Source organism: Paractinoplanes hotanensis (assembly GCF_023717965.1).
GTDB lineage: Bacteria > Actinomycetota > Actinomycetes > Mycobacteriales > Micromonosporaceae > Actinoplanes > Actinoplanes polyasparticus.
Genome location: NZ_JAMQOL010000003.1, coordinates 115344 through 169837, shown reverse-complemented (window position 1 = coordinate 169837; position 54494 = coordinate 115344). Strand labels below are relative to the sequence as shown.

The window sequence follows — 54494 nt, the reverse complement described above, 5'->3', positions numbered from 1 at the left end:
TCCGCCGCGCGGCCCGGCGGCACCGGTGACCGACGCCGCGCACCCGGTCACCGGCCTGGACGAGGTGGTGCACCAGCGGGTGCGTCTCGGCATCCTGACCGTCACCCACGAGGCCCGCCGGGTCGAGTTCGGCTATCTGCGCACGCAGCTCGAGCTGACCGCCGGCAACCTCTCCAAGCACCTGAGCGTGCTCGAGGAGGCGGGGCTGATCGAGGTCGAGAAGGGCTACGAGGGCCGTCGCGGCCGCACCTGGATCACCCTCACCGACAGTGGCGCCGCCGCGCTGAACGAGGAGATCGGCCGGCTCAAGCAGCTCATCGCCCGGGTCGAGACTTCGGGCTCCTAGACATCATCGACGTCGCCACCGGCCCGTCCCGGCCGGTGGCGACGTCGTCCTCCGGCCGGTCTAGCGGCAGGTCCACTTGAGCGGGCGGTTGGCCACCGGCTCGGTGCCGGTCGTGTCGGTCGTGTAGCCGGCCGCCGTCCGGCCGTCAGCGCTGAAGGCCGTCATCTCGTACTCCTTCATCTTCTTGTACGCCGGCAGCTTCACCACCTTCTGGCCGGCCAGGATGACCGGCCCGCCGACGCTGCCGAGCACCCAGCCGTTCTCGGCGCCCAGCGCGGTGATCAGCTGGGTCGCGAGTTTCTCGTACTTCCCGGTGGCGATCACGTAGCGGTACGACTTGAACCTGCGGGTGGAGCCGTCGGCGGAGTCGTCCACCGCGCGGCCGAACACCCGGCCGTTGCTCATCGAGTCGGCCCAGAAGAAGTCGGCCTGACCGGGCTTGGGCAGCAGGCGCCCGGTGCCGTCCGGCAGCCACAGGTACGCGGTTCCCTCGCCGTTCTTCCCGTGGACCAAGCCGAGCACTGTGCCGTCCTCGCCGATGTCGACGGCGGCGCCGCCGGTGAAGCCGGACGGGATCGGCAGCCTCGTGGGCGTCGCCCGGGACGACTTCCAGGTGACCGGTGTCGCGGAGAGGTAGGGATCGCCCAGCGCTCCGGCGATGACACCCCGGTCGTTGATCGCGGCAGCGGTGGCCTGCCCGCCGCGGAGTCGCCGCACGGAGTCACCTTCCAGCACGTACGCCTGCTGGGTCTCCCCCTCGAAGCTGTAGCCGACCGCGACGCCCGACGAGTTGATGTCGCGGAACGACGGGTCGCCGCCCGGCATCTTCGGCACCGGCAACAGGGCGCCGTCCCGCCAGACCACCGTGTGAACCTTTCCCCCCGCCGGATAGACCCGCCCGGCCTGGTAGCGCCCGGTCGGGTCGCCCGCGGTGACCAGCGCCTTCTTGACCCCGCCGCTGGGCAGCAGGGTCACCTTGCAGTCCTTCGGCACGAGCGGCGCGGCGGCGGGCGCCTTCGAGGTGGTTGTCGCCGGGGTGACCGGCGGCGCCGGAGTGTCCCGCTGAGCCGTCGCCGCCACAGTGCCACCGCCCGCCGCGACCGCGGTCACCGCGACCAGCGCCACCCCGCCCGACCAGTGCCGTACCCGGCGCCGCCGTCGTCCGTCGGCCATGGTGCGCGGCACGTCGACGGTCGACGGCAGCGGCGGCTCCGCCGGCATGGTGCGCAGGATCCGCACCGCGCGGTCGTCCTCGGTCATGTCTTTCTTCTCCTCCGTCATCGCCTGTCCTGAACGGTGACGGCGTCGGGCAGCTCGTCGAAGACCAGGCGGAGCCGGTCGAGCGCGTTCGCGGCCTGGCTCTTCACGGTGCCCTCGGAGCAGCCGAGGACCCGCGCCACCTCTTTGACCGGTTGGTCGCAGAGGTAGCGCAGCACCACGACCGCGCGCTGCCGGGGCGCCAGGCTCATCAGAGCGGTGTGCACCACCGACTCCTGTTCGACCTGCCCGGCCGGCGACCCGCTCGCGACCCGCTCGGGCAGCCAGTCGAGCAGCGCGACCTTCCACCAGCCCCGGCGGCGCTCGTCGAGGAACACCCGGACGAGCATCGTGTTGACGTACGCGTCGAGATTCTCCACATAGCTGATTCGCGGCCAGCGCGAGTACAGCTTCGTCAGCGTCTCCTGCACGATGTCGTCCGCGCCGTGCGAGTCACCGCAGAGCAGATAGGCCGCCCGCCGCAGACCGGTGACCCGGCCCCGCACGAAGGCCAGGTATTCGCTGTCGGTTCTCTTCGGCATCCGCCGTCCCGCCCCCTGTCACCGTCACTGCGTATCCGACGCGGGATCGATGACGATCGGTTGGGTCCGTACGGAAATATTCTGACCTACTCGCGGGCGGTCCTGCGGCCTCACTGCTGGTCGATCAGGTCGAACCTCTCCCACGTGCCACCGACGGCGCCGGCCTTGACGACGGCCGGGTCGCCGCCGGCCAGGTGACAGGTCGCATCGCCGTCCCGCAGCACCAGGCAGCCGTCGAAGGAGCGTTAGCCTGCCTGTCATGACGGGTCGCGAGTTGGACGAACTGGTCGTAGCCGACGCCGAGGCGTTGCGGGTGTGGTTGGTGGAAAACCACGCCAGTTCGCCCGGGGTGTGGCTCGCGCTGAGCCGGAAGGGTGGAACCGTCACCACACTGACCTGGCAACAGGCGGTCGACGAGGCCCTGTGCGTCGGATGGATCGACGGCCAGGGGCGTAAGGGGGGCGACTCGATATCGTGGCGACGCCTGACGCCACGGCGGCCCCGAAGCGTGTGGTCGCAGCGCAACGTCCTCAACGTGGCCAGGCTGGACTCGCAGGGACGGATGTTGCCCGCCGGTCGGGCCGCGGCGGAGTCGGCGCAGGCGGACGGGCGGTGGGCGGCGGCCTACGCCCCGCCCTCGGCGGCCGAGGTGCCCGCCGACCTGCTGGCGGCGATCGCCGCCGACCCGGCCGCGCAGGCGATGTTCGACGTCCTGACCAAGGCCAATCGTTTTGCGATGACCTACCGCCTCAACGCCGTCAAGCGAGCGGAGACCCGCGAGCGGAAGATCGGCGAGTTCGTCGCCATGCTCGCCCGTCACGAGTCGTTCCAGCCGCAGAAGGCCAAGCCCGAAGACGTCGGCTGAACCGGCCGCCAGCAGAGACGTGCAGGCCGGCGGCCGCCGCGCCGCGACCCCTTTCGTCCGGTGATCGCCTGTGATAGACCGACATCACTGCGTCATTCTGTAACGGGGTCGAAACAGGGAGGCCACATGGCCACGCCGATCAGCCGTCGTTCCGTTCTGGCCGCCGGTGCGGGCGCCGCCGCCGGGTTGGCTCTGCCGGGAGCAGCCGCCCAGGCTTCCCGGTCGTCCACCGAGGTCCGCTTCACACTCGGCGCCGAGACGCTCGACGGGGGTGAGCAGGTCACCTCGCTCACCCTCGCGACCGGGCGGCTGGGCCGCGTCGACCCGGCCAGCCTGACCACCGGCACGTTCACCGTGCACGCCAAGGCGACCAGCCCTATCCCGCTGGCTCCGGGCGACCTCATCTTCACCGAGTACGACCTCGACCGCACGGTCACCGGGGCCCGGGTCGGCCGCGACGGCGACATCGTGCTCGACCTCGCGTACGCCGAGGGGCAGACCGGCGGCGGGACGCTCGGCTACATCGTGAGCAGGGGGCGCAACGTCCAGCTCGACCTGGTCTACACGATCACGCAGAACAGCCCGGTCGTCGTGCGCGGGCGCCCGGTCACCTTCACGTCGTTCGAGCAGGGCCGGTTGTCGAATCCCGAGGTCGACGCGTTCAGCTATCACACCTCCGGGTCCGGCATGAAGTACCGCCTGTACTCGCCGTCGCGCCACCGCCACGGCCGGCGTCCCCTGGTGGTCTGGCTGCACGGCGGCGGCGAAGGCGCGTCCCTGCCCGACAACTACTACGACAACGAGACGCCTCTGCGGGCCAACCGGGGCGCGCTGGGCTTCGCCACCCGGGAAGCCCAGCGCATCTTCGACGGCGCCTACGTGGTCGCGCCGCAGAGCCAGTCGTTCTGGCTCGAGGACGGCGACCGGTTCGCCCCCCAGATCCGCGACATCATCCGCGGCGTGGCCCGGCGCCATCCGATCGACCGCGACCGGATCTCGGTGGTCGGCTGCAGCAACGGCGGTTACATGAGCCTCAAGATGACCGTCGAGTATCCGGACCTGTTCGCCTCCTCGGTGCCCATCTGCGGCGTGGTCCAGTCGTTGCAGCCCGGTGGCGGCCGCCAGATCACCGACGCCGAACTTCAGGCCATCACGACGCCGACGTGGCTGGTGACCTCGCGCGACGACACCACGGTCCCGCCGGAGCCCAACACGGTGCACGCGCACGATCTGATTCCGGGGTCGCTGCTGACCCTCTACGACAACGTCACCTGGAACGGCCACCGGTTCGCCGGCCACTGGTCCTGGATCTACGTGGCCCGCAACGACCCCCGCCAGAACGGCTTGACCGTCTGGCAGTGGATGGCTCGCCAGCGCGCCTGAGCAGGTCAGGGCCGATCGAACAGGGCGGCCAGCGCCGCGTCCGAGGCGGCCAGGGCAGCGCGGTCGAAGGTGCTGCCGGCGGCGACCAGCTCGGCGGCGCCGGTGCGGTCGAACAGCTCGGCGAGCATGTGCTCCACCTGTGCCGGCGTGCCGGCGACGGCCGCGGCCATCGTTTGCTCAAGGTACTGCTGCTGGCGCGCGGTGCGGGTGGCGGTCCGCATTGCGGCCACCGGTTCCAGGGGCGGGAACACTCCGGTCGTACGGCTGCGGGCCATCGCCCACGCCTCGGGGAGCAACAGGTCGGCGGCCTCGGCGGCGGTGTCGGCGACCAGCACGTCGAGGCTGATCGCCACCCAGGGCTGCGGCTGCTGCGGCGACGGCCGGAAGGCGCGCCGATAGCCGGCCAGCGCCTCCAGCCCGGGGGCCGGGTCGCCGCCGACGCCCAGGAGGGGACCGCCGACGATCACCGGCAACCCCAGCTCCGCGGCGATTCGCAGGCCGGTGCCGGTGGCCAGCACGTACAACGGCACCGGCCCGTCCGGCCGAGGGTGCAGGCCGACCTCCGACGTTCCGTCGAAGTAGCCGCGCAGCTCCCGGAGGTCGGCCGCGAAGTCACGGTCGGTCTGCCGCAAGGCCCGGCGCACCGGCGCGGTGAAGCCCGGTGAGCGGCCCAGCCCCAGATCCACCCGCCCGGGCGCGAAGGCCGACAGCGTGGCGAACTGCTCGGCGACGACCAGCGGCTGGTGGTGGGGCAGCATCACACCGGCCGAACCGATCCGGATGGTCCTTGTCGCGCCGGCGACGGCGGCCAGGAGCACCGCCGGCGCCGAGCCGGCGATACCCGGTACCGCGTGATGCTCGGCGACCCAGAACCGGTCGTACCCGAGTCGTTCGGCCTGACCGGCGCGCGCGACCGTGCCGTGCAGCGCCGCCGGCTCGGCTTCGCCGGCCCGGGTGCGGGACCGGTCCAGCAGCGAGATGCGAAGCCCGGAGTTGATCACCCCTGGTGCAGCGTCGCCCGGCCGGGGCTTGTTCCCCCGCTCGTCTCAGCGGTTGTCGCCGCTGCCGCCCAGGACGCCCCGGCCCTGGCGGCTGGCCAGCTTGGCCAGGTTCGCGGTGGCGATGTCGTCCAGTGAGAGATCCAGGTAGTCGGCCAGCACCGCCACGTACCAGAGCACGTCACCGAGCTCCTTGGCGATGCCGGCGCGGTCGATCCGGGCCTCGTCGCTGTCGAGGTCGCGGACCCACTTCTTGAACTTCTCAGCGACCTCGCCCGACTCGCCGGCCAACCCGAGCACCAGGTGGAGCAGTTCGTTCTTCTTGTCACGCGCCGCCGCCGTGCGCAGGGCGCCGCGCTGGTACTCGTCCAGGTCCATGGCAGAGCAGTATGGCGGTCCGGTCCGTGGGCGGCGCGGCGGGTCAGGGCCTGATCGGCTGTTTCGGTCCCCGCACCTTGCGAGCCCAGGCGACCAGGGCCGGGTCGGCCGGCGAGGCGAAGACGGCGCCGGCGCCCACGTACGCGGGAAGTTCCATCCGCCCGGTCCTGCCATCACGGCCGGCCGACGATCAGCCGCAGCGAGCCGTGGAACTCGGGCTGGGTGCGCAGGTGGCCGTGGCGTGCGTCCCAGGTGCCGGAGTCGAGGTCGGCGCGCAGCGCTTCGACCGCCCGGTCGGCCGCGCGAGCGTCCACGAAGCCCCAGGCCGACTGCGCCGCCCGTACCCGCGGGTCGAGAAACTGCTCGGGACGCGCGTAGTAGGCCTCGGTGAACCCGTCGACGCAATCGATCGGGATCGGCACCTCGAGCACCTCGGCGCTGCTCCCGGCGAGCTTCGCGATGGTGTCGATGGCCGGGTAGCGCCGCCGTTCCGCCGCGATCAGCTCCGGCGCGTAGCCGGCCAGCCAGAGCCGATCGAGCGCGTCCCCGTCGAACGTCAGCACGACCACGGCCTGCCGCGCGACCCGCCGCAGTTCGCCGAGCCCCCGCGCGACGTCGGACCACTGATGAACCGTGACGGTGGCCATGACCGCATCGAACGAGTCGTCGTCGAACGGCAGCTCCTCGGCGGTCGCGTGCAGCGCCGGCACCGCCGTGGCCGGACGCTGGGCGCGCATCCGCGCCGACGGCTCGACCGCCACGACGTACCGGTCGTCCGGCTCGTACGACCCGGCCCCGGCCCCGACGTTCAGCACCGTGCGGGCGTCCCCCAGGGCAGCACGGACCATGCCGCCGATGCGCGGATCGGGCCGCCGCTGCGCCGCGTACCCGTGTCCCTTGCTCTCGTAGTCGAAATCTCCCACGCGCCGAAGCTAAACCCGTACCTCGGGGTCCGGGTCAACCTGTGTACTGCGGGTACCTCCGTCGGCGGTGCCTTCCATGACCCTGGCCCGGCGCCGAGGGGTGCTCTGTCAGCACGTCTTCCGGTAGTGACTCCCTCGGCGCGCCTGCCGTCACAGATCGGGTGACTGTTCGGTCTCGCTGACATGGGACCGATCAGCCTTTCCCGGCCCGTCGCCGTGGCGGTGGGTGGCGGCGGCGTGCTCGGCGCGGCCCACGTGAGCGCGGGCTACGCGCTGGAGCAGCGTGGCTTCGTACCGGACCTGATCGCCGGCGACCGGCTGGACATCGGCGGACCCGGCCTCTACCGGGCCGCGGCGGAATCAACGGAGGTCGAACGATGAGCACCATCGCGTTCCTCAACATCGCCATGCACGGCCGGGTCAACCCGACGCTGCCGATCGTGGCCGAACTCGTCCGGCGGGGACACACCGTCACCTATCACACCTCACCCGCCTTCGCGGCCGAGGTCGAGGCGGCCGGCGCCACCGTGCACCTCTATCCCGGCGGTGAGCAGCCGCTGCCCGATCCACCGACGCCGCTCACCCTGCTGCGCGGGCTGGCCGAGGCGGCCGTCGGGCTGCTGCCGGCCGTGCTGGCCGACCTGCGGCGCGTCCGGCCGGACTTGATCGTCCATGACTCCGCCTGCCCCTGGGGTCTGGTGGCCGCACGGCAGCTGGGCGTGCCCGCGGCGTCGTCGTTCACCACCTTCGCCTTCAACCGCCAGGCGCTCAGCCCGACCCGACTCTCCGGGGAACTGCTGGCGGAAGCCCTGGCTCGTCCCGGCGACGTCCTCGGCTACCTGCGTGCCCGGTCGAAGCTGGGACGCGGGCTGCCCCTGACCGACCTGGGCAACCTGCGCCAGCCGCTCAACCTCGTCTACACGTCGCGGGCGTTCCAGATCGGAGCCGACGCCTTCGGCGATTCCTACCGGTTCGTGGGCCCGAGCATCGGCGCCCGCCCGGCCGACCCGTCGTTCCCGATCGACGAGCTGAAGGACCCTGTCCTGTACGCCTCGCTGGGAACCGTGTTCGACGCCGACCCTCGCTTGCTGCGGACGTTCGCCGCCGCGCTCGCCCCGCTCGGCGGCACCGTGGTGATCGCGACCAGGGCCCACGATCCGGACGAGTTGGGCCCGCTGCCCGGCAACGTGATCGCCCGCCGCTCGGTGCCCCAGCTGGAGGTGCTGGCCCGGGCGGCCATGTTCGTCACCCACGGCGGCATGAACGGCGCCAACGAGGCCCTGCAGGCCGGCGTGCCGATGCTGGTCGTGCCCCAGGGCGCCGACCAGCCGCTGGTGGCCTCGCGGGTGGTCGCCCTCGGCGCCGGCCTGTCGCTCACCAACGACCAGGTCCGCGAGGACGTCGTCCGCGCCCTCGCCCGGCGCCTGCTCGACGAGCCGGGGTTCCGGACAGCCGCGGAAACCGTGCGCGCCGCCCAGCAGGAGGCCGGCGGCTACCCGCGTGCGGTCGACGAGATCGAGCGCTACCTGACGATCGTGCCGGCCGGGCGATGACCGGCGGCGTCGCTCTGCTGCTGGTGCTGGCCGGGCTGTCCGAGGCCGCCGGGCGCGTGCTGCCCGTGGTAGCGGGCCGGTTCGGGGCGTCGCGAGCCGGCACGGTGGGCTTGCTGCTCACCGGCGCCGTCGTGGACGGGGCCGTGTTCGCTCTGTGGCCCGTCCTCGCCTCCGCGGTCGCGGGAGCACCGCTGGCCTGGACTCCGAGCCTCCTGGCGCCGCTCCTCCTGTCCGCCGTCCTGGCGTTCCCGTTGCTCGGCCCCCCGCTGCACGGACTTCTGCAGCTCGGGGTGGGGGCCGGGCTCACCGCGGCGCTGGCCGCCTCGGCCGGGATCGGCTGGTGGACGGCGGCCGGCTGCGTGGCCGTGGCCGGTATCGGGCTGGCAGCGGCCGTGGACGGTGTCCGCCGTGTGGTCGTGCGCCTGCACCGGCGCCGGATGCCGGCGGTGGTCGCATGATCGGGCTGGGGCTGCTGGTGCTCGCCGGGATCGGCGCCGTGCTGCTCGTGGAGGGTCTGCTGGCCCGGTACGAGCTGCTGGCCTACGCCGCCGGCTGGCGAGCCCAGGCGACCGCGCTGCCGGCCGGGATGCCGTACGCCCGGGGAGCGCAGGCGGACCGACCGCCCGACGCCTATCTGGTCTATCTGGACGGCATCGGCAAGCGGCGGTTCCGCGACACCCGCGACGGCGGCCGGCTCGTCCAGGCCGTCCTCGACGGCGCACCCGAACTGCGGGTGCTGGGCCAGGTGCTGCCCTACTCGCCGCTGGCCGATCCGCTGGCCGACCGGCGGGTGTGGGCCTGGCTGCGGCGGCGGGCCGGGCTGGCGCTGTTCCTGCACAACGTCATGCAGATCTTCATCGCCGCCGACCGCCGCTACCGCCCGCACTACAACCGGGCAGTCGGCTCGCAGATCGCCGCCCACCTGCGGCTCGCGGGCTACCAGCCGGACAGCGGGGTGCCGGTCGTGCTGCTCAGCTACAGCGGCGGCGCCCAGCTCGCGACGGGCGCGGTGAACGGCCTCCGGACGCAGCTGCGGTGCCCGCTGCTGCTGATCTCGATCGGCGGCTTTCACAACGGCGCCAACGACCTCACCCACGTCCGGCGTCTCGACGTGATCACCAGCTCGGCCGACTGGATCGAGCACCTCGGCGCCCGGATCTTTCCCCCGCGGTGGCCGCTGCTGCGCGCGAGCGGGTGGAACCGGGCGGTCCGCGACGGCAAGGTCTCCGTGCATCGGCTCGACCCGGCGACCCACGTCGGCCCGCGCAGCTACATCAGCCCGGAGGCCCGGATGCCGGACGGGCGTACCTATCTCGAGCGGACAGCGGCCACCGTGATCGGGCTGATCCGTCAGCACGTCAGCGACGGACGGTGCGCGGCGGGGTAGGGCGTTCCGCACCGGCGGTCCGGCCTACCCGGAACTTGCCATCCGACAATGACCGCGCCGAACGCGTGCGCCATACTTCGGTGCCTTTGTCGTGAGGAGAGCCGATGTTCCGCGCACGCCTGCGAGGGTGGACGCTGCGCCGCCGGGTGGCGGTGCTGTTCACCGTGGCCGGGATTCTGCTGGCCGGCATCGGTGCGCTGGCCGCCGTGACCGCGGTCGACAGCAACGACAACCTCGACGTGATCCTCGAGAAGACCGGGCCGATGCGCGTCGCCGGCCAGGAGCTCTACTCGGCCTATCTCGACCAGGAGACCGGCGTACGCGGATACGCGCTCAGCCGGTCGGCCGAGAACCTCCAGCCGTACGAGGAAGGGATGGTCACCGAGCGTGACCTGCTCACCCGGATCGAGACGCTGAACGCGTCCGGCGGCGCGACGGCCATCACCACCAGCCTGCGGGTCGTGCGCGAGCGGGCCGCCGAGTGGCGCCGCACCGTGGCCCAGCCGGTCATCGACGGGGACTTCACCGGAAACATCGGCACCGACCAGTTCGACGCCCTGCGCGCCGCCGTCGACCAGCTCCAGGCCGACATTCTCGACCTGCGCAACGAGGCGGCCGCGGCCGCCCGGCGCACCGGTTCCACGCTGGTCGCACTCGAGATCGGCGCCGCCCTCATCGTCATCGTGGTCGGCGCGCTGATGCTCATCCTGCTCAACCGGCTGGTCGCCCGGCCGGTCACCGAGCTCGCCGGGCAGGTGCGCCAGGTGGCCGGCGGCGACTACGAGCGGCCCATCACCAGCGGCGGTTCGCCCGAGCTGCGCAGCCTCGCCGCCGACGTGGACGGCATGCGCCGGCAGATCGCGCGGGAGCTGACGCTGGTTCGGGAAGCGCGGGCCGAGGTGGAATCGGCCAACGAGCGGCTGGAGGCGAAGGCCGAGGAGCTCACCCGCTCCAACCGCGACCTCGAGCAGTTCGCCTACGTCGCCTCGCACGACCTGCAGGAGCCGCTGCGCAAGGTGGCCAGCTTCTGCCAGCTGCTCCAGCGGCGGTACGGGGGTCAGCTCGACGAACGCGCCGACCAGTACATCGGCTTCGCGGTCGACGGCGCGGAGCGGATGCAACGCCTGATCAACGACCTGCTGGCGTTCAGCCGGATCGGCCGGATCACGACCGGCTTCAAGCGGGTCGAGCTCGACCAGGTGCTGTCCGAGGTGAAGTCGCAGCTCGAGGCCCGTGCCGGCGACGAGGCGCGGATCAGCTGGGGCGACCTGCCGGCCGTGGAGGGCGAGGAGCCGCTGCTGACGACGCTGTTCGTCAACCTGGTCGGCAACTCGCTGAAGTTCCGCCGCCCCGACGTGCCGCCCGAGGTGCGGGTGACCGCCGAGCGCGACGGCGGCGAGTGGAAGATCAACGTGCGCGACAACGGGATCGGCATCGAGCGCGAGTTCGCCGACAAGGTGTTCGTCATCTTCCAGCGTCTGCACCCGCGCGACGCCTACGAGGGCACCGGCATCGGCCTGGCCATCGTCAAGAAGATCGTCGAGTATCACGGCGGCCGGATCTGGCTCGACCACGACGTCGAGCAGGGCGCGTCGATCTGGTTCACGATCCCCGCCCTGCCCGGCGGCGACCTCAGTGAACCTGCTGTGCCCGCTGCCGCCACTGCGAGGGAGTGACGCCGTACCGGGCCTTGAACCGGCGGGTGAAATGGGTGGGATCGCGGAAACCCCAGCGCAGCGCGATCGTGGCGATCGGCAGGTGCCGCCGGTCGGGCCGGGTGAGTTCCTGGCGTACGCGGTGCAGTCGCTCGGTGATGATCCACTGCTCGAGGCTGAGGCCGGCGCCGGCGCAGAGCTTGTAGAGCTGTCGCAGCGAGATGCCGTGCGCCGCGGCGATCATCGCGGGCGTGAGTTCCGGGTCGGCCAGGCGCAGCCGGGTGAAGGCGCGGATCCGGGTCAGCAGCGTCTCGGCGAACACCGGCCGGGCATGCCGCCGGGAGCGGGCGGCCGAGGCGAGCAGCGCCCGCACCAGGTCGATGCTGGCGGCCGCCGTGGCCGTGGCCGCCGCCGGATCCGCCGTGATACCGGCCGGGTCGCGGCCGAGCTGCGCGATGTGCCCGGTGACCAGGCGGTAGATCGGGCTCCTGGCGAGCTCGGCCGAGGCCCGGCGCACGACGTCGAGCGGAAGGCCCAACTGGTCGTACGGAATCTGCAGCGCCCCGGCCCCGCCGTCGCCCGACCACGAATAGTCGTACGGCGCCGACAGATCGACGGCGAGCAGCTCACCCGGCGGGACGACACGCTGATGCCCGCCCTGCTCGATCCGCCCGTCGCCGTGCTGCTGCACGGCCAGCGCGACCACCGGCATGGCGTCCTGCCGGGCCAGCTTCGCCGTGCGCAGCAACCGGATCCCCGACGACCGATGCGTGAAGATGTTGGCCTCGCCGAATTCCCACACCTCTAGCCGCGCGTGCACCGCGCCGGCCGGATCCTCGTGCAGCACGTGACACGGCGCCGAGGCATACAGCATCGCCGCGTTCACGGCCTCGACCCGCTGCCCGGCAGCCAGCTCAGCGGTGTCGAGCACGTACCCCATGGGAGCGAGTCTCGCACCGCCGGGCGGCCACCGGAATCAGCCGTCCAGCGCGGGCAGAGTGATCTGGGACGCGCGGGCGGCGTCGTGGAAGACCTCGAAATGGCAGGGGCGGCCGGCGGTGGCGGTGGCGAACGGCTCGTCCGTGCCCATGTTGCGGGCGTAGCGGGGGAACGCGCCGCCACTGACCTGCACGCGGAGGCGGTGCCCGGCGCGGAAGCGGTAGGCGGTGGGGAACAGCTCGACGTGCACGGCCAGGACCCCGTCGATGCCGGGCTCGATGCCGGGCGCGTCGAGGGTGCGCGGGTCGAGCCGGTGGATGCCGTCCACGACGTTGCGGGAGACACCCTTCTCGTCGACGTCGCAGAGGCGGACGAAGACATCGGCGTACGGGATGGACGTGCGCACGTGGAGGGTCGCGCTGACCGGGCCGACGATGTCGAGATCCTCGGACAGCAGCGGGCCGGTGAAGACGAGGACGTCGTCGCGCGCCTCGACCAGCCGGTTGTCGGCCTGCTTGCCCGGCGGTTGCAGCAGCGGGCCGCCCACGGTCGGGGTCGGGCGGGCCGGGTCGTAGGTGAACCGGCTCGGGCCGCCGCGGTCCTCAGGCTCCGCCACTTCGGCCAGGCCGCCACCGCTGCCCAGATTCAAGACCTTTTCCCGTACGGCGTTCGGCGGCCACTCCTCGAACTCGAGCCACTTGTTCGCCCGTTGCAGGTGGACACGCACCGGCGCGCCCGACGGCGCCGGACCGCCGCGCAGGTGGTGGTCGAGCCAGGCCGCGTCGGTCCGCACGATCGTCCGCAGCTCGCCGGGCTCTCCGTGCAGCCACGGCCCGACGACGAGCCGGGCCGGCACCCCGGCCGCGCGCAGAGCGGTGTAGTCGGCCAGGTTGCCGCCCAGGAACAGATCCCACCAGCCGGTGACCATGCTGACCGGCGGCATCCGGCTCAGGTCGGCCCCGTCGTGGTCGGCCTGTGCCCAGAAGTCGTCGCCGGGTTCGGCGTGCGCCACGAAATCCCGCCAGAACGGCACCGGCGCCTCTGCCACCTGCACGTCGACCGCCTGCAGGGGCAGCCGGCCCAGTGCCCGGCGCACCCGCGTCTTCACCCGGGGGTCGGGCATCCCGGCGAGCAGCCCCGGGCGCTCCTGGCGGCCGATCTGGGCCGACCAGCTCAGCGCGGTGTGGATCGACGGGACGCCCTGCTCGTAGAACAGGCGGTTGGTGACGTTGGCCGACGTGATGTGCGGGGCGACGCAGGTCAGGGGCGGGTCGGCGTACGGGGCGACGGCCCACTGGGTGTGCCCGAAGTAGCTGCCGCCGATCATGGCGATCCGCCCGTCGCACCACTCCTGCTTGCGCAGCCAGTCCACGGTGGCCAGGCCGTCGTCGCGCTCGGTGGTGAACGGCCGGAACTGCCCGCCCGAGCCGAACGTCCCGCGCGTGGCCTGCATGAACACCTGGAAGCCGCGGCGAGCGAGCGGCGCCGCGAACACCTGCCCGAACGCGCCGTCCCGCCCGTACGGCACCCGGATCAGCACCACCGGCAGCGGCCCGTCCGCCCCGACCGGCCGGTAGTGGTTCGCCAGCAGCGCGACGCCGTCGAGCATCGGCACGGAGACGTCCCTGCGGATCTCGTACGGCACGGCCCGCACCGGTAGTCCGAGCGCGAGGTCCGCGGCCAGTCCGGCCAACCTGCTGATCTTCGCCATGACCGCAACGTAACCCATGACGGAGGGGCGGCGCTCGGCCCGTCGCTTCGTTGCGGCGGCGGGGGTGACGGGGCCTGACGGGGTGTCGGATGGGATGAAGTGACCATCATCTGATCGGACATCTCCGACAGCCGTTCATCCATTCGACGCCTCCGATTGTGCGATCCGGGAAACCGGTCTATGTTTCGATCAAACCGGTTTAGTAACTCCGAAGAGGTGCGATGACCAGGGCAGACAGGCCGACGATCCGCGACGTGGCGCGCGCCGCCGGGGTCTCCAAGGGCACCGTCTCGTTCGCTCTGAACGGGCGGCCCGGAGTCTCCGAGGACACCCGCGAGCGGATCCTGGCCGCGGCGCGGGATCTCGGCTGGACGCCGAGCACCAAGGCCCGGGCCCTGTCCGTCTCCCGCTCGTTCGCCGTCGGCCTGGTTCTCGCCCGCGAGCCCGAACTGCTCGGCGCCGACCCGTTCTTCCCGTCCTTCATCGCCGGCGTCGAGCGCACGCTCTCCGACCGCGGGCAGGCCCTGGTTCTGCAGGTCGTGCCCGCGAGCGAGGAGGAGGCCGGCTATCGGCGGCTGGCCGGCGCCGGCCGGGTCGACGGGGTGTTCCTGCTCGACCTCCGCGTCGACGACCCGCGGATGGCGCTGCTCGAAGAGCTGGGGATGCCGGCCGTCTCCATCGCCCGGCCCGACGTGCCCAGCGGCTTCCCGGCCGTGCTGGTCGACGACCGGCCGGGAATCGCGGCCGCGGTGGAACACCTCGCCGGCCTCGGTCACCGCCACATCGCCCACGTCGCCGGCCCAGCCCACTTCCTCCACGGCTCCCGCCGGCGCCGGGCGTTCGAGGACGCGCTGGCCGAGGCCGGCCTGCCCGCCGGTCCGGTCGTGGAGGCGGACTTCTCGGCGGCCGGGGGAGCGGCGGCCACCCGCGCGCTGCTCGGCGCGGACAACCGGCCGACCGCGATCGTCTACTCCAACGACCTGATGGCCATCGCCGGCCTGTCCGTCGCCGTCGAGCACGGAGTGGCCGTCCCGGCCGACCTGTCGGTCACCGGGTTCGACAACACCGCCCTGGCCGCCTACGTCACGCCGCCCCTGACCAGCGTCCGCACCGACCCGTACCGATGGGGCCGGAAGGCGGCCGAAGCCCTGCTCGACCTCATCGACGGCGGGACGGTCGACGACGTCCCCGTTCCCGCCGCCCAGCTGGTAATCCGGGCGTCCACCGCGCCCCCGCCCCCCGCAGTCAGAACGGAGAAACGATGAAACGCACCCTCCCGGCCGCCCTGCTCGCCCTCTCTCTCGCTGTCGTCGCCGGTTGCGACGGCAGCGGCGGGGGTGGCGACGCCGACCAGGCCAACGCCGCCACCGGCCCGATCACCATCTGGCTCTCCAACAACCAGGAGGAGCTGGCCTGGGGCAAGGCCATGGTCGAGTCGTGGAACGGCCGGCACGCCGACCAGAAGATCACCGCGCAGGAGATCCCGGCCGGCAAGAGCTCGGAAGAGGTCATCGGCGCCGCGATCACGGCCGGCAACGCGCCCTGCCTGATCTGGAACACCGCGCCGGCGGCCGTCCCGCAGTTCCAGAAGCAGGGCGGCCTGGTCGCCCTCGACTCGTTCGACGGCGGCGCGCAGTACATCGCCGACCGCACGGGCGACACCGCCGAGCAGTACAAGTCGCCGGACGGCAAGTTCTATCAGCTGCCGTGGAAGTCGAACCCGGTCCGGATCATCTACAACAAGGACATCTTCGCCAAGGCGGGGCTCGACCCGGAGAAGCCCGCTCTCGCCACGTACGACGAGTTCCTGACCGCCGCTCGCAAGATCAAGTCATCGAACGCCGCCCAGGCCGCCATCTATCCCGCGCCGAGCAGCGAGTTCTTCCAGTCCTGGTTCGACTTCTACCCGCTGTTCGCCGCCGAGACCGACGGCACGCAGCTCGTGAAGGACAACAAGGCCCAGTTCAACACCCCGCAGGGCCAGGCCGTCGCGAACTTCTGGAAGACCCTGTACGACGAGGGCCTGGCGCCCAAGGAGATGTACAACGGGGACTCGTTCGCCGACAAGAAGGCGGCGATGGCGATCGTCGGCCCATGGGCGATCAAGGTGTACGGCGACAAGGTGAAGTGGGGAACCGTCCCGGTGCCGACCTCCACCGGCAAGCCGGCCGACCAGATCAAGACGTTCAGCGACGCCAAGAACGTGGCCATGTACAGCGCCTGCCAGAACCGGGCCACGGCCTGGGAGGTCATGAAGTTCGCGACCAGCCAGGAGCAGGACGGCAAACTGCTCGACGCCACCGGCCAGATGCCACTGCGCAAGGACCTGCAGACCGCCTTCCCCGACTACTTCGCGAAGAACGCCGACTACAAGCCTTTCGCCGACCAGGCCGCGCGCACGGTCGAGGTGCCCAACGTGCCCAACTCCGTCGCCATCTGGCAGGCGTTCCGGGACGCGTACTCGGAGTCCGTGATCTTCGGTAAGAAGCCCGTGGCCGACTCCTTCGCCGGCGCCGCCGAGAAGGTCGACCAACTGGCCAGCGGCTCCTGATGGCGGCCGCCACGCAGAATCGGGTGGCGGGCCTGTTCGGCCGCCACCCGGTGGGCATGATCCTGGCGGCGCCCTACGCCGTCTACCTCGCGGTCATCTTCGCCTACCCGTTCGGGTTCTCGGTGTGGATGAGCTTCCACGACTACTTCTTCGCCGCGCCCGGCGCGATCGTCGACCACCCGTTCGTCGGGCTCGACAACTACAAGGCGGCGCTCACCGACCCCGCGGTCGGGCAGGCGTTCAAGAACATCGTGGTCTTCCTGGTCATCAACGTGCCGCTCACGACCGGCCTGGCGCTGGTGCTGGCGGTCGCGCTGAACCGGGTGGTCCACGCCCGTACGTTCCTGCGGGTCTCGTTCTACGTCCCGTACGTGACGGCGAGCGTCGCCGTGGTCGGCGTGTGGCTGTTCCTGTTCAACTCGGGTGGCCTGGTCAACTCGCTGCTCGGCCCGCTCGCGCCCGACCCGTCGTGGCTGGTCAACGAGGGCTGGGCGATGCCGGTCATCGCGTTCTTCGTGACCTGGAAGCAGCTCGGCTTCTTCATCCTGCTCTATCTGGCCGCGCTCCAGAACGTGCCCAACGAACTGTACGAGTCGGCCTCGGTCGACGGGGCCAACGGCTGGAACAAGTTCTGGTCGGTGACCGTGCCCGCGGTGCGGTCGTCGACGGCGCTCGTGGTGATCCTGGCCCTCATCACCGGGGCCAACCTGTTCACCGAGCCCTACCTGCTGACCGGGGGCGGCGGCCCGAACGGGTCCTCGTCCTCGCCGGTGCTGATCATGTATCAGCGCGGCATCCAGCAGGGCGAGCCCGACTTCGCGGCCGCGCTGGGCGTGATCCTGGTGCTCGGCACGCTGGTCGTCGCGTACCTCAACCGTCGGTTCATCGAAGGGCGGGACTCATGAGGCGCTGGCCGAACGTCGTGCGCTACTTCCTGTTGTTCCTGGGCGCACTGATCTTCCTGTTCCCCTTCTACTACATGCTGATCGGGTCGTTGCAGTCGTCGCCGGACACGTCCGTGAAGGGCGCGTTCCCGACCTCGGGGCTGACGCTCGACAACTACCAGGACATCAACGCGCGCGTCGACCTGCTCGGCTCGCTGGTCAACTCGGGCATCTTCACCGGCGGCGTGCTGCTGGGGACGGTCGTGTTCGGCACCATCGCGGGCTACGCGCTGGCCCGGCTGCAGTGGCGCGGGCGGGGCGTGTTGTTCGCGCTCGTGCTGCTGGTGCAGGTGATTCCGTTCCAGCTGCTGCTCATTCCCCTGTACGTGCTGATCGTGCGCGGCTACGGCCTGGCCGACAACTACCTCGGCATGATCCTGCCGTTCGCCATCAACACCACGGCGGTCTTCATCTTCCGGCAGTTCTTCCTCCAGCTGCCGGACGACCTCTTCTCGGCGGCGCGGCTCGACGGCGCGAGCGAGCTGCGCATCCTGCGGTCGGTCGCCCTTCCCCTCGTACGCCCGGCTCTGCTCACCGCGATCCTGCTGACGTTCATCGGGCCGTGGAACGAGTTCCTGTGGCCGTTCCTGGTCACCAAGGACGCGGACATGCAGCCGCTGGCCGTCTCCCTGGCCAACTACATCAGCAACGTGTCGTCGCGGGCGTCGAACCCGTTCGGCGCGATCCTCGCCGGCGCCTGCGTGCTGGCGGCGCCCGCGGTCGCGCTCTTCGTCGCCTTCCAGCGACAGTTCATCTCCACCGACATCGGTTCCGGCGTGAAAGGCTGACATGGTTCCGTACACCCTGACCCGGTTGGGCGTCGTGATGGCGCCCGAGGCCGGCGACCCCCTCGAGGCCGAGGGCGTTCTCAACCCCGCGAGCGGCCGTACGCCCGACGGGCGCCTGTTCCTGCTGCCACGGCTCGTGGCCACGGGCAACGTGTCCCGGGTCGGATTGGCCGAAGTGGAGCTGAAGGACGGCGTACCCGTGGGGGTTGACCGCCGTGGCATCGTGCTCTCGCCCGACGAGGGCTGGGAGCGCGGGCTCAACAACGCCGGCGTCGAGGACCCGCGGACGACGTGGGTGCCCAGGCTCGGCAAGCACCTCATGACGTACGTGGCCTTTGGTCCGCTCGGGCCGAAGCTCGCCCTGGCGGTCTCCGAGGATCTGGAGCACTGGACGCGGCTCGGGCCGGTGCAGTTCGCGTACCAGCCCGACCTCGACACCGACCTCAACCTGTTCCCCAACAAGGACGCCGTCTTCTTTCCCGAGCCGGTCCCGGACCCGGACGGGCGCCCCAGCTACGCGATGATCCACCGCCCGATGTGGGACCTGGGCTGGTTCCGGCCCGGCGAGGGCGTGCACCTGCCGGCCGGGATCACCGACGAACGGGCCGGGATCTGGATCTCGTACGTGCCCGCCGGCGAGGTCGCGGCGGACATCAACGCCCTGGCCCGGCCGCGCAACCACCGCTGCGTCGCCCTTCCCGAGTTCGGCTACGAGGCGTTGAAGATCGGGGCCGGGCCGCCGCCGCTGCGGGTGCCGGAGGGCTGGCTGCTGATCCATCACGGGGTCACGGGCTACATCCCGCCCGGCTTCGACCCGACCAACCAGCGGGTCACGTACGCGGCCGGGGCGATGATTCTGGACCCGGCCGACCCGAGCCACGTTCTCGACCGTACGAGCGAACCGATCCTCGTTCCCGAGACGGCCGACGAGCAGTCGGGGACCGTGCCCAACGTCGTCTTCCCCACCGCCATCGAGCAGGTCGACGGCGTCCACTACGTCTTCTACGGCATGGCGGACAGCAAGATCGGCGTCGCTCGTCTCGACCGTCTCCCGTCCTCCGCCGAAGGAGTCAGCCATGAAGCGCCGTTCCGTGTTGCTGGGCAGCGGGTTAGCGCTGACAGCGCCCCTGCTGAGCTCGACACCTAGTTCCGCTTCGTCCACGCGCCTCACGAACACGGCGCACCTCGGCTTTCTGCGCGGTTCGGTGGCGCCGCCCGCGCAGGCGGGGCACACCACGTACCGGCCGGCCTCGCCCATCGGTGTGCTGTGGACCTATGCCGAGCCCGACGCCGACGGCACCTACCGCCTGATCGGCGGCGGCCCGTACGACGCGGCCACCGACACGTACGGGCAGGGCGCCTTCAACTCGGACGACATCGCGCGCGCGGCGGTCGTCTACATCCGGCACTGGAAGCAGACCGGCTCGGCGTCCAGTCGCGCGGCGGCCTACGAGTTGCTGCGCGGCCTGACCTACTTCCAGACGTTGTCCTCGGGCTACTTCGTGCTGTGGATGCAGCCGGACGGCACGTTCAACGCGAGCCCGGAGCCGGTCGAACTGCCCGATCCGTCCGACAGCGGGCCGTCGTACTGGCTGGCCCGGGCGATCTGGGCGCTGGGGGAGGGGTACGCGGCCTTCCGTTCCCCGGACAGGGCGTTCGCGGCGTTTCTCAAGGAGCGGCTCGACCTCGCGATCGGGGCGCTGGACCTCTCCCAGTACGGCCGTTGGCAGATCATCGACGGCGTACGCGTCCCGGCGTGGCTCGTCGTCGACGGCGCCGACGCCAGCGCCGAGGCGGTGCTCGGCCTGGCCGCCTACGTGTCGGCCGGCGGCACCTCGTCCGCCCGTCGGGTGTTGCGGCAGCTGTCCGAGGGCATCGCGGCGATGTCGGACGGCTCGATCCGTCGGTGGCCGTTCGGCGCGGTGCTGCCGTGGGCGCTGTCCCGATCCGACTGGCACGCCTGGGCCTCGCAGATGCCGGCCGCCCTGGCCCGGGCCGGCCAGGTGCTGGGGGAGAACCGCTTCGTACGCCCCGCGGTCACCGATGCGGCCGTCTTCACGCCATGGCTGCTCACCTCGGGCGGCCCCGACAACGGCCGCCTGCCCGCCCGGATCGACAGGAACCAGATCGCGTACGGGGTCGACTCGCGCATCCAGTCGCTGCTCGCGGTGGCGTCGTCGACCGGCCGTACGGGCTTCCGGCAGCTCGCCGGGATCGTGGCCGCCTGGTACTTCGGAGCCAACGCGGCGTGCGCGCCCGCCTACGATCCGGCCACCGGGCGCACGGTGGACGGCATCGCGGCCGACGGCGCGGTCAACCGCAACGCCGGGGCCGAATCGACCATCCACGGCCTGCTCAGCATGCTTGCCCTGGACGCCCACCCGGACGTTCTCGCCCTGGCGCGCCAGGGCAGCATCGTCGCACGGGTCGGTTCGGCCACTGTGGAGGCCGAATCGGCGGTGCTGGCCGGCGGCGCCGCCGTCGTCACCCCGCCGTCGCCCTGGACAGGAGAATCCCAGTACAGCGGCGACAAGTACGTCCGGATGCCGGCCGGGGCCACCGCCCGCTTCACGCTGCCGCCGGCCACCCAGCCCCAATTGGTGCTGCCGGTGGTCAATCTGCAACCCGGCAGTGCGGCGGTCACCCGCTGGACGTCTTCGGGCCGGTCGCTGGGCAGTGTGCGACACGGGCAGGTCGGCCCGCAGGGCAACTCACCGGCGCCCGGGGCGTTGCTGCCGATCACGCTGACCAGCGAGTTGCCGCCCGGCCGGACCGACCTGGTCGCTGCCGCCACCGGCGACGAAGCGGTGGTGGACGCGGTCATCCTCGAACCGCTGGTGTCGCGTTACGTCATCGGCGGTGGCGGCCACACGACGACGTTGCTGCGCAGCGCCGCCCGCACACCCCAGACGGTGCCCGTCGACGGCCCGGCGACCATCGAGACGTACGACGCCGCCGGGGTTCGCCGCTCCCGCACCTCAGGTTCCCGCGCGTTGGTGCTGCCCGGCGGATTCACTGTGGTCCGGAGCTGACGGACGTGGCGGCAACGTCGAGCCAGCGCAGACAAGCGCTTCCGAAAGGCTCGGCGTTGCCGGCCACGTCGACAGCGAGGCGATCAGCCGTACTCCGGGCCCGGTCCACCACCTCGGCCGGGTAGCCATAGGCCAGGGTGTTGGCCGGCTCACGCGAGCGGCTTCACCCAGCGCGACCATTCGTCCTGCTGCCGATAGCCATGCGCCGCCCAGGCGCCGTGCGCGCCGTCGTTCGCGTCGAGCACCATCGCGTCCACGCGGGTCGCCCCCAGGCTCCGAAAGCGTTCCTCAGCCGCCGCGATGAGCCGCCCCCCGATGCCGGCGCGGCGACGATCGGGCGCGACCGCCAGCCGGTACAGATGACAACGCCAGCCGTCCCAGCCGGCGATGACGGTCCCGACGATCTCACCGTCGTCGACCGCGAGAATCAGCGCCTCCGGATCCCGCCGTACCAACGCCTCGACTGCCGCCCCGGTATCCGCCGGCCGATTGTCGTTCTCCGCCGCCTGCTGCCAGAACTCCAGAACCGCCACCAGTTCGGCAGCCTCGGCAACCCGCAAGGTCAGATGTTCGTCGCTCACCCGACGAGGGTAGAACGAGCGCACCCGAGCGGCCCGCCGGTTGGCACGGGCGCGCCGGGCATGGAGAGTGGCTTCATGACGTGCATCGTCGGGATTACGGACGGGCGGACCGTCACCGTTGGCGGGGACTCGGCGGGAAGCGACGGGTGGCATGTCGCGGTGCGGTCGGATTCCAAGGTGTTTCAGGTGGGGCCCTATCTGATGGGCTTCACGACCAGTTATCGGATGGGCCAGCTGCTGCGCTACTCCCTGGACGTCGGCGAGCCCGACACCTGGGACGTCGACCGGTTCATGGCCACCACGTTCATCGATGCCGTCCGCGGCTGCCTCTCCACGGGCGGCTATGCCAGGACCGAGGACGGCCAGGAACAGGGCGGTCAGTTCCTCGTCGGCATCCATGGTCGCCTCTACGTTGTCGGCGACGACTATCAGATCGGGCACACGATCTCGGGGTATGCCGCGGTGGGGTCCGGCTACCTGGTCGCCTTGGGATCGCTGCACTCCACGGCCAGGTCACCCGTCACCAGCCGGCAACGTGCGGTGATGGCGCTGGAGGCTGCGGCCGAACTCACCGAGGGTGTGCGGCCGCCCTTCACGGTGGTGCAGTCGGATTGAGGGTTTCAGAGGAATCGGCCGGCCGCGACGCGGAGCAGAGCGTCCGGCCGGCCGGTTCGCCGCCGACGGCGCGGTCGTGTACGCCAGGCCGCGCCCCATGCGCCGGCCGGACCAGAGCGAGGACGCGGACGGCGTGCGCGGCCATCATCTCTGTTCGTCGGTCATGGTCATCGCCTTTTGTCGCGTTCGAGGCGCGTCCGGAATCCGGAAGGGCCGTACCCACTTCGGTGACAACACATCGCGGCGACGGCGGCAACCGGGGGCGGTAATCGGCTGGCGGGAGTGGCGGATCCGGGTCAGGATGCGGCTGCTTCACCAGGCACACCGAGGAGGCGCGATGACGGTGGACGTGCGAGTGGCAGCGGGAACGGTCCGCGGGCGCTGGGAGTCGGGTGTCGCGGTGTTCCGGGGGATTCCGTACGCCGCACCGCCAGTCGGTGCTGGGCGGTTCGCCGCGCCGAGGCCGGTGGAGGGCTGGGACGGTGTGCGGCCGGCGCTGTCGTTCGGGCCGCCGGCGCCGCAGAGTGACGCGCTCGGCCAGGGCACGTCCGGTGCGGCCGGCGACGACTGGCTGACGGCCAACGTCTGGTCGCCCGCCCCGGATCCGGCGGCCAAGCTTCCCGTGCTGGTGTGGATTCACGGTGGCGGGTACATGGTCGGCGCGTCGAGCTGGCCCGAGTTCGACGGCGGCCGGCTCGCCCGCGAGGGCCGGATCGTGCTCGTCAGCTTCAACTACCGGCTCGGGGCCGAGGGTTTCGCCCACTTCGCGGGCGCGCCCGACAACCGTGGTCTGCTCGACCAGGTCGCGGCGCTGGAATGGGTGCGCGACACCATCGCGGGCTTCGGCGGTGACCCCGGACGCGTGACTGTTTTCGGCGAGTCCGCGGGTGGGGGTTCCGTGGCCGCGTTGCTGGCCATGCCCCGCGCGGCCGGTCTGTTCCGCCGCGCCGTCGCGCAGAGCGTGCCGGGCACGTTCCTCTCGCCCGAGCTGGCTGCCGGCATCGGCGTCGCCTGCGCGGCCGAGCTGGGTTCCCGCCCGACCGTCGCCGACCTGGCCGGCGCGGACCCGGAGATGCTCGTTGCCGCGGGCGACGCTGTCATCGCCGGCGCCGCCGGGAAGGCCGAGCGCTGGGGCCCGGCCGGGTACCGGTCGATCCTGTTCGCCCCCGTCGTCGACGGCGACATCCTCCCGGTCACTCCCTGGCAGGCGCTGGCCGAGGGCCACGCGCGGGATATCGGTCTCATCGTCGGCCACACCCGCGACGAGCAGCGGTTGTTCACCGCCATGTCCGGCCGGCTCGGTCAGATCACGGCCGACGAGGCGGCCACCGCTCTCGACCTGTTCGCGCCCGCGCCCGACGGCGCCCGGCGCTACCGCGACGCCTACCCGGCGGCCGGTCCCGAGCAGCTGTACGAGCTCGTGCAGTCCGACTGGCTCTTCCGCATGCCTTCCGTACGCCTGGCCGACGCGCAGATCGCGGGCGGCGGGCGAGCCCACGTCTACGAGCTGACTTGGCCCGCCCCCGGCATGGGCGGCGTTCTCGGCGCCTGCCACGGCCTCGACGTGCCGCTGGTGTTCGGCAACCTGACCGGCAACCAGCCCGCCGCGCTGCTGGGCGAGGATCCCGGCGCCGACGCCATCGCGCTGTCGGAGCAGATGCGGGCGGCCTGGACCGCCTTCGCCACCCACGGCGACCCCGGTTGGCCCGGCTACGACGCCGCGGACCGCCTGACCCGGATCTTCGACGTTCCGGGCGCCGTCACCGCGTACCCGGAAAGCATTTCGCACTTGATCTGGCAGGACGTCGCTCAGGCGGTGAGCGGCGGTCGCACCTCGACCTCGCGCTCATAGGCGAGAAGGCGTTCGTGGACGACCCTTCCTCCGGTGGGGTAAGAATCGGGCATGAAGGCGATCGTCTACCGCGACAACGGCGGCCCCGAGGTTCTGCAGCTGCTCGACCGGGATGTGCCCGAGCCCGGAAAGGGAGAGGTCCGCGTCCGGATCGCGGTGTCCGGGGTCAACCCGACCGATTGGAAGACACGGGCCGGCGCCACCAACCCCAAGCAGTTCGACGAGGTCACCCCCCATCTCGACGGCGCCGGCGTGATCGACGCGGTCGGCGCCGGGATCGACCCGGGCCGGATCGGTCAGCGGGTCTGGCTCTTCATGGCCACCGCCGGGCGCCCCACCGGCACCGCTGCCGAGTTCACCGTGGTCGCCGCCGACAGGGCCGTGCCGCTGCCCGACGAGGCGAGCTTCGACGTCGGCGCCTCGCTCGGCGTTCCCGCGCTCACCGCGCATCGCGCGCTCACCGTGTCCGAGCACGGTCCGAGCCGGCTGCGCCCGGGCGCGCTCGACGGCAAGGTGGTGCTGGCGGCGGGTGGTGCCGGAGCCGTCGGCCACGCGACCATCCAGCTCGCCCGGTGGGCCGGCGCCACCGTCATCAGCACGGTCAGCGGCCCCGAGAAGGGCAGGCTGGCCACCGCGGCCGGCGCCCACCACATCGTCAACTACCGCGAGGGCAACCCGGCCGCCGCGATTCGCGCGATCGCTCCGGACGGCGTCGACATCGTCGCCGAGGTGGCGCTGGGTGCGAACCTCGCGCTCGACCTGGCCGTCCTTCGCACGCGTGGCGCCATCGCCACGTATGCCAATGACGGGGGCAAGCCGGTCCACCTCGACGTGCGGCAGAACATGACGCTCAACACGCGCTTCCAGTTCCTGGTGCTCTACACGGTCGGCGAGGAGGCGCTCGCGGCCGGTGCCGAGGATGTGGCGGCCGCGGTAGCCGACGGTGCGATGCCGGTCGGCGCGGAGCACGGGCTGCCGCTGGTCCGCTTCCCGCTCGGCCGTACGGACGAGGCGCATCGGGCGGTTGAGCAGGGCGCGATCGGCAAGGTGCTGGTGGACATCCCCTCCTGACCACAGCTAATGTATGACAATCATACAATCGGCGAGGGGATGCGACATGCAGCTGAGCGCGGTGGTCACCGGGGCAGCGCGGGGAATCGGACGCAGCGTGGTCGTTCAGCTGCGGGCGGCGGGCTATCGGGTGCTCGCCCTGGACATCGCGCCCGAGGTCAAGGATCTGGCCGAGACGGACCAGGTAGTGCCCCTGGTGGCCGACGTGACCGCCGACGACACCCCCCGGGCGACGATCGACCGGGCGGTAGCCGAATTCGGGCAGCTCGACCTGCTGGTCAACAACGCCGCCCGGTTCCTGCGGCGGCCCGTCCTGGACACCTCCGACGAAGACTTCGACGGCCTGATCGCGACCAACGTGCGCCCCGCCTTCCGTTTCGCCCGGGCCGCGCTGCCCCGCCTCGCCGAGACCCGCGGCTGCATCGTCAACACCGCGTCCATCTCCGGCCTGATCGGCGTGCCCCATCAGGTCGCGTACGCGATGACCAAGGGCGCGATCGTGCAGCTGACCCGGCAGCTCGCCGTCGAGTGGGCGGCCCGGGGCGTACGGGTCAACGCCGTGGCGCCCGGCGCGGTCGACACCGGCTTCATGGACGAGGCTCGCGCGGCCGACCCCGACCCGGCGGCCAGCCTCGCGGTCACCTTGAGCAACCACCCCATCGGCCGCATGTCGACGCCCGACGAGGTGGCCCGTGCGATCGTGTTCCTGGCCGCGCCCGAGTCGGCCGGCATCACCGGCACGATCCTCAGCGTGGACGGCGGTTACGTGGCCCGCTGAGCGGCTTCCATCTCTTCGAGCAGGATCGGCGCGGCGGCCGTCACCCCGTGGATGCCCAGCACCGACGCGATCTCCATGACCTCCAGGATCTCGCGCGGGGTGGCGCCGTAACCGATCGCGTTCTCGATGTGCAGCTTGAGGCCCTTGACGTACAGGTGGGTGGCCGCCGTGTCGAACGCGATGTAGACGAACTCCTTGACCTTCGGCTCCAGCGTGCCCGTCCGCCACGGCACCGACGAGAACTCGGTGTAGGCCTCGAACATGTCCGGGTCGAGTTCCAGCATCTCGTCCCAGAAGGTGTGCCAGTAGCCCCGCGTCTTCGTGAAGTCGGCCTTGAGCTGTTCCTGCCGGTCGTCGAGCGGCGCCGGGCCGTTCCGCAGCCCCTTCTCCGTCAGCACCTCGACCAGGATCGGCACGCCGATGTTCATGGCGTGGATGCCCAGGGTCGCCGAGAGCTCCAGCACCTCCATGATTTCCTGCGGGGTGGCGCCGAGGGCCAGGGCGGCCTTGATGTGCTGGCGGACGCCCGGCAGGTACATGTGGGTGGCGTTCGCATCGATCGCAATGTAGATGAACTCCTTCACCTTCGGATCGAGCACGCCCGAGCGCCACGGCACGGCGGAGAAGTTGAGGTAGGCGCGCAGGAATTCGGGGTCGAGGCGGAGCACGCCTTCCCAGGTGTCGCTCCAGGTTCCGCGTACGCGAATGAACTCGTCCTTGATCTCCTGCTGTCGTGCGGTGAGCTCCATCGCGGGTCAGTCCTTTCGCAGCCAGTTGACGATCTCGGTGTGGTCGGCGCCGGCGTCCAGGGCTTCGGCGGCCCGCTCCCAGAGGCCGGCGGCGGCTTCCCCGAGCGGGTCGGGCGTGCCGACCTGCGCGGCCAGCCCGACGGCGATGCGCATGTCCTTGAGCATCAGCCGCAGGCCGAAGCCGGAGTCGTACGTCCCGGGCAGGATGAAGTTCGGCCACTTGTTCTCGGTGGAGCCACTGCGGCCGCTGGAGCTGTTGAAAATCGACAACATCGTGGCCGGGTCGAGGCCGAACCGCTCGCCGGCGAGGAGCGCCTCGCTGGTGACCAGCAGGTGGGTGGCCGACATCAGGTTGTTGAGCGCCTTGACGGCGTGCCCGGCGCCGACCTCGCCGGCCCGGGTGGTCGTGCCCAGGCAGGCGAGGATCGGTTCGACCCGCTCCAGATCGGCACGCGGGCCTCCGGTCATGATGGTGAGTTTTCCCGTACGGGCCCGGGCGACGCCGCCGGAGACGGGCGCATCGAGCAGCGCGATGCCTTGCTCCTCCAACGACAGTGCGAGCGCACGCGTGCGCAGCGGCTCCGACGAACTCATGTCGATCACGGTCGTGCCCGCCGCGAACCCGGCCGCGTGGACGGTCGACTCGACGATGTCGGAGTTGGGCAGCATCAGGATGACGACCTCTGCCCCGTTCACCGCCTCGGTCAGGGACTCGGCGACCGTGCCGCCGGCGTCGGTGAGTGCCTGCCGGGCGTCCGCGGAGAGGTCGTAACCCCGAACGGCATGGCCGGCCCGCACGAGGAGGGACGACATCGGCCCACCCATGTTGCCGAGCCCGATGAAGGCGATCGTCATACAACCTCCTCCGCCCAGTGCGTCGTGCCGAGCGAGATGGCGAGATGGGTCATGGGGGAGTCGGCCGCCGCGCCGTGCCAGTGCCGCTCGCCGGCCGGGATCCAGACGACGTCGCCGGCCCGGATCTCCGACGGCTGTTCGCCGTCGGGGCAGATCAGCCCGTGCCCGGAGACGATCTGCAGCACCTGACCGCCCTCGTGGCTGTGCCAGAACGTGCGGGCGCCGGGCGCGAAACTGACGTTGGCGATCGTCGTGCCGTCGGTCACGGGCAGCACCGGCTCGAACCAGACCTGCCCGGTCACGGTGACGCGTTGCTCGGCCGGTCCACGGTCCGACTGTCTGACAATCCTCATGCGTCCCCCCGAGAAGTGGAGTTGTCGTGCAACCGGACGCCGCCGGACAGGTCACCGAGGGCGTCGACGACCGTGTTGCTGATCTCGTCGGCGTAGCCGAGAGCGCGGGCCAGGCCGAAGCTGGCCAGGGGACCGGCTGAGTTCGGGCTGACCACGCCCAATCGCGCCGCCAGCTCGACGTAGAGGTTCACGTCCTTGAGCATCAGCGTGTTGGTGAGCCCACCCTTGAGGTAGTCGCCTCGGATGATCTTCGGGAAGCGGTTCAGGGTGGCGAAGTTGACACCGGAGCTCGCGTTCAGCACCGCGAGCACGGTCTCCAGGTCGAGGTCGGCCTTGCGGGCGGCCACCATCACCTCGGCCGTGGCCGCAAGAGCGGTCGCGTTGAGAAAGTTGTTGAGCAGCTTCACCGTGTGCCCCGCCCCGCTCGGGCCGCACAGGAAGATGGTGGCGGAGAACAGATCCAGCACGGTGCGGGCTCGCTCGAGCACGTCGGCCTCGCCGCCCACCATGAGCGTGAGTGCCCCCTTCTCGGCCGCGGCGGCTCCACCCGAGATGCCCGCGTCGAGATAGGCTGCGTCACGCGAGGCGAGCAGCCCGTGGATCCGGGTGGTCGAATCGGGCGCCGCGGTGGAGAGGTCGACCACGATCAGGCCGGGACGGGCGTGCGCGAGCACACCGCCGTCCCCGAGGACCACGGCCTCGACCACCTTGCTGTCCGGCAGCGAGAGCAGCACGATGTCGCTGCCGTCGACCACCTCGCCGATCGAGGCCGCCGGCTTGGCCCCGGCCGCGGTCACGTTCTCCTCCCGTACGTCGTAACCCAGCACGTCCTGGCCGGCGCGCACGACACAGGCGGCCATCCGCCCGCCCATGTTGCCCAGGCCCACGAAGCCGATCCGCATCAGCATTCCTCTCCGATGGTGGCGGCCAGCCCGGCCAGCGTGCCGGTGCCGGCCGGGGTGAAGCGGGCGAGCGTGTCCGGGTCGTGCCCGGCGACGAGATGGTCCGGTCGCATGGCTCGCAGACGCTCGAACCCGTCGTACATGTCGATGAGGTTCGCGACCTGGGTGAACGGCATGTTCCGCTCGTACTCCTCGTAGTAGTGCACCGCGTCCGACGCGAGCAGCACGACGCCGTCCGTGGTGTCCACGCTGACCACGCTCTGGCCCGGTGTGTGGCCGCCGATCCGCAGCACGCGGACGCCGGGCGCGAGCTCGACCGAGTTCTCGAAGGTCCGCAGCCGTCCCTCGCGCGAAGCCCGGCGCAGGTGGTCGATCTCGTCGTCCTCGACCGAGTGGTGCACGAGGGTGCGTGTCGCGTAGGGACCGGTCCAGAACCCGTACTCGGCCTCGGCGATGTGCAGCGGCGAGTCCGGGAAGAGACCGAGGTTGCCGATGTGGTCGTAGTGCGCGTGAGTGACCACGACCGGCGGTCCGGCCGCCCGGTCGACACCCAGGCTGTCGAACGCGGCCGCCGGCTCGATCAGCGTGGTGCGCTTGCGGTTCGCACCACCCGTGGCCGAGAAGCCGGTGTCCACCACGATCGTGCGGTCGGCGTTGCGGACGACCCAGAAGAAGTAGTCCATGCCGATCGGGCCGTCGGGCTCGCCGTACAGGTGGTAATTGAGGTAGACGTCGCTGCGGACGGTCCGGCGTGTGCCGTACTTGACGACGGTCACCTGATACAGCGCGGTCATGGCAGAAGCAGTCGCCCGGCGTTCGTGCCGACGAGCTGCCGGATGTCGTCCTCGCCGACGCCCGCGTCGAGCAGCCCGCGCACGGCCCGGCGGAACAGCGTCACCGGTAGCGGGTTGTTCTTCTGCCCCGAGTCCGACGACAGCACCGTCCGCTCGACGCCGACCTCCTTGATGAAGGTCAGCAGCTCGTTGAGGTCGCGCCGGCGTTCCTCGCGGCCGAAGTACATGACCACGCAGTGCTCGATGGTGACGCCCTTGCGGGCCCACGCCACGGCCTGGTCAACCGAGGCGCCCACCACGAAGATGGGGTGGTTGACCACGATGCGGCTGATGCCGGCCTCGAGCGCCGCGTCGATCAGCGCCGACGACTCCTCGACCCCGAGGTGGCCGCAGGTGAGCACGGCGTCCTCGGCCGCGATGACCGACAGGATGTCGCGCACCTCGGGCAGCACGGCGCCCTTCTCGTCGAGGATCGTGATGATCTCGTTGGGCCGCAGCTCCACCTCGGACGTCGGAAATCCGGTGTCGTGGTGCTCGTGGTGCTTCACGTGGGCGTTGGACGAGAGGGTCGGGAACCACACCATGCGGCCGCCCATCCGCAGGGCGAGCTCGACCGCGTACGGGTTGAGGCCGCCGACCGTGCGGTTGAGCGCGACACCGCCGTAGACCTGGGTCGGCAGCTCGGCCAGTCCGGCCGCGCGCAGCGCGAGGATGTCGGTGACCATGCTGTGGTGGTGCGACTTGGCCACGATGGCGCGGAAGCCCGCGTCCGAGGCGTCGCGGGCCGCGTCCAGAATGCTCATCCGCCGGGGGAAGGGGCTGGGACCGGGGTGCTGGTGCAGATCCACCGCGCCGACGAGGAGGCTGTCGGCCTGCTCGTCGGGCTGCCGGTTGTCGGATTCGGTGGTGAAGCCGTAGTCGACGTTCATAGTGTTCCTCACTCGCTCACCAGGACCTGGTCTTCGGGCCGCCAGTGGGCGATCACCCGTGTGCCGGGATCGAACGACGCCGGTGTGCCCACGGGCAGCACCGCGCAGCCGACGGAGTCGTCACCGAAGGCCAGCTCGATCCGGAAGTACGTGCCGTAGAAGGAGACGTCGGTGACCGCGGCCGGAGCGACGTTGCTCCCGGCGGGCACCGACGTCTCGTCGGCGGCGATCCGCATGCGCTCGGGCCGCACGATCAGCGACTGCTGCTCGCTGCCGTCACCCGGCTCGGGGACCGTCCATTTGCGGTCGTGCCACTCGTACACGTCGGCCGACCGGTAACGCCCGCCGAAGACGTTGGACTCACCCAGGAACCGCGCCACGAACCGGGTTGTCGGACGGTGATACAACTCGCCCGGCGTGCCGACGGCGACGATCCGGCCCTGGTCGAAGATGGCGATCCGGTCCGACAGCGTCATCGCCTCGTCCTGATCGTGCGTGACGAAGACGAACGTCAGGCCCAGTTCCTGGTGCAGGCGCTTGATCTCACGCTGCAACGACTGGCGCAGCTTGCGGTCGAGCGCGCTCAGCGGCTCGTCGAGCAGCAGCAGATTGGGCGAGAAGACCACCGCGCGGGCCAGCGCGACCCGCTGCTGCTGGCCGCCGGAGAGTTCGTGCGGGCGGCGCTCGCCCATGCCGCCCAGGTCGACCAGCTCGAGCGCCTCGCCGACCAGCTTCGCCGTCTCGGCCGCCGGCACCTTGCGCTCGCGCAACGGGAAGGCGACGTTCTGGGCCACCGTCAGATGCGGGAAGAGCGCGTAGTTCTGGAACACCATGCCGAAGTTGCGCTTGTGGGCCGGCGTACGGGAGATGTCCTTGCCGTTGAGTTCGATGCGGCCCGACGTCGGCTCGGTGAAGCCCACGACCATGTTGAGCGTCGTCGTCTTGCCCGAGCCGCTCGGCCCCAGCAGCGTGAGGAACTCGCCGGGCTGGATGTCGAGGTCGATGTGGTCGACCGCGGGCGGCCCCGAGCCGTACTGCTTGCTCAGGTCGACCAGCTGGACCCGAGCCCCGCGGGCGGCGTTCTGGATACTCATCGGGTCCCCTTCTTCGAGCGACGAGCCCCGGCGAGCTGCGCCAGCAGGATCGGAACACTGACCAGCACGACCATCAGGCTGGAGGCCGCCGAGATGGTCGGGTCGATCTGGACGGTGATGCTGTTGAACATCTGGACGGGCAACGTGATCGCGCCCGGCGCCTGCAGGAACAGGGCGATGACGACCTCGTCGAGCGACGACACGAAGGCCAGCACGGCGCCGGAGAGGATGCCGGGCAGCACGAGCGGCAACGTCACGCGCCGGAACGCCGAGACCGGGCTCGCGCCGAGGCTCGCCGCCACGGCCGGCAGCCGGACGTCCATGCCCTGCAGCCGCGCGGTCACCGCGATCACCACGAACGGCAGCGCCATCGCGGTGTGGGCCAGGATGATGCCGATCAGCGTGCCGTTCAGCCCGAGCCGCAGGAAGGCGGAGAACACCACGAGCGCGACCAGGATGTGCGGGACGATCATCGGGGAGAGCAGGAACCCGTTGACCGCGCCGCGCCAGCGGGGACGCAGCCGGGCCAGGCCGAACGCGGCCATCGTGCCGAGCACGGTCGCGATGACGGCGACGTAGACGCCGACCTGGATGGTGTTGAGGATCGCGGCGGTCCACTCGGGCGAGGTGAACAGGTTCTCGTACCAGCGCAGCGACCACTCGTCCGGCGGGAACTGGAAGGTCGTGGCGGCCGAGAAGCTCATCGGGAAGATGACCAGGGTCGGCGCGACCAGGACGACCGAGACGATCGTGGTGTGGATGCGCAACCACGGGCGTACGGAGGAACCCTGCCCTCCGGTTGTGCCGGCGCGCGTGGGCTGGCCACCGGCCGCCGCCACAGCCACGTTCTGCCCCGCCAGCCGCCGGCTCAGGCCGAGCACGAGCAGGGTGACGATCAGCAGGAAGATGCCCATCGCGCCGGCCCCGCCGAAGTCGAGCAACTCCTTGGCCCGGACGTTGATGACCTGGGCGATCATGGCGCTGCGGGTCGAGCCGAGCAGGGCCGGGGTGACGTAGAAACCCAGCGACAGCACGAAAACCAGCGACATGCCGGCCACCACACCGGGCGTCGACAGTGGCAGATAGATGCGGCGGAACGCCCGTGCCCGCGGTGCGCCCAGGCTCTGACCGGCCGCGACCAACCGGCCGTCGATCTGCGACATCGAGCTGTAGAGCGGCAGCACCAGGAACGGCAGCAGCACCTGGGTCATCGAGATGCCGACGGCCAGGGGAGTGCCGAGCAGGCGGACGTCGCCCAGCCCGAACGGGGTGAGAATCTTCTGGACCAGGCCGCCGTCCTGGAGCAGCACGAGCCAGGCGAAGTTGCGGGCCAGCATGCTCGTCCAGAACGGCACGAGCACGATGGTGACGAGCACCGCGCGCATCGTCGGGCCGACCAGGGTCATCGCGTACGCGTAGGGATAGGCCATCAGCACCCCGGCCACCGACACGATCAGCGCGATGAGCAGCGTCCGCCCGAGCACCTTGACCGTGTAGCCGTCGGTGAACAGCGAGGCGTAATTGCCCAGCCCGGTCTCCGGCTCGGTGAAGCTGTCCACCACCAGGCTCGCCAGCGGAACCACGAACAGCACCACCAGGGCCAGCAGAGCCGGCGCCAGCGAGAGCCAGCCCGAGGACTTCCGCACCCGGCCCGCCGGGGCCGCCCCGGGACGCCCGGTCGGGGGCGCCTCCGGAGCGACGGTCGAGACTGCCATGATCAACCGACCTTCCAGCTGGTCCAGCGCTTGACCAGAGCGTCGGTGTTCTCGATCCACCACTGCTTGTCCTGCTCGAGCGTGCGGCCGCGGTCGGGGAGGAAGGCGTTGTACTTCTTCTGCTCCTCGGTGTAGCCGACCGAGTTGAGGTCGATCTCGGGCCGCGAGGGCGCGGTCCCGGTCAGCTTCGCGTACGCGATGGACTGCTCGGGCTCGGTGACGAAGGCCAGCATCTCCTGCGCGAGATCCTTGTGGGGCGCGCCCTTCGGGATGACCAGGGCGCCGATGTCGGTGGTGTTGAAGTCCCACACCGGTACGAGGTTGGCGCCGCTCTGGGCCGAGACGATGGTCCGCGCGGTGACCGTGAGGACCATGCTCGCCTGCTTGTCGACCATCATCTGCTGGATCGCGCCGTAGCTGGGGGCGAAGACGAGCGAGTCCTTGATCGTGTCGATCTTCTTGAAGGCCCGGTCGAGGTCGAGCGGGTAGACCTTGTCCGGCGCGACCCCGTCGGCGACGAGCGCGGCCTCGAACAGGCCTGCCTTCGGGTAGTCGTAGACGACACGCTTGCCCGGGAACTTCTTGGTGTCGAAGAAGTCGTCGATCGTCGTCGGCTTCTCGTTCGGGTAGAGGTCGGCGTTGTAACTGAAGATGTTCGCGTACCGGTAGGTCGGCACGAAGCAGTCGCCGGTCGTGCCCGGCGGGAACTTGCTGCGGTCGAGCGCCGGGTTGTCCAGCTTCTCGAACAGCTCGCCGCAGTAGGCGCCGGCGTAGATCCAGCTCATGTTGGCCAGATCCCAGATGGTCTTGCCGGACGCCACCATTGTGCGGATCTGGGCCTGCTCGGCCGGGCTGATGTTGGTGAACTTGGTGCCGGTCTTGGTGGTGAACGGCACCTGGAGGGCGTTCTTCTCGTCCTCCTGGAACTGGCCGCCGGTGCTGGCCCAGATCAGCGCCTTCTCGTCGGCGCCACCGCCACCGGAGTCGCCGCCCACCCCGCAGGCCGAGATCAGGAGGGCGGTCGCGGCTATTGTCGTCAGAAACTTATATGTTTGCATATTTATCGCCTCTTCTGGGATCGGGAACTATCGCCGGTTCCCGCGCGCGGTGAATCGGAGGGGCCGACCGGGTGTCAGTCCGCCGTGGTGTCGAGCGGACTGACCATCCGCCGGCTGATCGTCTCGGCGCCCGACAGCAGGGCGCGTGCGACCTCGCTGTCGGTTCCTTCGGGTACGAACTGGGCGATGTCGACGGCGGCCAGGGTCGCCACTACCTGGCCGTTCTGGTCGCGTACGGCGGTCGCCACGGCACTGATGCCGTTGTGCGGGCTGCCGCGGAACGCGACGCCGGTGCGACGGACCTCGTCGAGCTCCGCCTCGGTGGCGTTGACGGGCGGGGCGCCCTCGCGGAAGCGGTAGTAGGACTCGTCGCGGAAGGCCCAGAAGACCATCGTCTGCGCCGCGTCCGGGCCGAGCTGGCTGCCGACCGCTATCGAGACATGCGCCGTACGGCTGGTGTCCTCGCGCACCTGGGCCACCACCGGGGCGGTGCCGTTCCAGACGCTGAGCACGATCGTGAGGCGCACCCGGTCGCAGATGTCCTCCATCACCGGGCCGGCGAGGTCGAGGACCCCCAGCCGGGACAGAGCCATGGTGCCGAGCTCGGCCAGCAGGACGCCGAACTCGTACTGATTGCGGTCCCGGCGCTGGAGGAGGCCATGGTTCTCCATCGAGGCCAGGTAGCGGTGGGCGGTGGACTTGCCGACGCCGAGTTCCTCGGCCGCCGACACCAGGTCGATGGTGTCGTGGCCGGCGAGCAGCCGGAGCAGTTGGACGACCCGCGCGACCACCTGGAGGTCGCCGCTGGCGATCTCCAGTCCGTCGGCCGCGGCCCGCGGGCCCCGAGAGGTGCTGGTCATGCGTCCCTCCCCTACCGTCCCGCATTGCGGGGCGGCCATCCAGATATCCGGTACCGAGGAATGTAGGTGATCCATCCCGCGACATGTCAAGGTCCGGACGAGATTTCCTGCTCATCAACCGCAAGTTAATTCGGTGAGTGACAGCATTGTACGATTGACATACAATCCGTGACCAGTGTGAACAGGCGATCCGGAGGTAGGAACATGCGGGGACTCACGGGCAAGGTAGCCATCGTGACCGGTGCCGCGGGCGGAATCGGGGCAGCGACGGCCCGCCGGCTCGCCGAGGAGGGCGCGCATGTCGTCGCGGTGGATCTCGACGAGGAGCGGCTGCGCAAGATCACCGAGTCCCTGCCCACCGAGGGCCACTGGGTGCGGGCCGACGTCTCCGCCGAGGACGAGGTGGCCGCGTACGTCCGGGCCGCCGTGGAACGGTTCGGCCGGGTCGACCTGCACCACCTCAACGCCGGCATCCCCGGGTCGTTCGCCGCACTGCCCGACCTGTCGGCGAACGAGTTCGACCGGGTCATGGCGGTCAACGTCCGGGGTGTCTTCCTCGGCGTGCGGGCCGCCTTCCGCCAGTACGCGGCGCAGGGCTCGCCGGGCAACGTCGTGATCACCGGCTCGATCGGCAGCCTGCGGGGCAGCGCCGACCTGCTGGCCTACCAGACCTCCAAGCACGCCGTGCTGGGCATTCTGAAGGGCGCGGCCATGTACGGGGGGCCGCTCGGCGTACGGGTCAATGCCGTGGCCCCCGGCATCGTGCCCACCGACCTGTTCGCCGCGACGCCCGACGTGGCCGGCGGCAAGGACGACATGTCCCGCCGGGCCGGCAGCACGCCGCTGCGCCGGGCCGGCACGGGCGATGACGTCGCCGGGGTCGTCGCCTTCCTGCTCAGTGATGACGCCGCCTACATGACCGGAGAGGTCGTCTCGGTCGACGGCGGCGCCGCCATCGTGAGCACCGTGCGTCCCTCCGGCGGCGCCGGCGCCTGGGACTTCGCCGCCTACGACGAGTCTTTGTACGGCCGTCCTACGAACTGACGGCCCTGTGCGGGCCGCGCGTTGAGCGTTGTGCGCGATGAGCGTTGTGCGTGGCCGCACGGTGAGCGTTGTGCGTGGCCGCACCGTGAGCGTTGCGGGCGGCTGTGTCACGAGCGTTGTGTGCGGTCCGCGTTATGAGCTCACGGGGAGTGGGGCCACCACTTCGATGTCGGTGTGCACGTCGATGACGACCGGTCGGCCTGCCGACAGCGCCCGGTCGAGCGCCGGCGCCAGGTCGCGTGGCTTGTCGACGCGGATGCCGAGCGCGCCCATCTCCCCGGCGATGCGGGCGAAGTCCACGTCCTCGTACGTCCACAGCTCGCGCGACTGCGGGGTGCCCTGCCCGCCATAAGCGCGGTCGAAGCCACGCTTGCTCTGGTTGCCGCCGCGGTTGTTGTTCACGACCGTGATGAGGTTGGCCCTCCGGCGTACCGCGGTCTCGATCTCGCCCAGGTGGTAGTACAGCCCCGCGTCCCCGGTGAACACCACGACCGGCCGCTCCGGCGCCGCGAGCTGAGCGCCCACGCCCGCCGAGAACGCCCATCCGAGATGGCCGGCGCTGCGCAGATAGCCCTGGCCGGGCCCGGTGACGTCGTGGAACTGAGCCATCCACATCCCGGCGTGGCCCGTGTCGGCCACCAGCACCGCGTTGTCGGGCAGTCCGGCAGTCAGCTCGCTCGCGATGCGTTCCGGCCGGATCGGCACCGCGTCGCTGGTCAGCACCTCGCGATAGCGCGCCCGCCAGTCCGCACGCAGCCCCTCCACCTCAGCCAGCCACGCTTCCCGTCGTGCCGACCGCGTCTGCCCGTCTCCTGCGCGAGTCTGTTCGTCTCGTGAGCGTGCCTGCCCGTCTCCCGCGCGAGCCTGCTCTTCCCGCGGGCGTGCGGCCCGTTCGCGCTCATCGGGCGTGCGTTCTTGCTCGTCGTGGGCGCGTTCCTGTTCCTCGCGCGAATGGGTCAGCGCGAGCATGCGGGTCAGCGCCGCCTTCGCGTCGGCGGAGAGGAAGGCCTTCAGCGGATAGTTGAGCCCGAGCCGCGATGGTTCGATGTCGATCTGGATCGCCGGGGTGCCTTCCGGCGGCACGGCCCAGAAGTGGGTCGTCATGCCGCCCGTGCCGGTGCCGATGAAACAGACCAGGTCTGCCCGAGCGACCGCCTGGTTCGCGGACTCCCGGGAATAGCTGCCCACGACGCCCAGCGACAAGCGGTGCGTACCGGGAATCGTGTCTTTGCCGTTGGCCGATGTCGCGACCGGGATGCGCAGGGCCTCGGCCAGCGCGACCAGCTCCGCGCCGGCGCCCGACGCCCGCACGCCGCCGCCGGCGACGATCACCGGCCGCTCCGCCCCGGCCAGCAGCCGCAGGATGTGTCGGACGGTCTGATCATCGGGCACCGGCCGGATCGGCGGCACCCGGCCGAACACGGGCTCGACGAGGGGTTCGGCGTCGGTCTCGTGCAGGTCGAGCTGGCCCTCGTTGCCCTGGATCTGCAGGTGGACCGGGCCCGGCGCGCCCGTCGTGGCGACCCGGAAGGCCTGGCGCAACATGTCGGGCAAACGGCCGGCGTCGTCGATGGTCGCGTTCAGCTTGGTGACCGGGTCGAAGGCGGGCAGATCGTCGATCTCCTGATAGACCCGCCGGAACTTGGTCGCGGGGGAGCGGCCGCCGGTCAGCGCGATCACCGGCGAGCCGGCCAGGAACGGCTCGCGCAGACCGGCGGCGAGGTTGAGCGCACCGACCACCTGAGCGGCTGCGATGCCGGGGCGGCCCGAGACGCGGGCGTAACCGTCGGCCATGTAGGCGGCGGCCTTCTCGCCGTGGGTGACGACCCGCGCGATGTGCGGGTGGTGCAGCTCCAGCTCGGCGAGAGTGCGCCGCAGGATCGCCGGGACGAGAAACACGTGGGTGACGCCGTAGCCGTCAAGCATGTCCGCGATGATGCGAGCGCCGGTCGTGGTGATCCGGCTTCCCGTTTCGTTTCTCCGAGCCGGGTTGGATGTCGGCCGGCTCCTGGTCATCCGGCGACGATTCCGGCCGGCTGGTTCTCCTCGTGCCATTCGGTGATGGCCCGCTCGGCGAGCCGGAACGCCTCCAGGGCGGCCGGGGCGCCGCAGTAGGCGGCCGTCTGCAGCAGCACTTCCTGGATGTCGCCCTCGGTGCAGCCGTTGTTCAGCGCGCCCCGCACGTGCACCGAGAACTCGTGCGGCCGGTTCAACGCGGTGAGCATGGCCAGGTTCAGCAGGCTTCGCGTACGCCGGTCGAGCCCCGGACGCGACCAGACGTCACCCCAGCAGCTGGCCGTCACGTACTCCTGCACGACCTGGGTGAACGCGGTGGCCCGCAGCATCGACCGGTCGACGTGGGCGTCCCCGAGGACTTCACGCCGTACCCGGTTGCCGCGCTCGAGCCGGCTCTCGTCAACACTCATGGACCGCTCCTGTCTCTGCCGATGGGCAGGGACAGCGTACGACGGTCATACAATCTTGAGAAGGTGTGACCTAGGGCTCGCCTGGTGGGCCACGCCTCGCCACCAAGCGATTTACCAGGTCCGCCCTAGCTTTCGCCCTGCTCGGCCAGTGCCTCGAGGCCGGCCCGGCCGGCGTTCTTGACGTGCAGCGCGCACAGGGCCGAGACGGCGTCGGCGTCGCGGCGCTCGGCGGCGTCGACGATCGTCTGCAGCTCCTCGACGCTGTGTTCGAGGCGGCCCGGGACGGATGTCGACAGTGAGCGCAGCACGCTGACCCGCGCGTGCAGGCTGCCGGCCACCGACTTGAGCGCGTCGTTGCCGCCGCCCTCGAAGAGCACGTCGTAGAAGGCGTCCTTGGCGGCGAGGATGGGCTGGCCCTTGTCGGCGGCGCGCTCGACCTTCTCGAGCGCGCGGCGGAGCGCCTTGAGGTGGCTCGGGCTCGCGTTCTGCACGAAGAGCCGGCCGGCCAGCGCCTCGAGAGCCTCGCGCACCTGGTAGATCTGGCGCGCCTCCTCGGCGCTGACGCTGGCGACCACCGTGCCCTTGTTGGGGATGGCGGTGACCAGGCCCTCGGCCGCCAGCTCGCGCAGCGCCTCGCGGACGCTGGTGCGCGAGACGCCCGTCATCTCGACCAGTTCCCGTTCGATCAGCCGTTGACCCGGGGCGAGGCGGCGGTCCAGGATCGCCTGCCGGAGGTTGTCGGTCACCTGGGAACGGATCAGGGCCGGAGCCCGCTCGACGCGCAACACGTTGGCTCCTGCCACCGGTCCTCCTTTGTGTGTTTGTCCGACATCTTACCGAGCCGGTCCAGGCCGCCTCATCGTTGTTTCGGATCGTATGACGATGATACGATCCTGAAACCCAAAACCCCTCGTGAGGAGCATCATGGCGCGGTTGGGATTCGCTCGCAGGCTGGCTTCGGCCGACCGCTGCCTGGTCGGCACCTGGCTCAAGATCCCGGCGCTGGAGCCGGTCGAGATCCTGGCCGACGCCGGGTTCGACTACATCGTCATCGACCAGGAGCACGCGCCGTTCACCCTCGAATTCGCCTACCAGGCGACGGTGGTGGCCCAGGGCGCCGGCCTGTCGGTGCTGGTGCGCGTGCCCGACCGCAGCGGCAGCCACCTCCAGCGGCTGCTCGATTCCGGCGTCGACGGCATCCTCGTGCCCCGCGTGACCACCGTCGAAGAGGCGTCCGCCGCCGTCCGGCAGATGCTGTTCTCACCCGGCGGCGACCGCGGCCTGGGCACCACGTCCCGCGCGGGCCGCTGGGGCGGGCTGCCCCGCGAGGAATATCTGCGCTTCGGCGACGAAGAAGTCATGCGGGCCGTGCAACTGGAGGACCGCGGCGTGCTCGAACAGGTCGAGCAGGTGCTCGACGTGCCCGGCCTCAACGGCGTCTTCCTCGGCATGGGCGATCTCGGGCTGTCCACCGGCCTTCCCGGCTCGGACCCCGAGATCCAGAAACTGGTCGACCGGCTGTTGTCCGCCGCACAGGCTCGCAGCATCCCGGCCGGCACCGCCGTGCAGACGCCCGCCCAGGCCCGGCAGGCCGCCGACCGCGGCTACTCGTACGTGATGGTCAGCAATGACACCAGCCTGCTCAGGTCGGCCGCGACGTCCGCGGTGGCCGACTTCCGCGCTTAACCGCCGACTTCCGGGCTTAACCGCCGACTTCCGCGCTTAACCAAGGAGAACCCGCATGGCGTTCGACAAAGGCGATCTACGTTCCACCCTGCCGTCCAGCACGGCCACGGCGCCCGCCCCCGAGCGGTTCTCCGGTGCCGAGCACGTCCAGTTCGGCGACCTCGCTCCGGCCGAGAAGGGCGACGGCGTCTCGACCTGGTACGCCCGCGGCCAGAACTTCGTGGTCGGCTACTCCGAGCTCGACGGCACGGCGTCGTTCAGCCGCACCGGTCAGCCCGACGAGTACGTGGTGCTGCTGGCCGACGACACCCTCAGCGCCTCCGTCGGTGATGTCACCGCCTCGGGCAAGACGATGATTGTCGTACCGCCGGGCGACAGCACGGTCACCGTGACCGGACAGGGCCGGGTGCTGCGGCTGCTCACCACGCGTTCGTCCGACATCGCCGACCTGGCCGCGAACGCCGCCTCGTACGCGGAAAGACACGAGAACATCGCGGACTTCCAGCCGTGGCCGGAGCCGGTCGGCGGCTACCGCGTCCGCACCTACGACCTGAACGTCGAGCCGCTGAAGAACCCGCCGTTCCGGCTCTACCGCTGCACCACGTTCATGGTGAACTTCATCGACCCCAAGCAGGGTCCGCGCGACCCGTCGAAGATGTCGCCCCACAAGCACGACGATTTCGAACAGTGCTCGATCGTGCTGGCCGGCGAATACCTTCACCACATCCGCTGGCCGTGGACGACGAACAAGGCCAACTGGCGCGCCGACGAGCACCAGCGGGTCGTGGCGCCCTCGGTCACCGTCATCCCGCCGCCGTCGCTGCACACCAGCGAGGCGATCGGCGCGGGCACCAACCACCTGATCGACGTCTTCTCCCCGCCCCGGGCCGACTTCTCGGCCATGGAGGGCTGGGTGTTCAACGCCGCCGACTACCCGTCCGCCCAGGCGGACTGACATGCGGGTAGCGATCATCGGGGCCGGGCTGGGCGGCATCGCGGCCGCGGTGAAACTGAAGAAGAGCACGTCGGCCGAGTTCGTCGTCTTCGAGCAGTCGGCCGGCGTCGGCGGCACCTGGTACGACAACCGGTACCCGGGCTGCGAGGTCGACGTGCACTCGCACGCCTACTCGTTCTCCTTCCTGAAGTACGACTGGAAACGCACCCACGCGACCCAGCCCGAGCTTCTGGCGTACGCCGAGCACGTCGTCGAACGCTTCGGCCTGACCCCGCATCTGCGGCTCAACACGCGGGTCACCGACCTCGTGTGGGAGGAGTCGACGTCGACCTACACGCTCTCGACCGCGGACGGCGACAGCCACGAGTTCGACGTCGTCATCTCGGCGCTGGGCCTGCTCAGCGTGCCCCGCTACCCGGAATGGCCCGGCCTCGAGACGTTCGCGGGCCCGTGCTTCCACACGTCGCGCTGGGAGGAGCACGACCTCACCGGCAAGTCCGTGGCCGTGGTCGGCACGGGCTCCACCGCCGTGCAGATCATCCCGTCGATCGCGCCCGTCGCCGGGCAGGTGCACGTCTTCCAGCGTGAACCGGGCTGGGTCGAGCCCAAGAACGAGCGGGAGTACACCGACCGCGAGCGGTGGGTGTTCCGCAACGTACCGCTGGTTCAGCGCTTGCACCGGGCCCGGATCTTCCACGAGGGCAACAAGCGGTTCAAGGGGTACGACGTCGGATCCCGCCGCCAGCGCCGGATGCGCGAGGTGTGCGAGCGCTTCATCGCCGGCAGCATCGCCGATCCGCAGACGCGGGCCGCGGTCACGCCCGGCTATCCGTGGGGCTGCAAGCGCCCGGTGCTGTCGTCGACGTTCTATCCCGCCCTCAACCGCGACAACGTCGAGCTGGTGCCGCACGCGGTGACACGGGTGACGCCGACCGGGGTGGTCGACGCCACCGGGACCACGCGCGACATCGACGTGCTGATCCTGAGCACCGGCTTCCAGCCCACGAAGTTCCTGGCCGGTCTGGACGTCAAGGGCCGCGACGGCCGGAGCGTTCACGACGTCTGGCGCGAGCGGGCCAGCGCCTTCCTGGGCATCACGGTGCCCGGCTTCCCGAACTTCTTCATTCTGTACGGGCCCAACACCAACGGCGGCGTCTCGGTCATCGCCCAGCTCGAGCGGCAGGCGGAGGTCATGGTCGGCGCCGTACGCCGAATGGAACGAGCCCGCCACGGCAGCGTCGACACCTCGCCGAACGCGACGCGCCGCTTCGTCGAATGGGTCGACCGCCGGCTGGCGACCAGCGCGTCCGCGATGAATTCGGGCTGCCACAACTACTACCACGACCCGTCCGGCCACAACGTGACCCAGTGGCCGGCCGGTCATCTGGCCTACGCCGTGGCCACCCGCGTCCTGGCCCGCTTCGGACTGCGTACCCGCCGCTGATCCGGCTCCGCTCAGCCCGTCACTTCGAGGCTGCTCTTCGCCAGCTCGTAGGCGGGGAGCATGTCCTTGTGCTCACCGCTGTCGAAGCTGTCCACCGAGACCGCGAGGAGCCCCTGGCCGGTCTCGACGACGAACGCCTGCTCCGGTTCGATCGCGTCGTCGAGCTGGCTCTTCTTCTCGTAGACGACCTCGACGGCGGGCCGGCCGCCGATCTGCAGGTCGGTGAAGACCGGCTTCAGCGCTTCCTGGCCGATGAAGGCGGTCAGATTCGCCCGAGGGTCACCGCTCTTCCCGGTCCAGACCCGGAGGAAGCCGATCAGGCCGGCCGGCTTCGCGTCGATCTCGCACGCCATCGTCATGGGGCCCCGTTGCGCGAGTTCGGCCAGCAGCTCGTCGCCGGCGATCGTCACCGCCTTGGGCTTCCAGTCCTCGGCCAGACCGAACGTGACAGGCAGCGTGCAGCCGCTGGCCGCGGCGCCGACCCGGGCGGCCTCGGCTGCCTTCGGGCTTTCGGCCGCCTTCGGGGTCTCGGCAGCTTCCTTGCCCTGGCACGCGCCGAGAAGGAGCGCCGTGGCGGCGAGGGCGACGAGCTGTGCGGTACGGGCTGGAGGTCTCACGAGGTCGGAAGTGTACGGCCCCGCGCGGGTCCTGTCCGCCCCGTACCGACCGGGTTGATCTTGCCGTCGGGTTGAGATTACTGTCTCGGCCCGTGATCCGAATGCGAGTACTTCCCGCCGTCCTGATCGGCGTTTCCCTGATGGCTCTGACCGCCTGTGGCGGCGACGACACCCCCACCGCGTCCGCTCCCGCGGCGACGGCTGCGGTCGAGACCACCGCCGCGGCGGAGCCCGCGGGCGCCCCCGCTGCGAGCGACAAGAAGCTCTGCGAGGACGCCGAGAAGGCCGGCAAGGCCATGAAGACCGAACTCATCAACGTCATGAAGGAGAGCCAGGGCGAAATGCCCACCGCCGAGGTGAAGAAGATTCTCGCCGGACTCGGCGAGGAGCTGACCAAGGTGGCGGGGACCAGCGACAGCGCGGTGGGTACGGCCGTCAAGGACTTCGCGGCCAAGTCCACCGAGGCGTCGAGCGCGGCCGACCCGGTGACGGCGTCCGACAACCCGGCCTACGAGAAGTCGGGCAAGGACCTCACCGCCGCCTGCAAGGCGGCGGGGGTCAAGGTCGTCTTCTGATTTCTGCCACGTGCAGGCCGTCGTCGAACGTCGTGGACGGGAAACGGTCCCAGACGGCGGCCTCGTGGAAAGGCAGGATGCGGCGGGTGTCGTGGCCGACGCCCGCCAGCATCTCGTCGGCGAAGGCGAGCCAGGTGGTGGCGCTGCCGGTCGTCATCGCGATCGGGGCGTAGACGCCGTCACCGTGCAGTCCCTCCACGTTCTCGTAGCTGTAGACGTTGTCACCGGCGAAGACCCAGGCGCCGTCCGAGTCGCTGGTGACGGCGACAACCTGGGAGCCCGCGGTGTGGGTGTCGTGGGCCGGGCGCAGCTCGACGCCGGGCGCGATCTCGGCGAATCCGTCGACGAGCGTCGCCGTGCGACCGGCCAGGTGCTCGGGCAGGTCGGCCTGGCACGAGCGGGTCAGGAACTCGAAGCGGTGCGCGCGCTCGGCTGCGGCCACGTAGGAATCGATCTCCCGGCGCTGGATGTAGACGTGCGCCGCCGGGAAGGCGCCGACGCAACCGGCGTGGTCGAAATGGTTGTGGGTCAACAGGATCGTGTCCACCTGCTCGGGCGCGACGCCGACGCGCGCCAGCACGTCGACCGGGTGGGCCCACCGGGTCTCGCCGTACTTGCGGGTGAGCCGTTCGTGGACCGCCGCGTCGAAGAAGCCGGTGTCGACCAGGATGCACCTGTCCGGCGATCGGACAAGTCCGAAGCAGTACGGCATGCGGCGGTGGCCCTCGTTGGGCTGGGCCGCGAACAGGTTGCTGGCCGGGAAGCGGTCGACGTAGCCGTACTCGAGGATCTGGATCGCCCAGTTCATGCCGGCGGCCGCACGTCGCTCGCCGAGGGCCGGACGCCTTTCACCGGCGGCTGGACGCCTTCTGCCGGCGGCTGGACGCCTTTCACCGGCGGCTGGACGCCTTCTGCCGGCGGCTGGACGTCGAAGACCGCCAGTTGCCAGGCGACCATGTTGTAGTAGCCGACGATGGTGGTCAGCTCGAGCAATCCGGGCTCGCCCAGCAGTTCGGCGGCCGCGCGGAATTCGTCATCGTTCACGGTTCCGGCGTCGAGGATGCGGACGGTGGTCCGGAAGACGACGGACTCGATGTCGGACAGTCCGACAGGCTCGCGGCAGTCGGCCAGCGCCGCCAGGTCGGCCTCGCTCAGCCCAGCCGCGGCGCCGGCGCGCTCATGGGCGTACAGCTCGAAGGCGCTCTTGTGGTGATGCCCGACGAGCAGAATCGCGATCTCTCGCGCCCGGGCCGGAATCTGCGATCCGTACCGGACCGCGCTGCCGATCTGCTGCAGCGGCCGCCCGAAGACCGGATTGATTATCCAGATCGCGGGCGGGCCGAGCAGCCGCCCGTCCGCGCCGACGAGGGTGAACGGGCTGTCGGGCGCGACGCGCTTGCCGGAGGTGTAGATGTCGTACAGAGCCCGCTGTTCGCCGGTCATGGTCGCGGGGTCGACGTCGTCGATTCTCAAGCGGTCTCTCCCAGAAACGTTCGCGGGTTGGTGGAAACCATGGTGGCGATCTGGTCGTCGGCCCAGCCGAGATAGGCGAGCTGCTCGACGAACATCCGCAGGCATTCCGGCTCGGGCGGCACCCAGCGTGAGAAGACGTCGGTGGTGAGGATCGCCCGCTCCGGTCCGACCGCGGTCAGCGCCTCGTGCACGTCGCGGACGGTCAGATGCGCGTCCGGATGCACCAGGGGAGCGTTGCAGAACTCCAGGTAGGCGCCGGTGTCGGCGAGCTCCCGCAACTCCGCGGGATCGGTCGTGTAGTGCAGCGGATGGGTGATCAGCAGTTGCTGCCCGACGCCGGCGCAGTAGTCGGCGACGGCGCGGCTCTCCTCGACCGAGGCGTGCCCGGTGGCCAAGGCCAGGCCGAGCCCCCGGCAGGCGTCGATGACGGCCCGGGTCCGCCCGGTCAACCGCCCGTCGGCTTCGCACAGGTTGCTCGCGGTGCGGCCGGCATACTCGCCGAACGACGGCGCGATGCGCCCGAGCAGGGTGGAGATGTAGCCCCCGCGTCCCACATCGGCGGCGCTGCCCCAGGTCGGCAGAAAGACGACGCGTGCCCCGTGCGCGGCGGCCAGCTCGACGACGGCGGGCTCGAGACCACCCACGGGCGGGTTGAGCGTGATGCTGCCGTGCGCCGCGAACCCGGTGCCGGCCATGCGTTCCTGAATCGAGCGCGCCCGGTCGGTGGTCGCCCACAGGTGCGACTTGAGCACCCAGCCCGCCATGCCGTACGCGTGCGCCAGCCGGGCCACCTCGAGGTCGTCGCCCCGGTTGGGAAGCCCGGGGGAGAGGTCGGGCCGCCCGTGCACATGAACGTCGACGGCCCCGCGTAACAGTCGGTCGAACCCCTCCGGCTGCGCCGCGGCCAGCGACACCTCGTCCTGATCAGGCATGGCAGGATTGTATGACTGTATGACAGGATGCTCAAGCATGACGGCACTGACAGGCAAGGTGGTCCTCATCGTCGGCGCCAGCGCCGGAATCGGCGCCGACACGGCACGCCTCCTGGCCGCCGACGGCGCCGCGCTGATGCTGGTCGCCCGCTCCGAGCGCCCGCTGGCAGAGCTGGCCGAGGAGCTGACCGGTCACGAGGTCGCCTACACGACCGGTGACGTCGCGAAGGCGGCCGACGTGGCCCGCTTCGTAGCCGCCACGGTCGAGCGGTTCGGCCGCCTCGACGGCGCGTTCAACAACGCGGCCACCACCCAGAGCGGACGCCTGGACGAGGTCACTGAGCAAGACTTCGACCGCATCATGGCCGTCAACGTGAAGGGCGTCTGGCTCTGCCTGCGCGAGGAGGCACGCGCGATGACCCAAGGTTCCATCGTCAACATGAGTAGCATCGGCGGCCTCCGCGGCAGCTCGGGAATGGGCGCCTACCAGGCAACAAAGCACGCCGTCATCGGCCTGACCCGCACCGCCGCCCACGACTTCGGCCCCCGGGGCATCCGAGTGAACGCGATTGCCCCCGGCCCCACCGAAAGCCCCATGCTCGACCAGACCCGCCTGGCCATCCCCGGCGGCGTAGAGGCCCGCATTGCCGCGACCCCGTTACGCAAGGCCGGCACCGGCGCCGAGGTCGGCGCCGTCGCCTCGTTCCTGCTGAGCGATCGCTCAAGCCATGTCAGCGGAGTCGTTCTTCCCGTTGACGGCGGCTTCCTGGCCTGAGGGCTGGTGCGCTTGACAGCGAGTCAGTCCCAGACGACCACGTTGCGGCGGACCGGGGTGGAGCCGTCGTTCGAGGCGAACAGTTCGGGGGAGCGTTCGCGGATGCGTTCCACGTCGTCGAAGACCGCTCGTAAGTGGAGTCGCATGGTGGCTCGGGCCTCGGCGATGTCGCCGGTGCGGACGGCGTTGAAGATCGCCCTGTGCTGGCCGGCGTTCACGGCCGGTGGGGTGGCCTCGTGCAGGCCCAGGCGGCGAGCTCGGTCGAGGTGGCCCTTGGCGTTGCCGACTGTGGTCCAGGCCGCGCCGTGGCCACTCAGTTTCAGCAGGCCGAGGTGAAACTCCTCGTCGAGGGCGAAGAATCCCTCCAGATCGACGTCGGGTTCGTCCTGGCGGCGAAGATTCTCTTCCAGTTCCGTCAGCAGGGCCGGGTCGAGTGTGGGCGGCAGATCGTCCAGGGCGGCCAGTTCGACGGCCTCGCGGAGGAACTGGGCGTCGGCAACGCGGACGGGGTCGACTCGGGAGACGAAGGAGCCGACCTTGGGGAAGACCTGCACCAGGCCCTCTTCGGCCAGCAGGATCAGACTTTCGCGTACGGGAGTGCGGGAGACGCCCAGGGCTGCGGCCAGTTCGTTCTCGCTCAGAGGGGCGCCGGGCGCGAGCTCCGTGGTGAGCACCTTGCGCCGCAGCGTCGCATACACGTCTTGCCGATTTCTGCCTGCCACGGGCGTCAGCATAGGGCGTTGACTTTCGGTACGACCGTGGCTTGTATACAAGGTGCTGCACACAAGATGCGCCAGGGAGCGGTCTGATGGCAACGATCGATCGCGTCGAGGTTCTGGTCACGTCGCCGGGGCGTAATTTCGTGACGCTTCGGATCACCACGTCCGACGGGGTGACGGGGCTGGGTGACGCGACCCTCAACGGGCGGGAGCTGGCCGTTGCCGCCTATCTCGAGGAGCACTTGGCGCCTCTGCTGATCGGGCGTGATCCGGCGCGCATCGAGGACACCTGGCAGTACCTGTACAAGGGCGCCTACTGGCGGCGGGGGCCGGTCACCATGACGGCGATCGCCGCCGTGGATGTCGCGCTGTGGGACATCAAGGGCAAGGTGGCCGGGCTGCCGGTTTATCAGTTGCTCGGGGGGCGTTCGCGGGACGGCGTGCTGGTCTACTGCCACGCCAGCGGCAGTGATGTCGAGTCGCTGCTCGACGACGTGGCGGCGTACCGGGAAATGGGTTTTCAAGCCATCCGAGCCCAAGCGGCCGTGCCGGGGCTGAGCGGAAGCTATGGCGTACGCAGAGGTGCGATTTACGAGCCGGCGGCCACCGATCTGCCGGAGGAGCAGGTGTGGAGCACCGAGGCCTATCTCGATTTCGCCCCGTCGTATCTGGCCCGGGTGCGCGAGAAATTCGGCTTCGGCATCCACCTATTGCACGACGTGCACCACCGGCTCACCCCGATCGAGGCCGCCCGGTTCGGCAAGAGCGTCGAGGAGTTGCGCCTCTTCTGGATGGAGGACCCGACACCTGCCGAGAATCAGGAGGCGTTCCGGCTGATCCGTCAGCACACGACGACGCCGATCGCCACCGGCGAGGTGCTCAACTCGATCTGGGACGTGCAGACGCTCATCACCGAGCAGCTGATCGATTTCGTTCGTACGACGGTCGTACACGCGGGCGGCATCACGCACCTGCGCCGCATCTTCGACCTGGCCGCGCTCTACCACGTGCGGACGGGCTCGCACGGCGCCACCGACCTCTCGCCGGTGACGACCGCCGCCGCGGTGGCCGTCGACATCTGTGTGCCCAACTTCGGCATCCAGGAGTACATGGGCCACACCCGCGAGACGTACGAGGTCTTTCGCGGCATGCCCCGGCTCGAGAACGGCATGCTGTATCCGTCGGACGAACCGGGCCTGGGCATCGAGTACGACGACGATGTCGCCGCCCGGTTCCCGTACGACCCGAAGTATCTGCCCGTTGCCCGCCGCCTCGACGGCTCCGTGCACGACTGGTGACCCCGAAACCCCAGTGAACACAGCCCGTGACCGGGCCGTGGTTACCGCGCTCTCGGCCGGGGATCCCGCCGGTCAGACGTCGGTGTCACTCGCCGAGTCGGCCTGGTCGTGCTCCTCGAGGCCCTGGCGGTCGGCGGGCTTCTGCTGCGAGGCGCCGGTTTCGCCGGCCTCGACCGGCGCGTCGCCGGCTTCCTCGTCGGCTCCGCGATCAAGGTTCTGGTCGGTCACGATGATCCCCCCTCGGTGCTGTTCGGGACTCTCTTACCCGCGAGGCGGCCCGCCACTCACGCGGAGGCGTCCTGAAGCAGGAGGCCGTCGAGGTGAGCGATCTCCAGCACCATGCGAACCATGGGGGTCGGCCGGCGCAGCATCAGTGTGCTGCCGCGGTTGGTCGCCAGGCGCTGGGCCGCGATGAGCACGCCGATTCCGCTGGAGTCGAGGAACGTCACGGCGTGCATGTCGACGTCGATGAAGGCCGCATGCTGACTGTCCACAGTGCCGCGGAGCACCTCTCGCAGCACGTCGACCGTCTCGAGGCTGATGTCGCCCTCGGGGATCACGGTCACGCGGTCGCCGTCACGTTCGATGCGGTACTCCAGGGACATCGCTACCTCGGTTGAAATGGGGGCCTCCGGCCGGGGCAGTGTTCCCGTTGACGGACGGATCAAACATGGCCTGCGCTGCCGCTCAGCCTCAGCAGGTGCCGCGGCTCTCGCGAGCCGGCCTTCGGCCCTCATTGCGCGGGTGTGTGCACGGACCGGGACCGGAGCCGGTGCGCGGATCTGCGCAGCTCGGTGCGGGAGGCGAGCTGCGAGCCCGGGCTGTTTGCTATGCCTCGGGATCGGGGTGCAGAGCCATCGCGAAACTGGCCCGGCGGCGGTTAGGGCCGTCTGCCGGCGTGCGCAGGGGTTCCAGTAGTTCGGTGATCCTGGCGGCGAGCTCCCGGGATTCGGCCGGAGTGGCCCAGATGGGAACCTGCTGGTAGGCGATGGCGTCCCGGGTGGGGGAGGCGCCGGTCGAACGCAGGTAGCGGTCGAAGCCGGCCACCAGGGCGCCGGCGAAGGCGGCGAAGTAGCGCTGATGGTCGGCGGGAGAGGCGGCGTCGAAGGCGTCAGGGCCGAGGGTTACGGCCGGCTCGACCGTGGCGTAGGTGCGCTGGGTGCCGCCGCGCACCTGTTCTTCCCGGGTTATGCGCAGGACGCCGGCGTCGACCAGGCGGGCCACATGGCGGTAGAGAGAAGCCTGGGGCACGTCGCTGAGTTCGGCGCTCAGCCGGCGTGCGGTCAGTTCGCGACCGATCAGCGCGTGCACGATCCGCAGGCGGATCGGATGCAGCACGGTTTCGGCGATTCTCGCGCCGTCATTGATTCCCACAATCGAGAATGTTAGCTTCAGCCTGATGATTCTCAGAAGTGAGAACAAAGAGCGGGCAGTCGAGATCCTCTCCGGCGAGCTGCGGCTGGCCGCGACACTCACGCTGCCCACCGCAGGCGCTCGCCGCGACGGCCTCGGCGCCGCGGGGAATGACGGCTTCCGCGACGCCGGCGGTCTGGACGGAGTCGCTGGTGGCGCTGTCTTGGACCGCATTGGTGGTCCTGGCGGCGTCGTGGGTGAGAGAGGTGTTCCGGCTGCCTTGCTGGTGCACGGATCGGGGCCGTTCGATCGGAACTCTGCGATGCCGGGGATGTCGCTCGGACTGGGGCAGGCGCTCGCGGAAGGGCTGGCCGGCCAGGGGATCGCCGTGCTGCGGTACGACAAGAGGGGCGTGGGGGCTTCGGGCGGCGACTATCTCAGTTCGGGGTTCTACGACGAGGTCCACGACGCTGCGGCTGCGCTCGAGACGTTGCGTGGCCACCCTGCGGTGGATCCGGAGCGCGTCTTTGTGGTCGGGCACTCGACGGGCGCTGTGGTTGCGGCCGAGCTCGCCGGGGCCGCGGGGTACGTGCTGCTGGCTGGGGCGGCGCAGCGGGGTGAGGACGTGATGGTCTGGCAGAGCCGGCGGATCGCGGCGACGCTGCCGTGGCTGGTTCGGCCGCTGGGGCCGGTGCTGGTGCGGCATCAGACGCGCGAGCGGGATCGGATCCGCCGATCCACCGTCGAGCGGCACGAGCGGATGCCGCGCTCACGACTCACGGACCGGTGGCTGCGCGAGTACCTGGCTCATGACCCACGAGCCGGCCTGGCCGCGATCGACCGTCCGGTGCTGGCTGTCACCGGCGGCAAGGACGTCCAGGTCGATCCGGCCGATGTGGAACGCATCGGCGGGCTGGTGACCGGGGTGTTCGACGGCGAGGTGCCGGCCGATCTCACCCATCTGCTGCGTCGCGACCCCGCGCCGCCGGGGTTGTGGCGGTACCGTGCGCAATTGACCCGGCCGATGGACGGCTGGATTGTGGAGCGCATCGCGGCGTGGGCGCGGCTGCGGCTCCGCTGCTGAGCGAAGGCCCGGCGAGGAACAACACCGGAGGCTTGAGCGAGGGCTGAGCGACGGTTTGAGCGAGGCTGAGCGACCGTTTGAGCGAGGGCATGGCGAGGGCTCGGGTCGAGGACCCGGGTGCTGAACGGACGGGGGAGAGTCGATGGGTGAGGTGGCGCTGCGACCGATCGCGGATGCTGATCTGGATGCCCTGTTCGAGATGATGCGGGATCCGGAGTCGCTGCGGATGGCGGCTTTCGTCGCCGAGGATCCGGACGACCGGGGCGCCTTCGATGCTCACCTGGCGAAGATCCGGGCGCGCCCCGATGTGACCAACCGGGTGATCACGCTGGACGGGCGGCTCGTCGGCAGCATCGCCGCCTTTGTCATCGACGGGGAGACCGAGGTGACGTACTGGATCGACCGGGCCCACTGGGGGCAGGGCATCGCCGGGCGGGCGTTGGGGCTGCTGTTGGAGCTGGTCTCCGTCCGGCCGCTGTTCGCGCGGGCGGCGAGCGACAATCTGGGCTCGCTGCGGGTCCTGCAGCGGGCGGGATTCACGATCACCGGTACGGATGCCGGGTACGCGAACGGGCGGAGGGCCGAGGTCGAGGAGACGATTCTGCGGCTCGACGGCGCCGGGGCGCGGCCGTGATCCGAGCGGTGATCGTCGACGTCGACGACACCCTGTGCATGACCGAGGCGGGCTCGTTCGACCTCGTGAACGACGTCCTGGCGCGGATGGGCCGGCCGCCGATGTCGCGGGCGGTGCACAAGGCGACGTGGGGCGAGGTGTTGCTGGACGCGATGCCGCGCCGGTCGCCGGGCGTCGATCTGCACCGGTTCGCCGAGCTGTTCCCGGCCGCCCATCAGGAGTACCTGGCCGACGGCCGGCTCGACGTGATCCCGCCGGAGAACCTCGCGGCCCTCGACAAGCTGGTACTGGCCGGCCGCACGGTGTTGCTGCTGACCTCCCGGGCGGAGGCCGAGATCGAGCACATGCTGGCCCCGGACCACGTGCTGGCCGGGCGGGTGACCGGCGCCTACCACCAGGGCAACACCCGCTTCCGCAAGCCCGACCCGCGCGCCTTCGACGAACTGCTCGCCGAGACCGGATTCACCCCCGCCGAGTGCGTGTACGTCGGTGACTCACCGGGCGACGCGGTAGCCGCCGGCGGGGCGGGGCTCCGTTTCATCGCCTGTCTGCAGAGCGGTGTCCGCCGCCTCGACGAGTTCGACCCGAGCCTGGTCACCGCCGCGATCGAGGCGTTCCCCGACCTCCCCGCCGCGATCGACCAGCTCGACGCCCCCGCAGCGCACTAGGGCTTATCGGTGGATCACGCGGGGCTGCGGCGTGGCCCAGCCCGCGCCTGACGGCGTCCACAGAACGGCCCGATACAACACCGGTATCGGACCGCCCTGCGGCCGACGTCAGCCACGACCTGGACCTCGCCTCGCTCCCACGTGATCCACCGATAAGCCCTAGCTTCACCAGACGAAGCGGACGGTAGCGGAGGCGGGATCGCCGGGCTCGGCGATCCCGCCAACCGTCAGTGGGACTCGGTGTTCGCCTGGGGCTTGGGGTTGCCGCCCGCCCCGGCCGCCGGTTCATCCTCCTCAGCCGCAGCGCGAGAAAGACCTGCGGGCTCGGCGTCGGCCACCGGCTGGGTGTCGGCCACCGGCTGGGTGTCGGCCACCGGCTGAGCGGCGGCCCGGGTGTCGGTCGTGAGCTGGTCACCGGCGGTTGGTTCGGTGCCGGCGGCGGGCGCCGCGCCGGGAGCCGTGGTGGCGGGCGCTGCACCGGGAGCCGTGGTGGCGGGCGCGGTGTGGGCCTCGGAGGTGTGGTCAGTCTCGGGCTTGCGGCGGTGGAGGGTGTAGGTCAGCACGACGACGATCAGGGCGCCGACCACGAGGCCCAGGATCGCGCTGGCCACCGTGTTGACCAGCCAGCCGATCAGGCCGCCGAGCGCGCCGGTGGCGTCGTGCGCCGCCTCCTCGAGGTGGTGCACCTGCTCGTACAGGAAATGCCAGCCCAGCTCGTCGGTGCCGACCAGCAGGATGTGGCCGCCGACCCAGAGCATGGCGGCGGTGCCGATGATCGTCAGGGCGGTCAGCACGATGGGCATGGCCTTGACCAGCCCGCGGCCGAAGCCGGCGACCGGACCGGAGAGCTGGGACAGCCGCAGCCCGGCGTCGTCCATCTTCACGATCAGGCCGACCGCGCCGTACACGACGACCGTCATGACCAGGGCGACCACGGCCAGGATGGCCAGGCGCGACCAGAACGGCTCGTCGATCACCTCGTTGAGCGTGATGACCATGATCTCGGCCGAGAGGATCAGGTCGGTGCGCACGGCCCCGCTGATCAGCGTCTTCTCGTCGGGCGCCTTCGCGTCGCCCGCGCCGTGGGCGTCGTGGTGGGCGATCTTGGCCCACACCTTCTCGGCGCCTTCGTAGCAGAGGTAGGCGCCGCCGAGCATCAGGATCGGCGTGAGCAGCCACGGCACGAACTGGCTGAGCAGCAGGATCGCGGGCAGGATGAAGAGGAACTTGTTGCGGAGTGACCCGAGCGCGATGCGCTTGATGATCGGGATCTCACGTTCGGCCGCCAGGTTGCGCACGTACTGGGGCGTGACTGCGGCGTCGTCGATCACGACACCGGCGGCCTTGGCGCCG

At 70.6% G+C, this 54494-nt stretch carries 59 protein-coding genes (2 of these 59 cut by a window edge); 29 read left to right on the top strand and 30 right to left on the bottom strand.

Annotation, left to right across the window (positions count from 1 at the left end; all coding sequences use genetic code 11):
* Together LXN57_RS02625 and LXN57_RS02620 are read left to right on the top strand one after the other, a co-directional pair.
* Positions 1-29: the end of a hypothetical protein gene (locus LXN57_RS02625; RefSeq protein WP_251796360.1), read on the top strand. 679 nt of this gene lie to the left of the window's left edge; the window shows 29 of its 708 coding nt (coding positions 680-708); its start codon lies off the left edge, out of view; its stop codon occupies positions 27-29.
* Positions 26-346 carry a transcriptional regulator gene (locus LXN57_RS02620; protein ID WP_221375106.1) on the top strand — a complete coding sequence of 107 codons (321 nt, stop codon included), beginning with the start codon at positions 26-28 and terminating at the stop codon, positions 344-346. The genes LXN57_RS02625 and LXN57_RS02620 overlap by 4 nt, the downstream gene beginning before the upstream one ends.
* A gap of 60 nt (positions 347-406) precedes the next feature.
* Here LXN57_RS02620 and LXN57_RS02615 read toward each other — a convergent pair whose 3' ends face one another.
* Positions 407-1627 carry a hypothetical protein gene (locus tag LXN57_RS02615; RefSeq protein WP_251796359.1) on the bottom strand — a complete coding sequence of 407 codons (1221 nt, stop codon included), beginning with the start codon at positions 1625-1627 and terminating at the stop codon, positions 407-409.
* Positions 1624-2145 (bottom strand): SigE family RNA polymerase sigma factor, encoded by a 522-nt coding sequence (locus LXN57_RS02610; protein ID WP_251796358.1) that lies wholly within the window; start codon positions 2143-2145, stop codon positions 1624-1626. The genes LXN57_RS02615 and LXN57_RS02610 overlap by 4 nt, the downstream gene beginning before the upstream one ends.
* 259 nt (positions 2146-2404) lie before the next feature.
* On the opposite strand from LXN57_RS02610, the gene LXN57_RS02605 reads away from it, so the two are divergent.
* Complete coding sequence (locus LXN57_RS02605; protein ID WP_251796357.1) at positions 2405-3010, top strand: YdeI/OmpD-associated family protein; 606 nt, start codon at positions 2405-2407, stop codon at positions 3008-3010.
* A gap of 126 nt (positions 3011-3136) precedes the next feature.
* On the top strand, positions 3137-4393 hold the full coding sequence (locus LXN57_RS02600; RefSeq protein WP_251796356.1) for a prolyl oligopeptidase family serine peptidase: 1257 nt from the start codon (positions 3137-3139) through the stop codon (positions 4391-4393).
* Between the two features lie 5 nt (positions 4394-4398).
* Here the strand turns inward: LXN57_RS02600 and LXN57_RS02595 are convergent, their stop codons facing one another.
* The 3 genes from LXN57_RS02595 to LXN57_RS02585 form a co-directional block, all read right to left on the bottom strand.
* Entirely contained in the window at positions 4399-5394 is a 996-nt protein-coding gene (locus tag LXN57_RS02595; RefSeq protein WP_251796355.1) for an MsnO8 family LLM class oxidoreductase, read from the bottom strand.
* A 45-nt stretch (positions 5395-5439) separates the two neighbouring features.
* Complete coding sequence (locus LXN57_RS02590; protein WP_251796354.1) at positions 5440-5769, bottom strand: nucleoside triphosphate pyrophosphohydrolase family protein; 330 nt, start codon at positions 5767-5769, stop codon at positions 5440-5442.
* A 173-nt stretch (positions 5770-5942) separates the two neighbouring features.
* Positions 5943-6692 (bottom strand): class I SAM-dependent methyltransferase, encoded by a 750-nt coding sequence (locus LXN57_RS02585; protein WP_251796353.1) that lies wholly within the window; start codon positions 6690-6692, stop codon positions 5943-5945.
* A gap of 183 nt (positions 6693-6875) precedes the next feature.
* Between LXN57_RS02585 and LXN57_RS02580 the strand changes: the two genes are divergently transcribed.
* From LXN57_RS02580 to LXN57_RS02560, 5 genes are all read left to right on the top strand, one after another.
* Entirely contained in the window at positions 6876-7073 is a 198-nt protein-coding gene (locus LXN57_RS02580) for a hypothetical protein (RefSeq protein ID WP_251796352.1), read from the top strand.
* On the top strand, positions 7070-8245 hold the full coding sequence (locus tag LXN57_RS02575; RefSeq protein ID WP_251796351.1) for a macrolide family glycosyltransferase: 1176 nt from the start codon (positions 7070-7072) through the stop codon (positions 8243-8245). The genes LXN57_RS02580 and LXN57_RS02575 overlap by 4 nt, the downstream gene beginning before the upstream one ends.
* Positions 8242-8703 (top strand): hypothetical protein, encoded by a 462-nt coding sequence (locus LXN57_RS02570; RefSeq protein ID WP_251796350.1) that lies wholly within the window; start codon positions 8242-8244, stop codon positions 8701-8703. Before LXN57_RS02575 ends, LXN57_RS02570 begins: the two co-directional genes overlap by 4 nt.
* Complete coding sequence (locus LXN57_RS02565; RefSeq protein WP_251796349.1) at positions 8700-9632, top strand: hypothetical protein; 933 nt, start codon at positions 8700-8702, stop codon at positions 9630-9632. The genes LXN57_RS02570 and LXN57_RS02565 overlap by 4 nt, the downstream gene beginning before the upstream one ends.
* A gap of 104 nt (positions 9633-9736) precedes the next feature.
* Complete coding sequence (locus LXN57_RS02560) at positions 9737-11308, top strand: sensor histidine kinase (protein ID WP_251796348.1); 1572 nt, start codon at positions 9737-9739, stop codon at positions 11306-11308.
* On the opposite strand, the gene LXN57_RS02555 is transcribed toward LXN57_RS02560, so the two are convergent.
* Together LXN57_RS02555 and LXN57_RS02550 are read right to left on the bottom strand one after the other, a co-directional pair.
* Positions 11265-12227: a helix-turn-helix domain-containing protein gene (locus LXN57_RS02555; protein WP_251796347.1), complete on the bottom strand. Its 963-nt coding sequence runs from the start codon at positions 12225-12227 to the stop codon at positions 11265-11267. The genes LXN57_RS02560 and LXN57_RS02555 overlap by 44 nt on opposite strands.
* A gap of 36 nt (positions 12228-12263) precedes the next feature.
* Entirely contained in the window at positions 12264-13937 is a 1674-nt protein-coding gene (locus tag LXN57_RS02550; protein WP_251796346.1) for a CocE/NonD family hydrolase, read from the bottom strand.
* A 221-nt stretch (positions 13938-14158) separates the two neighbouring features.
* Here LXN57_RS02550 and LXN57_RS02545 point away from each other — a divergent pair, with 221 nt between their 5' ends.
* From LXN57_RS02545 to LXN57_RS02520, 6 genes are read left to right on the top strand one after another with little or no spacing between them, the layout of a single operon-like run.
* Positions 14159-15202 (top strand): LacI family DNA-binding transcriptional regulator, encoded by a 1044-nt coding sequence (locus LXN57_RS02545; protein ID WP_251796345.1) that lies wholly within the window; start codon positions 14159-14161, stop codon positions 15200-15202.
* On the top strand, positions 15199-16488 hold the full coding sequence (locus LXN57_RS02540) for an extracellular solute-binding protein (RefSeq protein ID WP_251796344.1): 1290 nt from the start codon (positions 15199-15201) through the stop codon (positions 16486-16488). The genes LXN57_RS02545 and LXN57_RS02540 overlap by 4 nt, the downstream gene beginning before the upstream one ends.
* A complete protein-coding gene (locus tag LXN57_RS02535) occupies positions 16488-17393 on the top strand; it encodes a carbohydrate ABC transporter permease (RefSeq protein WP_251796343.1) in 906 nt (301 codons plus the stop codon). Before LXN57_RS02540 ends, LXN57_RS02535 begins: the two co-directional genes overlap by 1 nt.
* Positions 17390-18220, top strand: coding sequence for a carbohydrate ABC transporter permease (locus LXN57_RS02530; RefSeq protein ID WP_251796342.1), 831 nt, complete (start codon positions 17390-17392; stop codon positions 18218-18220). Before LXN57_RS02535 ends, LXN57_RS02530 begins: the two co-directional genes overlap by 4 nt.
* Position 18221: 1 nt before the next feature.
* Complete coding sequence (locus LXN57_RS02525; protein ID WP_251796341.1) at positions 18222-19367, top strand: glycoside hydrolase family 130 protein; 1146 nt, start codon at positions 18222-18224, stop codon at positions 19365-19367.
* On the top strand, positions 19297-21252 hold the full coding sequence (locus LXN57_RS02520; RefSeq protein ID WP_251796340.1) for a hypothetical protein: 1956 nt from the start codon (positions 19297-19299) through the stop codon (positions 21250-21252). The genes LXN57_RS02525 and LXN57_RS02520 overlap by 71 nt, the downstream gene beginning before the upstream one ends.
* 149 nt (positions 21253-21401) lie before the next feature.
* On the opposite strand, the gene LXN57_RS02515 is transcribed toward LXN57_RS02520, so the two are convergent.
* On the bottom strand, positions 21402-21833 hold the full coding sequence (locus tag LXN57_RS02515; RefSeq protein ID WP_251796339.1) for a GNAT family N-acetyltransferase: 432 nt from the start codon (positions 21831-21833) through the stop codon (positions 21402-21404).
* A gap of 186 nt (positions 21834-22019) precedes the next feature.
* Between LXN57_RS02515 and LXN57_RS02510 the strand changes: the two genes are divergently transcribed.
* The 4 genes from LXN57_RS02510 to LXN57_RS02495 all read left to right on the top strand — a co-directional run bounded on the left by LXN57_RS02510 (position 22020) and on the right by LXN57_RS02495 (position 26149).
* Positions 22020-22448 carry a hypothetical protein gene (locus LXN57_RS02510; protein WP_251796338.1) on the top strand — a complete coding sequence of 143 codons (429 nt, stop codon included), beginning with the start codon at positions 22020-22022 and terminating at the stop codon, positions 22446-22448.
* A gap of 337 nt (positions 22449-22785) precedes the next feature.
* Positions 22786-24300 (top strand): carboxylesterase/lipase family protein, encoded by a 1515-nt coding sequence (locus tag LXN57_RS02505; RefSeq protein WP_251796337.1) that lies wholly within the window; start codon positions 22786-22788, stop codon positions 24298-24300.
* Between the two features lie 51 nt (positions 24301-24351).
* The gene (locus LXN57_RS02500) at positions 24352-25371 is read left to right on the top strand and encodes an NADPH:quinone reductase (RefSeq protein ID WP_251796336.1); all 1020 of its coding nucleotides are present in this window, start codon (positions 24352-24354) and stop codon (positions 25369-25371) included.
* A 46-nt stretch (positions 25372-25417) separates the two neighbouring features.
* Positions 25418-26149, top strand: a complete 732-nt coding sequence (locus LXN57_RS02495) for an SDR family NAD(P)-dependent oxidoreductase (protein ID WP_251796335.1) — start codon at positions 25418-25420, stop codon at positions 26147-26149.
* On the opposite strand, the gene LXN57_RS02490 is transcribed toward LXN57_RS02495, so the two are convergent.
* The 10 genes from LXN57_RS02490 to LXN57_RS02445 form a co-directional block, all read right to left on the bottom strand.
* Positions 26134-26898: a carboxymuconolactone decarboxylase family protein gene (locus tag LXN57_RS02490; RefSeq protein ID WP_251796334.1), complete on the bottom strand. Its 765-nt coding sequence runs from the start codon at positions 26896-26898 to the stop codon at positions 26134-26136. The genes LXN57_RS02495 and LXN57_RS02490 overlap by 16 nt on opposite strands.
* Positions 26899-26904: 6 nt before the next feature.
* Positions 26905-27753 carry an NAD(P)-dependent oxidoreductase gene (locus tag LXN57_RS02485; protein WP_251796333.1) on the bottom strand — a complete coding sequence of 283 codons (849 nt, stop codon included), beginning with the start codon at positions 27751-27753 and terminating at the stop codon, positions 26905-26907.
* Entirely contained in the window at positions 27750-28106 is a 357-nt protein-coding gene (locus LXN57_RS02480) for a cupin domain-containing protein (RefSeq protein WP_251796332.1), read from the bottom strand. The genes LXN57_RS02485 and LXN57_RS02480 overlap by 4 nt, the downstream gene beginning before the upstream one ends.
* On the bottom strand, positions 28103-29008 hold the full coding sequence (locus tag LXN57_RS02475) for an NAD(P)-dependent oxidoreductase (RefSeq protein ID WP_251796331.1): 906 nt from the start codon (positions 29006-29008) through the stop codon (positions 28103-28105). The genes LXN57_RS02480 and LXN57_RS02475 overlap by 4 nt, the downstream gene beginning before the upstream one ends.
* Positions 29008-29802 carry an N-acyl homoserine lactonase family protein gene (locus LXN57_RS02470; RefSeq protein WP_251796330.1) on the bottom strand — a complete coding sequence of 265 codons (795 nt, stop codon included), beginning with the start codon at positions 29800-29802 and terminating at the stop codon, positions 29008-29010. The genes LXN57_RS02475 and LXN57_RS02470 overlap by 1 nt, the downstream gene beginning before the upstream one ends.
* Positions 29799-30731 carry a DUF6282 family protein gene (locus LXN57_RS02465; protein WP_251796329.1) on the bottom strand — a complete coding sequence of 311 codons (933 nt, stop codon included), beginning with the start codon at positions 30729-30731 and terminating at the stop codon, positions 29799-29801. Before LXN57_RS02465 ends, LXN57_RS02470 begins: the two co-directional genes overlap by 4 nt.
* Before the next feature lie 8 nt (positions 30732-30739).
* A complete protein-coding gene (locus LXN57_RS02460; protein WP_251796328.1) occupies positions 30740-31825 on the bottom strand; it encodes an ABC transporter ATP-binding protein in 1086 nt (361 codons plus the stop codon).
* Entirely contained in the window at positions 31822-33540 is a 1719-nt protein-coding gene (locus LXN57_RS02455) for an ABC transporter permease subunit (RefSeq protein ID WP_251796327.1), read from the bottom strand. Before LXN57_RS02455 ends, LXN57_RS02460 begins: the two co-directional genes overlap by 4 nt.
* A gap of 2 nt (positions 33541-33542) precedes the next feature.
* A complete protein-coding gene (locus LXN57_RS02450; RefSeq protein WP_251796326.1) occupies positions 33543-34598 on the bottom strand; it encodes an extracellular solute-binding protein in 1056 nt (351 codons plus the stop codon).
* 74 nt (positions 34599-34672) lie between these two features.
* Positions 34673-35458: an IclR family transcriptional regulator gene (locus tag LXN57_RS02445; protein ID WP_251796325.1), complete on the bottom strand. Its 786-nt coding sequence runs from the start codon at positions 35456-35458 to the stop codon at positions 34673-34675.
* A 204-nt stretch (positions 35459-35662) separates the two neighbouring features.
* On the opposite strand from LXN57_RS02445, the gene LXN57_RS02440 reads away from it, so the two are divergent.
* The gene (locus LXN57_RS02440) at positions 35663-36502 is read left to right on the top strand and encodes an SDR family NAD(P)-dependent oxidoreductase (RefSeq protein WP_251796324.1); all 840 of its coding nucleotides are present in this window, start codon (positions 35663-35665) and stop codon (positions 36500-36502) included.
* Between the two features lie 132 nt (positions 36503-36634).
* Here the strand turns inward: LXN57_RS02440 and LXN57_RS02435 are convergent, their stop codons facing one another.
* The 3 genes from LXN57_RS02435 to LXN57_RS02425 all read right to left on the bottom strand — a co-directional run bounded on the left by LXN57_RS02435 (position 36635) and on the right by LXN57_RS02425 (position 39731).
* Positions 36635-38518 (bottom strand): thiamine pyrophosphate-dependent enzyme, encoded by a 1884-nt coding sequence (locus LXN57_RS02435; RefSeq protein ID WP_285904584.1) that lies wholly within the window; start codon positions 38516-38518, stop codon positions 36635-36637.
* The gene (locus LXN57_RS02430; protein WP_251796322.1) at positions 38515-38928 is read right to left on the bottom strand and encodes a carboxymuconolactone decarboxylase family protein; all 414 of its coding nucleotides are present in this window, start codon (positions 38926-38928) and stop codon (positions 38515-38517) included. The genes LXN57_RS02435 and LXN57_RS02430 overlap by 4 nt, the downstream gene beginning before the upstream one ends.
* Positions 38929-39053: 125 nt before the next feature.
* A complete protein-coding gene (locus tag LXN57_RS02425; protein WP_251796321.1) occupies positions 39054-39731 on the bottom strand; it encodes a GntR family transcriptional regulator in 678 nt (225 codons plus the stop codon).
* Positions 39732-39852: 121 nt separating this feature from the next.
* Here LXN57_RS02425 and LXN57_RS02420 point away from each other — a divergent pair, with 121 nt between their 5' ends.
* The 3 genes from LXN57_RS02420 to LXN57_RS02410 are packed head-to-tail and all read left to right on the top strand — an operon-like array spanning position 39853 to position 43013.
* On the top strand, positions 39853-40614 hold the full coding sequence (locus LXN57_RS02420) for an HpcH/HpaI aldolase family protein (RefSeq protein WP_251796320.1): 762 nt from the start codon (positions 39853-39855) through the stop codon (positions 40612-40614).
* A gap of 55 nt (positions 40615-40669) precedes the next feature.
* Positions 40670-41569, top strand: coding sequence for a cupin domain-containing protein (locus LXN57_RS02415; RefSeq protein ID WP_251796319.1), 900 nt, complete (start codon positions 40670-40672; stop codon positions 41567-41569).
* A gap of 1 nt (position 41570) precedes the next feature.
* Positions 41571-43013, top strand: a complete 1443-nt coding sequence (locus LXN57_RS02410; RefSeq protein ID WP_251796318.1) for a flavin-containing monooxygenase — start codon at positions 41571-41573, stop codon at positions 43011-43013.
* An 11-nt stretch (positions 43014-43024) separates the two neighbouring features.
* Here LXN57_RS02410 and LXN57_RS02405 read toward each other — a convergent pair whose 3' ends face one another.
* Positions 43025-43630, bottom strand: coding sequence for a lipoprotein (locus LXN57_RS02405; protein WP_251796317.1), 606 nt, complete (start codon positions 43628-43630; stop codon positions 43025-43027).
* A gap of 92 nt (positions 43631-43722) precedes the next feature.
* On the opposite strand from LXN57_RS02405, the gene LXN57_RS02400 reads away from it, so the two are divergent.
* Complete coding sequence (locus LXN57_RS02400; RefSeq protein WP_251796316.1) at positions 43723-44205, top strand: hypothetical protein; 483 nt, start codon at positions 43723-43725, stop codon at positions 44203-44205.
* On the opposite strand, the gene LXN57_RS02395 is transcribed toward LXN57_RS02400, so the two are convergent.
* From LXN57_RS02395 to LXN57_RS02385, 3 genes are read right to left on the bottom strand one after another with little or no spacing between them, the layout of a single operon-like run.
* Positions 44189-45013, bottom strand: a complete 825-nt coding sequence (locus LXN57_RS02395) for an N-acyl homoserine lactonase family protein (RefSeq protein WP_251796315.1) — start codon at positions 45011-45013, stop codon at positions 44189-44191. The two genes, LXN57_RS02400 and LXN57_RS02395, sit on opposite strands and share 17 nt — an antisense overlap.
* Positions 45010-45678, bottom strand: a complete 669-nt coding sequence (locus LXN57_RS02390) for a carboxymuconolactone decarboxylase family protein (RefSeq protein ID WP_251796314.1) — start codon at positions 45676-45678, stop codon at positions 45010-45012. Before LXN57_RS02390 ends, LXN57_RS02395 begins: the two co-directional genes overlap by 4 nt.
* Entirely contained in the window at positions 45675-46610 is a 936-nt protein-coding gene (locus LXN57_RS02385) for a DUF6282 family protein (RefSeq protein WP_251796313.1), read from the bottom strand. The genes LXN57_RS02390 and LXN57_RS02385 overlap by 4 nt, the downstream gene beginning before the upstream one ends.
* Positions 46611-46647: 37 nt before the next feature.
* Here LXN57_RS02385 and LXN57_RS02380 point away from each other — a divergent pair, with 37 nt between their 5' ends.
* Positions 46648-47385: an SDR family NAD(P)-dependent oxidoreductase gene (locus LXN57_RS02380; RefSeq protein WP_251796312.1), complete on the top strand. Its 738-nt coding sequence runs from the start codon at positions 46648-46650 to the stop codon at positions 47383-47385.
* A gap of 23 nt (positions 47386-47408) precedes the next feature.
* Here LXN57_RS02380 and LXN57_RS02375 read toward each other — a convergent pair whose 3' ends face one another.
* Entirely contained in the window at positions 47409-48107 is a 699-nt protein-coding gene (locus LXN57_RS02375) for a GntR family transcriptional regulator (protein ID WP_251796311.1), read from the bottom strand.
* An 86-nt stretch (positions 48108-48193) separates the two neighbouring features.
* On the opposite strand from LXN57_RS02375, the gene manD reads away from it, so the two are divergent.
* Positions 48194-49402, top strand: a complete 1209-nt coding sequence (gene manD / locus LXN57_RS02370; RefSeq protein ID WP_251796310.1) for a D-mannonate dehydratase ManD — start codon at positions 48194-48196, stop codon at positions 49400-49402.
* 72 nt (positions 49403-49474) lie between these two features.
* Here the strand turns inward: manD and LXN57_RS02365 are convergent, their stop codons facing one another.
* The 3 genes from LXN57_RS02365 to LXN57_RS02355 all read right to left on the bottom strand — a co-directional run bounded on the left by LXN57_RS02365 (position 49475) and on the right by LXN57_RS02355 (position 50776).
* The gene (locus LXN57_RS02365) at positions 49475-49630 is read right to left on the bottom strand and encodes a hypothetical protein (RefSeq protein ID WP_251796309.1); all 156 of its coding nucleotides are present in this window, start codon (positions 49628-49630) and stop codon (positions 49475-49477) included.
* Between the two features lie 56 nt (positions 49631-49686).
* Positions 49687-50007, bottom strand: a complete 321-nt coding sequence (locus LXN57_RS02360; protein ID WP_251796308.1) for an STAS domain-containing protein — start codon at positions 50005-50007, stop codon at positions 49687-49689.
* A gap of 223 nt (positions 50008-50230) precedes the next feature.
* On the bottom strand, positions 50231-50776 hold the full coding sequence (locus tag LXN57_RS02355; protein ID WP_251796307.1) for a helix-turn-helix domain-containing protein: 546 nt from the start codon (positions 50774-50776) through the stop codon (positions 50231-50233).
* On the opposite strand from LXN57_RS02355, the gene LXN57_RS02350 reads away from it, so the two are divergent.
* From LXN57_RS02350 to LXN57_RS02340, 3 genes are all read left to right on the top strand, one after another.
* The gene (locus LXN57_RS02350; RefSeq protein WP_251796306.1) at positions 50766-51839 is read left to right on the top strand and encodes an alpha/beta hydrolase family protein; all 1074 of its coding nucleotides are present in this window, start codon (positions 50766-50768) and stop codon (positions 51837-51839) included. The two genes, LXN57_RS02355 and LXN57_RS02350, sit on opposite strands and share 11 nt — an antisense overlap.
* Positions 51840-51981: 142 nt before the next feature.
* Positions 51982-52473, top strand: coding sequence for a GNAT family N-acetyltransferase (locus tag LXN57_RS02345; protein WP_251796305.1), 492 nt, complete (start codon positions 51982-51984; stop codon positions 52471-52473).
* Positions 52470-53141 (top strand): HAD family hydrolase, encoded by a 672-nt coding sequence (locus LXN57_RS02340; RefSeq protein WP_251796304.1) that lies wholly within the window; start codon positions 52470-52472, stop codon positions 53139-53141. Before LXN57_RS02345 ends, LXN57_RS02340 begins: the two co-directional genes overlap by 4 nt.
* A gap of 227 nt (positions 53142-53368) precedes the next feature.
* On the opposite strand, the gene LXN57_RS02335 is transcribed toward LXN57_RS02340, so the two are convergent.
* On the bottom strand, positions 53369-54494 hold the 3' portion of the coding sequence (locus LXN57_RS02335) for a DUF808 domain-containing protein (protein WP_251796303.1). 98 nt of this gene lie beyond the right edge of the window; 1126 of the gene's 1224 nt are visible here — the last part of the coding sequence; its start codon lies off the right edge, out of view; the stop codon is at positions 53369-53371.

Bases quoted from the DNA above. Each gene is read 5' to 3' on its own strand.
- LXN57_RS02615 (WP_251796359.1), bottom strand. From the start codon at position 1,627: ATGACGGAGGAGAAGAAAGACATGACCGAGGACGACCGCGCGGTGCGG.
- LXN57_RS02610 (WP_251796358.1), bottom strand. From the start codon at position 2,145: ATGCCGAAGAGAACCGACAGCGAATACCTGGCCTTCGTGCGGGGCCGG.
- LXN57_RS02605 (WP_251796357.1), top strand. From the start codon at position 2,405: ATGACGGGTCGCGAGTTGGACGAACTGGTCGTAGCCGACGCCGAGGCG.
- LXN57_RS02600 (WP_251796356.1), top strand. From the start codon at position 3,137: ATGGCCACGCCGATCAGCCGTCGTTCCGTTCTGGCCGCCGGTGCGGGC.
- LXN57_RS02590 (WP_251796354.1), bottom strand. From the start codon at position 5,769: ATGGACCTGGACGAGTACCAGCGCGGCGCCCTGCGCACGGCGGCGGCG.
- LXN57_RS02580 (WP_251796352.1), top strand. From the start codon at position 6,876: ATGGGACCGATCAGCCTTTCCCGGCCCGTCGCCGTGGCGGTGGGTGGC.
- LXN57_RS02575 (WP_251796351.1), top strand. From the start codon at position 7,070: ATGAGCACCATCGCGTTCCTCAACATCGCCATGCACGGCCGGGTCAAC.
- LXN57_RS02570 (WP_251796350.1), top strand. From the start codon at position 8,242: ATGACCGGCGGCGTCGCTCTGCTGCTGGTGCTGGCCGGGCTGTCCGAG.
- LXN57_RS02565 (WP_251796349.1), top strand. From the start codon at position 8,700: ATGATCGGGCTGGGGCTGCTGGTGCTCGCCGGGATCGGCGCCGTGCTG.
- LXN57_RS02560 (WP_251796348.1), top strand. From the start codon at position 9,737: ATGTTCCGCGCACGCCTGCGAGGGTGGACGCTGCGCCGCCGGGTGGCG.
- LXN57_RS02555 (WP_251796347.1), bottom strand. From the start codon at position 12,227: ATGGGGTACGTGCTCGACACCGCTGAGCTGGCTGCCGGGCAGCGGGTC.
- LXN57_RS02550 (WP_251796346.1), bottom strand. From the start codon at position 13,937: ATGGCGAAGATCAGCAGGTTGGCCGGACTGGCCGCGGACCTCGCGCTC.
- LXN57_RS02545 (WP_251796345.1), top strand. From the start codon at position 14,159: ATGACCAGGGCAGACAGGCCGACGATCCGCGACGTGGCGCGCGCCGCC.
- LXN57_RS02540 (WP_251796344.1), top strand. From the start codon at position 15,199: ATGAAACGCACCCTCCCGGCCGCCCTGCTCGCCCTCTCTCTCGCTGTC.
- LXN57_RS02535 (WP_251796343.1), top strand. From the start codon at position 16,488: ATGGCGGCCGCCACGCAGAATCGGGTGGCGGGCCTGTTCGGCCGCCAC.
- LXN57_RS02530 (WP_251796342.1), top strand. From the start codon at position 17,390: ATGAGGCGCTGGCCGAACGTCGTGCGCTACTTCCTGTTGTTCCTGGGC.
- LXN57_RS02525 (WP_251796341.1), top strand. From the start codon at position 18,222: ATGGTTCCGTACACCCTGACCCGGTTGGGCGTCGTGATGGCGCCCGAG.
- LXN57_RS02520 (WP_251796340.1), top strand. From the start codon at position 19,297: ATGAAGCGCCGTTCCGTGTTGCTGGGCAGCGGGTTAGCGCTGACAGCG.
- LXN57_RS02505 (WP_251796337.1), top strand. From the start codon at position 22,786: ATGACGGTGGACGTGCGAGTGGCAGCGGGAACGGTCCGCGGGCGCTGG.
- LXN57_RS02500 (WP_251796336.1), top strand. From the start codon at position 24,352: ATGAAGGCGATCGTCTACCGCGACAACGGCGGCCCCGAGGTTCTGCAG.
- LXN57_RS02495 (WP_251796335.1), top strand. From the start codon at position 25,418: ATGCAGCTGAGCGCGGTGGTCACCGGGGCAGCGCGGGGAATCGGACGC.
- LXN57_RS02490 (WP_251796334.1), bottom strand. From the start codon at position 26,898: ATGGAGCTCACCGCACGACAGCAGGAGATCAAGGACGAGTTCATTCGC.
- LXN57_RS02485 (WP_251796333.1), bottom strand. From the start codon at position 27,753: ATGACGATCGCCTTCATCGGGCTCGGCAACATGGGTGGGCCGATGTCG.
- LXN57_RS02480 (WP_251796332.1), bottom strand. From the start codon at position 28,106: ATGAGGATTGTCAGACAGTCGGACCGTGGACCGGCCGAGCAACGCGTC.
- LXN57_RS02475 (WP_251796331.1), bottom strand. From the start codon at position 29,008: ATGCGGATCGGCTTCGTGGGCCTGGGCAACATGGGCGGGCGGATGGCC.
- LXN57_RS02470 (WP_251796330.1), bottom strand. From the start codon at position 29,802: ATGACCGCGCTGTATCAGGTGACCGTCGTCAAGTACGGCACACGCCGG.
- LXN57_RS02465 (WP_251796329.1), bottom strand. From the start codon at position 30,731: ATGAACGTCGACTACGGCTTCACCACCGAATCCGACAACCGGCAGCCC.
- LXN57_RS02460 (WP_251796328.1), bottom strand. From the start codon at position 31,825: ATGAGTATCCAGAACGCCGCCCGCGGGGCTCGGGTCCAGCTGGTCGAC.
- LXN57_RS02455 (WP_251796327.1), bottom strand. From the start codon at position 33,540: ATGGCAGTCTCGACCGTCGCTCCGGAGGCGCCCCCGACCGGGCGTCCC.
- LXN57_RS02450 (WP_251796326.1), bottom strand. From the start codon at position 34,598: ATGCAAACATATAAGTTTCTGACGACAATAGCCGCGACCGCCCTCCTG.
- LXN57_RS02445 (WP_251796325.1), bottom strand. From the start codon at position 35,458: ATGACCAGCACCTCTCGGGGCCCGCGGGCCGCGGCCGACGGACTGGAG.
- LXN57_RS02440 (WP_251796324.1), top strand. From the start codon at position 35,663: ATGCGGGGACTCACGGGCAAGGTAGCCATCGTGACCGGTGCCGCGGGC.
- LXN57_RS02435 (WP_285904584.1), bottom strand. From the start codon at position 38,518: ATGACCAGGAGCCGGCCGACATCCAACCCGGCTCGGAGAAACGAAACG.
- LXN57_RS02430 (WP_251796322.1), bottom strand. From the start codon at position 38,928: ATGAGTGTTGACGAGAGCCGGCTCGAGCGCGGCAACCGGGTACGGCGT.
- LXN57_RS02420 (WP_251796320.1), top strand. From the start codon at position 39,853: ATGGCGCGGTTGGGATTCGCTCGCAGGCTGGCTTCGGCCGACCGCTGC.
- LXN57_RS02415 (WP_251796319.1), top strand. From the start codon at position 40,670: ATGGCGTTCGACAAAGGCGATCTACGTTCCACCCTGCCGTCCAGCACG.
- LXN57_RS02410 (WP_251796318.1), top strand. From the start codon at position 41,571: ATGCGGGTAGCGATCATCGGGGCCGGGCTGGGCGGCATCGCGGCCGCG.
- LXN57_RS02395 (WP_251796315.1), bottom strand. From the start codon at position 45,013: ATGAACTGGGCGATCCAGATCCTCGAGTACGGCTACGTCGACCGCTTC.
- LXN57_RS02385 (WP_251796313.1), bottom strand. From the start codon at position 46,610: ATGCCTGATCAGGACGAGGTGTCGCTGGCCGCGGCGCAGCCGGAGGGG.
- LXN57_RS02380 (WP_251796312.1), top strand. From the start codon at position 46,648: ATGACGGCACTGACAGGCAAGGTGGTCCTCATCGTCGGCGCCAGCGCC.
- manD (WP_251796310.1), top strand. From the start codon at position 48,194: ATGGCAACGATCGATCGCGTCGAGGTTCTGGTCACGTCGCCGGGGCGT.
- LXN57_RS02360 (WP_251796308.1), bottom strand. From the start codon at position 50,007: ATGTCCCTGGAGTACCGCATCGAACGTGACGGCGACCGCGTGACCGTG.
- LXN57_RS02345 (WP_251796305.1), top strand. From the start codon at position 51,982: ATGGGTGAGGTGGCGCTGCGACCGATCGCGGATGCTGATCTGGATGCC.